Source organism: Bacillus pretiosus (genome assembly GCF_051294775.1).
GTDB lineage: Bacteria > Bacillota > Bacilli > Bacillales > Bacillaceae_G > Bacillus_A > Bacillus_A wiedmannii.
In genome coordinates, this window is sequence record NZ_JBPPHF010000001.1 from 1,167,931 (window position 1) to 1,225,601 (window position 57,671).

Sequence of the window (57,671 nt, forward strand, 5' to 3'; positions counted from 1 at the left end):
CTGTATGCATCCAATAATGATTAAAATCAGCGTTTATACAGTCATCCAAAAAGCGTTAGTAACATATACGACAAAATAACGCTTTTATGTATATTTATTCAGTTCTGAAATTACTAACCCGAGTATTTCGGAAGAATATGCATCGCTTTTGTATATTTAATCTTAAGTTACAGAAAAAGGTAAAGCGTATTTCAAATGCTTTACCTTTCTTTTTTGTAATAAATGAGTGTAGTTTTATCATTTAATTTCTTTATTACTTCTGTTCTTTTATACCCCATTTTTTCGTATAGAAAACAATTTCTTTCTTCTTCTAAAATCGTAGCAAGTTCAAAACTCCTTGCTTTTGGAAACATCTTTTCAATTAAAATAAGTACCTTTTGAGCGATTCCTTTCCCTTGATAGATTGGATGAATGAACATTGGACTGATCCAAAATTTATAAGGTAGTTCTTTTTGGGATATACATATCGCTCCAACAAGGTTCGAATCTATTATCATCTTATAAAAGTTGTTGCTTGGATTATTTATCCTTAAAATAGTTTTTTCAATAGTTTCATTTGCTGGATTTGTTTCATAGCCTTTATATTTATTTAATAAAGGGCTAAATGAGTCTATTTGCATTTGAAATAAAACTGCTGCATCATTTTCTGTTGCCTTCTCTAATGCAATCTCCATGTTACCAATTTAGTCGCTTTCTTAATGAAGTTATATGCGCTGTATGATGACGTCCATGCCATGCATATAGTCCAATTGCAGCAGCAAGTTTTGTTTCACCAGTTTCTGGATGATTAAATGTCTTTTCTAGATCTTCTAGTTCTAGAGAATATAAAAGGTTAACCCATCTTTTATGTAACGATTCTAACATTACTAGTGAAACGTCTACTGGTAATTTAGAATCAGGTAGTTCTGCCCACTTCTCTTCTTTATATGGTTTAATAGTAGGATTCTTTTCTGTTAGTGCTAATTTAAAGCGTATGTAGCTATTCATATGGCTATCAACAACGTGATGAACTACTTGACGAACCGTCCATCCACCAACTCGATATGGTGTGTCTAACTGCTTCTGATCTAAATCTTTAATTGCTTTTGCTAGTTCATTAGGTAAATCTTCAATTTCTTGAATCCATGTATCAATCATTTCTTCAGTTATAGGACGTTTGTATGTAAATTGTCCAATTGGATAACGTAAATCATTCATGTATAAGTCCCCCTTAATATAAGCGCGAAGTATTTCTCCATATATAATGTACAAAATTCACATGTTCTCCATTTAATTCTACAGATGTTGTATCTGCTTCGTTATGATAGGAAGAAAACCCGCTTTTTTCTAATACACTTTGTGATGCGAGATTATTAGTAGTTGTTTTAGCATGAATCTCATTAATTTTATTATTTTTCGCTACGTCTAAAACTAATTTTACAGCTGCTGTTGCAACCCCTTTTTTAGTAAACTTTTCTCCGACTCGATACCCTAATGAACTGCTTCGAGTTTCTGTATCAATATCTACTAAATTTATTCGTCCTACAATTTCTTTTTCTTCATTACGAATTAAATAAAAATAAGAATCTCCATCCGCTTGTTCTATTAATAAATCGTCTAGTAGCTTTCGGAAATATTCAAAATTAAAATATTGTGAGCCACGATTTGGTACCATTGTTTCAAAAAAAGATTTATTCGTAAGTTCAAACGTAAATAAATCTTTAGCATCGTGTTTCTTTAATTGTTCTATGTATATTTTCATCTCGCTCACTCCTTCTATATATACTAACTGTTATATATTCTTTTTAATCGATTATTTTCCTGCTATTTCTTTCGCTTCAGTAATACAGCAAGTAGTACTTTCGGATGAAATAGGTGCAATGGACTACGAATTAAATTCATCACTCTTACTAATCGAATATAAACATCAGAGTCAGTTGCAGATAGTTCATATATTTGTTTCGTATACCATAGCTGAAATTTTTGCTTCATCGATAATTTTCTTGTTAGCTGAGGATGACGTGATATTTCCGTTGTAGTCATTTCCCAAGGAGTTTGTATAATATTAGCGGTCTTTTTATAAAATCGCTGTGTAAATGTTTTATCAAGTTTTTGTCTCTTTTGCAAAAGTAACTGCAATTGGTGAGCTTCCATAGCTGCAACTGAAACACCTTGCCCAAAAACAGGATCAAAACGACAATGTGCATCCCCAACTACTAACAATCCTTCTGGTAAATGATTAACTAAATCAAATCGCCGACGTACTTGATAAGGAATTTTGTACGTTTTGATATTTGAAATTGCCTCAGCTTTATTTAGAAAATCTGTCACATTAGAAATTGATAGGTTTTCAGCAAAATCATAAAACTCATCATCTGTTTGTGGTGCTTTCTCATTTGCATATCCGCTGAAAGTAACAAAATAGCGATTATCCTCAATCGTTTGAATAAGAACACCATACGGATTGTCAGGGAAACTTGGAGACATTAGCATATTACAACAGTCTAATTTCTCATTTTCATTGAGTTTAAACATTCTAGTTGCGTAAAACAAATCAATGCGCACTTTCTCTTCTTGCACTTCAATATTGTATTCACGTAACCACGCTATACTTTTTGAACCGAATCCGCTTGCATCAACAACAATATCTGCTTGAATTTCTTCTTGCGTGCCCGTCTCTAAGCATTTAGCTTTTACTCCACTTACTTTGTTAAGCTTTCCATCTACTAATAAACCATCAACTAATGTTCCAAATTTAGTGGTAACATTTGAAATATCATTAATTCGTTTTTGAATATGCCATTCAAGCAAAAACCTACTTTGTTGAATCATATGTACTTTACCTATGAATTGCTGTTTCCATAAACCAAATTGATGCCATTTTATATCACGAGTAAAGTTATTTACGATACTACCTGTTTCAATTAATTCATTAGTGATAGTAGGAAACAATTCCTCAATCGCTTTTTCTCCACCTTTTAATAACACATGAGGATGATTACTTTGTGGAACTCTTTTTCTCGAAGACTTTCCATCCCATCTTTCACCAGCTTCTATAATGATTACTTCTTTAAAAGTAGATGATAATGCTTTTGCTGCGAGTTTTCCTGCGATACTTCCGCCAATAACGATAGCCTTATTAAACATATTTTCCCCCTTAATGAAAGAAGACCCTGCCTTGTATGAATGAAACAGGATCTAAACGAATAGTTACTACATTAAAACACATGAGTAAATTGTAACGTTAAAATTAAAATGCCTAATCCCCATACGTAATACGCGAATACTTTTAAGGAGTGACGTTTTAAATATTGAATCATCCATGAAACGGCTATATAACCGAAAAACGCTGCTGATAATGTGCCGACGATTAAAGATGTACTAGAAATAGATTCTGCTTTCCCTTGATAAACATCTGCTAATTGCAAAATAATAGCTCCGACAATGGCTGGCGTTGATAATAAAAAAGAAAAGTAAGCAGCAGTTTCGCGGTCTAATTTCCTCCATAATGCGGCGACAATTGTCATTCCAGAACGAGAAATTGCTGGAAAAATAGCAGCCGCTTGAAATGAACCAATGATAAATGCATCTTTATATGTAATGTCGTCCATTTTTTTACGACCATTCTTTTGTTTATCGGCCATATATAGAAAGAATCCTGTCACTAAAAACTCCCAACCAATCGTAATACCTGTTTTTGAAATATCCTCAAAAAAGTCTTTAAATAATAATCCGATTACAACTGCGGGTATCGTCCCAACAATAAGTAGTAACATTAGTTTTGAAAATGGATTTTTAATTAAATATATAAATTCTTTCTTATAATAAATAAACACAGCAAGTAAAGTTCCAATATGAAGCATCGTATCTAAAAACAATCCGGCTTCATCTAATTGAAACAAATGCCTTCCTAAATAAAGATGCCCTGTACTACTTATCGGTAAAAACTCTGTTAAACCTTGTATGATCCCTAAAATAAAAGCTTCTAACCAATTCATGATGGTCCCCTTTCTCGTTTGCTTGTACCAATATATGAAGGTTAAATTTTCGATATGAAAAAAACTATATTTCTCTATGAATTTACTTGTAATTTATGGATATATATGTAAAGAGAAGTAAGGAGGGTTACTATGTGGCAACATACGAAATTCGGCAATGTATTACTGTGGGCAGGACCTATCCTTGTGTTTATAGGGTTATGTATGACAAATGTTATTTCTGATATTCCTTTCTTTGAAGGAAAACATAAAACAATTGGAATTGTATTTATATGTATAGGTGTATGCTGTTTTATTGTTGCGAATCATTTAAAAAAAGGAGAAAAATATGGGGACTAAATTTAAATAAAAAAACAATCCCAGTCTATGTGCTAGGATTGTTTTTTTGTTACTTATTTATAGAATACTTTATCAACGTTATATTTTGCTTTATATTCATTAATAATGTAAGTTTCGTAAATTTCTCTTTCTGTTGGATCCTCTACGATACATGCATCGATGCGGTATACTTCATCACGGTGATTTTTAATTGGTGAAACATTGTCTTCAAAATGCTTCTTAATACGTTGTCTAATTTTACGAGCTTTACCTACGAAAAGAAGTTCGTCATTAATATTGTAAAACATAAAAATGCCGCCTTTATCTCTAGGGAACAAGTGGAAATCGATAAATCCATTAATTGGAGTAATTATTGGCTCGTCTCCTTTAATAACTTGTTTACGTTCAGTAATTGAAACATCAGCTTCAGGAATATTAATTTTAATCAAGTTCATTCACGTCCTCTTTTATTATAAAGATAAATAATAGCATACATATGTAAGAAAAGCTACGTTCAGAGGTATATTTCATTTTATAATTCAAATATTATAGGGATATCATGTAAAGTTTTTTTCCAAATCATATGATCACTTGATGCTCCCCAATAATCCTTCAGTACATAACTAGGCTCTCCAAACTTCTTCGTCCATATACTTTGCGCTTTTTTGTATCCACTATCTAAACAGTATTCTGTTATTCCTCTGCTAAGTAACGTAATATACATTGCATGTAGTAATAAATTACCTATACCCTTTTGTTGATATTCAGGTAGTACGAATACAGTTCCTATTTCATATAAATCTTTAAATACACCACCTGTACAGCTATGAATCAATGTACTTGCTGGACCGATTTCAATTGTTCCAATGATTTTATCATTACTTGTATCAATTGCTAATAAAAAGTAACGACTGTCTCCATTGCTCTCCATATCATTTTTCAAATACTGTTTTTTCGTATGTATTTCATTTTCTATGTCATCCAATAATTGTGATAACCCTTCATTATTAAATGTGTCAGTAATAACAAGACGAAAAAACAAATTCATTTCATCTATATCATCCGAATTGGGTCTCCTAATTTCAATGTTATACACGACCTAAATCTCCATTCTTTTATAATATAAGAGGAATTGTTAATACCATACTTTATATACTCTATTCAACATTATTCTACAAATGCCTGCATAGATCCAGCAGTATAGAAAGCTCAGAATAAATATTGATAGAATAATTTTTATATCCAAAGTTGTATGAACAGTAGGACCTAATACAGGAAATCGAAAGATATCAAGAACGACCATAATTCCTATAAGTAAACATATCGCCGAAAAGGAAACAATCCAAATCCTTCTCTTGAATTGTATAAAGGATACTCCTAACGCTATACCTAATAAACCTGTAGTAAAAGGAAAGACAATTAGTTCGCTTGGCTCAATAATAAATAATAGGAGAATAGTAAGAATGTAAGAAAGTATTCCCGTGCGAGTAGAATAACAAATAGCGAAAAATATAGGCAGCGTCGCAAAAGGACTAATAAATAAGCCTATACCAGGGAGTAGGTTCCCGGCAGATTGAAAAATAGCAGCAAGTGAACCGAGTAACGCTGTAATCACTAACCTCTTTGCTGGCGTCATCTTTCTTTTATGAACAAAATTCGCATCATGCGCGATCATCGGTTGATACCAATAGTTTCTAAAGTGATTCATCAAAATCCCCCTAAAGATATCTAATTATACAGTGGACGATTATATAATGAATAATTCCGAGAGTGTCTATCATATTAAGGAACGATTTCAAAAATAGTACCTTTGTTAAAATCCGTTACTTTCATAGAACCATAGACCCCTAAATATAATCTAGTTTGATCTAAATTTGTTCCCAAACTCATATAAAAAGCCGCTTGCGTACCAAAATCATAATCGATTTCAATAACATGAAAGTCAGTATGTTTACCATGCGTACCAGCTCTAGAATAAGCTAACGCACCCTTTACTGGAGACTGAGATTCTTCTTTCTTAGCAAGGTCAGTAAATACGACGCTACCTGTTAAATTTGGGATTGCAGTCCCCATATATGGTTGAACTCCTGTAAGTGAAGTTCCTCCAAACTTATCCGGTCTGGAATCTTTATGATAATAACTTATTAGAGGTTGAATACGATTTACTGATGTTACTATTGTTTCATCATAATAAGCCGTTATCCTCTCATCCAAAGTAGGATTCTCAGAACAGTGCCTTATAAAAGAAGTAGGTAATTCCCCTTCCCATCCTCTCCACCCAAAATTAATAAATCCATATTGATCAGGAGTATCTCTCATTAAATGGATTTGAACGATTTCGGTAACTGGTATTGATTTATATCGAACAAAAGAAAAAATAGACTCTACAATATCTTGTCCGACGTTACCGGCATATTTGATATATTGATTATGCAACCTTTGAAATGAAATACCTGTTATATTACGTACGCCTTTTGCAATTAATGTAAGAGTTTCTTGAATAGATAGAGGAAGTTCATTAAAACGTGTAACTACTGGAGGATTATTTATGGACGTATTTTTACTTACATCGATTTCAATTATTTTACCCGCTATTTCTAAATCATCCTGGCTTAAATTAAACGGATCATAGCCAGAACCACCATCTCCATTAGTAAAAACAAGTTTTCCAGTCTCAGGTGAAAAGTTTAAGCTATTTACGCCGTTATGATTAAAAAATGGCCGTTTTATATTAAGTAATGTTCTTCGCTTTTGAGGTTGGCCATTTGATTGTAAAACCCATTCTTCAACTGTATCAATATGATCATATTGAGTATCTCTATTTGTCCACTTTAAATTTAAAGTTTTCGGGTCACAAGGATTCGGTTTAAATTGTTCTGAAAGCGAACCTGGTCCTTGAGTTCCAGCTATTGAATAATGAAGGTAAAATAAGCCGTTATGATTAAATTGTGGATGGAACGCTAGTCCCAGCAAACCGCGTTCATCATAACCGCTACTAGAAACACCTTCTTCAAATGTACCTAATTTAATAATTCGGTGACGAATATTTAAAAATGTCTTTATAGCTCCGTCTCCTATGTAAAAAACCTCTCCTAATTGAGTTGCGATAAATAGTCTTTCGATCGATTCACCTGGAAGTATAGCTGTTTTCAATACAGTCGGTAAATTTACTTTATGAACGATGGGCCGTAAACGAACCTTAACTTTTGTCAATTAACTTTACACTCCTTGTTATTCTTTTTAATAGAAGAATATGATGAGAGTAGTTAAATTAGTATCAAAACTATAGACGTAAAAGTGTGATATCCCTGTTCGTACAAGTCTGTTTTCTACTTAGCATCAATTAACTTACATTCCTTTTTATTACATTTTTGATATAATATAAGTATAAAATATAAATTAGGGGGACAATTCATGGCAATCTTACTACAAATCATCGTACCACTTATATGTGCAATATACTTATTTACCCTCTATCGTAATAGTACTATTGGAAAAGCTGCTTTTCTCTTAGCAGTCGTTATTGGGATTTTCGGTTTAGAGAATATCTTTCAATATGCTAGTTTAACTGATCATACTGTTTATCCATATTGGGGTAGTTTGAAGGCTGTAATCTTTATTTTATCAGTGGTGTTTTTATTCAAAAGAACCCCCACTCCATTTAATAATTAACAATTATTCATGTTTATTTAAAGCTTATTTTCAGAAAGAGGTTATGCAATGAGAGCACCATATCAAGTATTAATATTTCCTTATATAATAATTGAAGATTCTATTCAATACGCTATTTTTAACCGAAGTGATTATGGTTATTGGCAAGGAATAGCTGGTGGTGGAGAAGATGGTGAAACTCCTATTGAATCAGCAAAACGAGAAGCGTTTGAAGAGGCTGGTATTATAAAAGAATGTCCCTATATAAAATTAGATTCTGTTTCTTCACTACCTGTAGAGGATGTAGTCGGAGGATTTCTTTGGGGAGAAGATGTTTATGTAATAAAAGAATTTTCTTTTGGATTCCAAGTTTCTACAAAAAACATTTCATTATCCAAAGAACACTCCAATTATAAATGGTTATGCTTTGAGGAAGCAGTAACGCTTTTAAAGTGGGATAGTAACAAAACAGCATTATGGGAATTAAATAAAAGGTTATTAAAGCAATTAAAGTATTAGCAATAAATAAAAAAGATTAGGAGCGAATCCTAATCTTTTTTTGTTATTCAATTGCACCAGCAACGTCATAATCGTTTAAATCTAATTCAATTGGTTGTCCGAGTGCTAATTTAGCAAGTTCTGAACCTAAATATGGACCAGCTGTTAAACCTGAAGCTCCTAATCCGTTTGCAACAAGAATACCGTCGAAGTTAGGAAGTGGTCCGATAACAGGTAAGAATCCTGGAGTAAATGGTCTGAATCCAACTCTCGTTTCAAGCATAGTACCATCATCTAAACCAGGTGCAACAGTTAATGCTTTATGGAATACTTCATGTAAACCACCTGCTGTTACACGATGATCGAAGCCAGTTTCGTTTTCATGAGTAGCACCAATTACGACATGACCATTGTCAAACGTTAAAATATATTGATCATTTGGCGGCATAACAACTGGCATATTTTCTGTTGCTGTATTTTCCGTTTGTAAATGAACAATTTGTCCTTTTTGGAATGTAACTAAGAAATTGATTCCTAATGGATTCAATATTTCATTCGCCCATGCGCCTGCGGTTACAATTACCTTTTCTGCTACCATTGTTTCGTCATTTACTTTAACTCCAATAATATGATTACCTTCACGGACTAATACTGCGTCTCCTTTTATAAAAGTTGCGCCATGTTTTTTTGCAGCACTTATTAATGCGTTACGTAATGATCTTCCGTTTACTCGTGCAGCGCCACTAATATGAACAGAACTATATTCTTCAGATAATGCTGGGAATAATTTTTTCGTTTCTTCAGCTGATAAGCGAGTGATTTCACCAATCTCTGGTGCATCTTCACGTCGTTTATAAGCGCGCTCTTCCATTTTATCTAACTTTTTCTCATCAGTATGTAAACTAATTGCACCTACACGTTTGTATCCTGTATCCGTTTCACCGTCTGCTTCTAATTGCTGAATTAAAGAAGAATAGTAACGTGCACCGCCTTTAGCAATTTTATACCACGCTTTATTACGACGCTGTGAAAGCCAAGGACATACAATACCAGCTGCTGCATCAGTTGCTTGCCCTAATTGTTGTCGATCAACGATAGTAACATTCGCACCTGCTTTAGCAAGATGATAAGCAGTAGACGCTCCTAAAATACCAGCTCCAACTATAATATACGATTTCATTTCAAACACCTTTTCTCTTTTGCTAATTATTTAAATATAAGAACTTACTTTAGTATACTGAAAGGAATCCTTTTTTCAATGTGCTAAGCGCAATTAATTGTTGCACCATTGTGATTTTCCTAACCATTATTTTTTCTTCTTGCGGAATAATTCAATTGTTTTATAGCCTTGTGAAAGAATTTCAATCATTTTCTCAAGACGTTTGTCACGTGTTTTTTCTTGTTTTACAGAAAATAAATTACGCGCCCAATCTTTTTGATATCCAGGTGTTAAACTTTGATAAAATTTAAGTTCATTTGGATGATTAACTAATAATGCTTCAACATCTTTAATACGATCTGCATAATCGGCAACACATTGACTCATAGCAGGCGTTTTCTTCTCTTTTTTCTTTTCACGCTTTAAGCCTACAACAGTAAAGACGTCGTCCATACTTACCATTCGTGCAAATTTAATATCACTCTGTCCTACATACCCATCTTCGCCAACGTTTAACGCTGGAAACATCTCATCACGGTGAATAAACGTACTGTAACGAAAATTACCTTTTTTCGGATATGCGAAGAATATGTAGCCTTTTTCAATTAGTAATTCTTCATTACTAATAATATAATTCGTTTGTTTCACCATTTCATCAAGTGTTTCTACAAAAATAAAAATGGCATCGTGTTCTTTTGAAAATGCAGTTTCTTTTCCTGTGAAAATGTCATAATCACTAGGTTCATTCATTACGACCATATTTGTATACTTATTAAGTTTCAATTTATCAATAATTGACATAAAAATCTTCCTTTACATTCAAAATTCATTGTACATACTGTTCTAGTGTATTATATCTATTAATAAAATCAAACTTTAATAGTAATTTTAAATTAAAGTTAATAAAATAGCCGATTCTGCGTAAGAACCGGCTAGCTATTCGTTTCATCTCAAATCAATAGCAAATAAAGTATTTAATAGCTCTCTATATTGATCTTCTGTAATTTCACATTTTATTTTTTCCCCATTAATCATTTCAGTTAAACTCGTATTCGTTAAAGAGACATGGCCATAGTCCGTTAATTTCACTGCAATTGGTCCCTTATTAAAAATAGATTTCTCATCTTCTATTACTCTTTTTTGAACATCGTTCACTACTGTCTCATCAATGATACGATTATAAAAGGCATGACAAACTTTCCACTCTCCGTTCGTATCTTTTCTTTCTAGAACGTAATTTCCTTTACTTGTGTCTCGTTTTCTCACTCGATACGAACCATTTTTAGAGGAAACAGGCTCTTCAGTAAAAGGTACAGGGATTAAAGGTACTAAGGAAGCAATACCTACATCAATTAAGTATCGTTCGTTAGCATACTTTAAAATAATCGTTATATGTCCATCTTCAAGTGCCCATGCATTGATTTCATTTTTATATACGGTTCCAAGTGCAAGTTGTACATCATAACCACAATCTTTTAAAAAGTAGTAAAAAAGAGTATTTAATTCATAACAAAGTCCGCCGCGGGATGTAGTTAAAATTTTATTCTGTAAATTTTCCATAGTAATTGTATTCGCATTACGTGCTATAACATCTAAATTCTCAAATGGTATAGTGTGTGCAAATGCAAAGAGAATTGTATTTAATTCTTCAAACTTCACTTCAGTACGGTTTGTAAGATTCAATCTTGTAAACAGTTTGTATTGTAGACTTGTCATATTCAGCACCCCTTAACATTTATAAGTTAAAATAGTATATGCTGATTGTAAATTTGATGGGGTACTGAAACAATGTACATTTCGTTTAACTGTACCGGTACAAAAAGTCTAATTCACAAGATTACTTAAGAAAAGAAGTTACAAATACAAATGTAATAGTTTATCTATAGGTAAATTATTATGATCGCTTATATCAACAAAATATTGAAGTTGCCACATTTGGCTCTTTTTAGCTTGGTTGCTAACAGGAGTATCCCAAATAGGATACACTCTCATAGCCATCTTCCCTTTTTGACTTTGTGTTTTTAATATTTTTTCTTTAAGAAGAATTTCTTTAGGGAAAATAAATTGTCCTAATTTATTTTCATCTATACAAGTGATAACTAAAAGATTAGGAGCAGCGTCATAAGAAAATGCTTGATTATGCATATTGTCATCTTTCTCCCAAAAAGAAACAAATTGCCCAATTTTATTAGGGGTAATTTTTGATATTCTAAAACGAATGCTTTTATGATTTAAGTGAAATAAACATCCCGCATATTCTGCGTTTTGCTGTTCTTCTTTTAGATTCGTGATTATTAATTCGTTAGGTTTGTAAATTATATTGTTTAAATTTCGGATTACATCATTAAATTTGTTCAAGAAAATCCCCCCTTTATTCACCCCTTAGTTTATCACAAACATCAGTTCTTATATATTGTAAATAATAAACGACGTGAAAAAGAAGGAGATTTTACTATGGTATTATTAATGCTTCAATGTACTTAGTTTTTCAATTGCTTGTTGTTCAGTTGCTAAGTAAAAAATGTCTTTCCCTTTATTACATTCATAAATAAAATCCTTTAAGCTTTTACTCGTATACATAGAGAAATCTCCAATAATAGCAATCTTTACTCTGTAATTTATAAACTTTTGAAGGATATCACCAGCAAGGCGTGTTTTTAAGTCAAAGAAACTTTCAGTTATTAATGATTTGTCGATAATAATATGTTTAGCATCTACCTCATATTGAACTGTTGCCATAAGATCCAACGCAGTTTGAACATTGGATATTAGTACTTTATCATTTTTTATGACCGCAATATTTATTCCATCGATAACTAATTTCTTTATTTCCATAGTCCCACCCCTTTATAATTTACACAGTATGAGTAAAATTATTTTAAAAAACTTCGTATTAACCATAGATTAAATTAGCCGCAACTATTAAAATCGCCACTATTTTTTATTGTAAATATCTATTTTTTATTACTAATACGGTCAATGAAATTAATGATAGTTTCTCTTTTTATATTTTTGAATATATATATGAAATTGCTTTTACTTGTTATAAAAACATTGTGGATTAACATAACTTAACAAACTATCCAAAGTGTTAATCTCGGCATATGGTTGTATTTGGGTAGTATTCTTGATTTTCTGAGGGTTAAACCACACACCTTTTATATTTGCATTTTGAGGACCAGCAATATCCTTTTCTAAGTCATCTCCAATAAATAATACATCTTCTGGTTGTACATTTAGCTTATTTAATGCTAATTCGAATATACGTTTATCAGGTTTACTAAGTCCCACTTCTTCAGAAATAATAATCGTATCAAAGTAATTGTTTAAATTCGTGTTAATTATTTTAGCTTTTTGTCTATGCGTTGAGCCGTTTGTTATAATTCCAATTTTAAAGTGACTCTTTATATGATTTAAGAAATGAATAGTATTTTGGTCTATCGAAAAACATTTAGGGAAATTTAAATTCCAAAAATCTTGGATATAATCGCGTGGCAATCTATATTTCGGCGCGAATTCATCAAATAATGATTCTAAAACTATCGTTTTATCACTAATGCCGTATTCCCTTTTATCGTATTCTTTGAATTTCTGTAACATATTGTTTTTGACTGTATCACTAACATCCTCATAACATTTTTCTAAAACTAATAAAAACAAGTTATCTACTGCCTTATCCCTATCAATTAACGTATCATCTAAATCAAACAGCATCGCTTTATAACCCATCAAATAATTTCACAACCTTTCTCACATGATTTAAATAATCCCTTGTTCGCACCTTAGGCCTTTACTAAATTAGCAAAAAAACTAAAAAGTTTGTGGCGTACGCTCTAAAATTTCGCTGGCTTCTTTTATATTTAAATTCATCTCCCTTTCCCCTTCTAGTAAAATATCGAAAGTATATTTTCAAACAGTTTAAAAAAACTACATACAATTTACATTATTATACATTATTTTTTTGTAAATATTAATCGTTCAGCTTTTTATATGATAAGTTTTTTCAAGCACACAAATATTTCTCCATAAAAAAGGAATATGGGTAATAATACTTTTTTATGGAGAATACACAATCTTGAAAATGGAGTTAATACGTTAAACGTCCTATGAAGTTTCCTACTGTATCTCCACATAAACTACAGATAGTACGGCTATAATGACTACCAGAGGTGATATTATGAAAAACTATCATATCCTCGTGGTTGAGGACGATCAAGAAATTCAGGAATTAATTAAACAATTTTTAATGACACAACAGTATACAGTGGTAGTTGCTTCTGATGGACTAGAGGGTATGACACAATTTAATAAGCAATCCTTTGATTTAGTGCTTCTAGATGTAATGATGCCCAATCTTAATGGATTTGAAGTTGCTAAAATGATTCGAAGTCAGTCAAACATACCAATTATTATGCTAACTGCGTTAGAAGAAGAGGAAGATCAAATGAAAGGGTTCGATCTTGGGATTGATGATTATATAACAAAACCCTTTTCGTTTCATGTTTTGATTAGACGAGTCCAAGCTGTACTTAGAAGAAGTTATGATAAAAATGTAAATAATTATTTGGTATTTAAAGAAGTGCGCATTGATGTTGATGCATATAGAGTATATGTAAATGATGTTGAAATTTTGTTAACGACAAAAGAGTTCGAAATTCTACAACTACTATTTCAAAATGAAAGAAAAGTACTTACAAGAGAAAATATCGTAGAAAAAGTTTGGGGATACGATTATTTTGGAGAAACACGAATAATAGATACACATATTAAAAATCTACGTAAAAAACTAGCTATCCCCTATATTAAAACAATAAAGGGGATTGGTTATAAAATTGATGAATAGAATTGTAAAAATCATGAAGATGAAGCAAATTACTTATAAACTCTTTATGACTACATCTCTCATTTTGTTATCCTTTGCAGTGTTGATTTATTTAACTTTATATTTCTTTCTCCCTACGTTTTATGAGCAATACAAAACAGATCAACTTCAAACAGGGATAAAAGAAATAATTGATAAATCCAAAGATCTTACGTTTCAAGATGCGATACCACTTTTTGATGAATACGCAAAAAAAAATAACGCGATGCTTTCGCTTCAAAATAAAGAAGGAATAATTATTTACTCGCCTTCATTTTCTTTTATTCAAAGTGGTACACAAACAACAGTAGTTACTAAAGCAGCACGATTTGAGAATGCAGGTACCATTAGCAATTCATATAATGTTACGGAACCAATTCAATTCCAAGATGGTAGTTTAACGCTTGTAGTGTTCGCAACATTTCAACCGATTGATGAAGCTTCGCAAGTATTAGCGCGCTTTCTCCCCTATATTAGTATCATTGTGATCGTAATTGGTATAGGGAGTGCTTATTTCTATTCCAGGTTTATTACAAAGCCACTTATTTATATTAATGAGGGTGCACAAAAGATGGCAAATTTAGATTTCTCCGAAAAAATTGAGGTTCGCTCCACAGATGAGTTAGGAGAATTATCTAATAGTTTGAATGACATGTCTATTAACTTACAACAAGCTATGTTTGATTTAAAAAAAGCAAATGAACAATTAAAAAATGATATTGAAAAAGAAAGAGAAATAGAAACAAAACGCAGAGAGTTTTTTGCGATTGTAGCACATGAATTAAAGTCTCCTCTTACTGTAATGAAAGGATACTTAGAAGGGATGATATACAATATTGGCCCTTATCAAAATCGTGATCAATATTTAAAAAAAAATCATCAAATTATTGAAAGTATGGAACAATTAGTTCGTGAAATTTTAAGTATGTCAAAGTTAGAACAACACACATTTAAACTAAAAATAGAAGAAGTTAATCTTTCAAAGTTAATAGGTACAATCACAAAAGATCTCGAATTTTTCGCTTCTCAAAAAAGCATCCAAATAATAAAAGAAATTGACTCTGACCTTTCTGTTTATACAGATCGTGTACTTTTTGAAAAAGCATGTAAAAATATTATCCATAATGCAGTTATGTATTCACCACATAATGAAAAAGTCTATATAAAGTTAAGTAAGGATTCTAAACAAAATCAAATTAAAATGCAAATTATAAATACAGGTATCAATATTAAAGATGAAGATATACAACAAATTTTCAAACCATTTTATCGAATTGAAAAATCAAGGAATCGAAATACTGGCGGAAGTGGTTTGGGGCTATATATTGTTAAACAAATTCTTGAAACGCTAAATATAAAGTATTCTATAAAAAATATGGAACATAGTGTGCAATTTTGCATGAACATTCCTTTATCTAAACAACAAACAAACAAACTCCCCTCTTAGTAGGACGAGTTTGTTTGTTTTTGTAGCAAGTATAATCTTATTAGGAATCAATAAGGGGGACTTTTCGTTTTTTAAGCTCTTTATTTCTACCATCCAACTTTAAAATAAAATCAGTAGTTGTTATATATGCGATATCCAATTGAAATTCCCGTTACAAGAAAAACTCGATCTAAATCCATATTAAATTAAGTAGAGTTCAAAAAAATGGAGTTTGCGATGCTAAAAACAAAGTTAATAGATATGTTAAAAAGCTTAATCATAAATGGAACAAATGTGTTACTTAGATTGTCTATTACGTATAAAAAAGGTGTTCTTGGTAGTCTTCTCATTTTGTACAAGAGGAGTGCTATCCAGTGCATTTGTTAATTGTATAGGTATGTAAAATACTTATACAAAATCCATATATTCTTGAAAGAGGTTGAAAATGTATGATAGTTTCAAAGAAGGTTTTTCACATTGCACATTATAAAAAGATGCTACCTGTAGTATTACTTTCATGTGTAACGCTTATAGGCTGTTCCAATAGTAATATTCAATCCGAACCATCGAAACAAACCAAACAAGAAAATACAAGTAGGCATTCTTTTGTAAAGCTTGAAAAAGAATATGATGCTAAACTTGGTATTTATGCATTGGACACTGGTACGAATCAAACTGTTACTTATCGTTCAGATGAACGCTTTGCATACGCATCTACCCACAAAGCCCTTGCTGTTGGAGCACTGTTACAAAAGAAATCAATAGAAGATTTAGATCAAAAAATTAAGTATACCAGCAAAGATCTTGTGAACTACAATCCAATTACAGAAAAATATGTAGGAACAGGTATGACTCTGAAGGAGCTTGCAGATGCTTCCATTCGATATAGTGATAATACTGCACAAAATCTTATTCTTAAACAATTAGGTGGGCCAAGTGAATTCAAAAAATCACTAAGAGAAATAGGAGATTCTGTTACAAATCCTGAACGTTTTGAACCAGAATTAAATGAAGTGCAGCCAGATGACACTCGTGATACTAGTACCGCAATGGCATTAGCTACTAGTCTTCAAACTTACGCGCTAAGTGATATCCTTCCAATTGAGAAACGGAACTTTTTAATAGATTTGATGAAAAGAAATACTACGGGAGACAACTTAATCCGTGCTGGAGTTCCAGCAGGATGGGAAGTAGCCGATAAGACTGGCTCTGGGTCTTATGGAACAAGGAATGATATCGCAATTATTTGGCCACCAAATAAAAATCCAATTGTACTTGCGATACTTTCTAATCATGCTAAAGAGGATGCGAAATACGATGATAAACTTATTGCAGACGCAACTAAAATAGCGTTAAATGCTTTAAAAATAACGAATAAATAATTACTCCTACTTTACGGTACTTATATTTTGAAAGACATACACGTGTCTAAACGCTAAGAAGTATTAGTGAATTTATCCGAATTAATCAATATCGAATAATAAGTATCTCTTGGTAAAGGTTTACTATATTTTAAATGAGCAAATACTTTAGTATATATAGCTTTTGAGTAATCAAATTTTCGTTTTTTGAAATATAGTATACTGTATTGGAAAAGAGAACCATCCACTATATTTGTCGAATCACTTTTATTTCGTCTAATATTCGGTACTTAGTTTTCTCCAGACTGATATATTATACATACAACTATTCTAGAAAGGTGATGATGTTATGTATGAACAACAAAATAATAGGGATAGAGATCAAAAAATGGTGTTTTCTATGCAAGGAGTTCCCACAAATAAAGTTAACATGAATCAATTACCTAAATGGATTAGAATCTTCGGCTATTGTGCATTTGGCTGGATGATAGTATTTAGTTTAATTATGATAGTAGGTTTAATTCTTCAATAACTATACAAATACACAGTTAAACGGGACAGCATTTAGATTATATATCTAGGTAATGTCCCGTTTTTCATGTGTGATTATCCCATGATATAGGTAACCAATTATAATAAAAAGAACTTGTAGAATATCCTACAAGTTCTTTTTCAAGTATTGTTAAAAAGGAAACAACAAACTATTTTAACATTCAGTACAGGGAGACCATTTTGATTATGGCTTGATTTTATTATATATCAAGTATAAGCTTTTGAAATGGGTGGTTTTTGAAAATTATGTGAATTAAAAAGCTAAGATATTTGTATTAGATTTGGTTTACGACCAACTTCTTCTTACTTAAATACACTGCACGATCAGATTTTTTAGCAACTTCCTGTGAATGCGTTACAACAATAATACATTTATTCTCTTTATGTGCAAGTTCTTGAAACAGTTCTATAATATCCATCGCTGTTTCTTCGTCGAGGTTTCCTGTCGGCTCATCTGCAATAAGTAAATCAACATTACAAGATAATGCTCGAGCAATTGCTACACGTTGTTGTTGCCCACCACTTAGTTGCAAGACGTTACGTTTCGCTTCTACTTCAGTGAGTCCTACTTTCTCTAATAACTCTAATGCCTTTGCCGTCTTATTTTTCACTTTAACACCTGTAATTTCCATCGCTGTTAGGACATTTTGAAGAGCAGTCATATAAGTAATCAAATTATAAGATTGGAAAATTACAGATACATTTTGATTACGATATCGATCCAAACCAATTTTTCGAATATCTTTGCCATTATACAGTACATAACCATTTTTAGGGACATCCAGTCCACAACCTAAGCTTAGAGTTGTAGTTTTACCAGATCCAGATGGTCCTAAAATCGTGTAGAAATGCCCTTTTTGAAAAGAAAAGTTAACATTGTCTAGTATCGCTACATTTTTCCCATTACTTTCATAATAATAATCCAAATTTTTAAATTGTAAAATCGTTTCCATGTTAAGCCTCCTTATTCATCTTTTAAAAGAATTTGTTTTGGATTTAAACGTAGAATAGATAATGCCGGAAGAAGCGTTGCTATTATAGCAATAGCTAGTCCAATCCCCCCCATTTTCCCTACATCTTCTCGTGTTACACTTACATCAATTTTATCAATTGGATCTTCTTTTTGATTTTGTAGAGTACCACCAGGTCCAGACATCATTACAGTACTATTTCGCGTGGTGTCCGTTCCTCCGCTTGCAATAGCAATTTCACTCGAAAGTAAATTATCCCCGATATATTGAGAAACCTTAGCTCCTGTTGTTATGGATAATCCAAATGCTAAAATAGCGACACATACTACTTCTACTACGAACTGCGCCATCAGTTTCCATTTTTTCTCTCCAATAGATAACAGAATTCCCATTTCCTTACGACGTCCTTTAATTGATAGCATAATGATTAACCCTAATATAATCGCACCTGCAATTGAAACAATATAAATAATCATTTGAGAAGTCGAAGAGATATTTTCGATAGGACCAATCATTTGCTTGTACAATGAATCATGCGCATCTAATTTATAATAATTAAAATCAATATTAGATTTTTTTGCTTCTTTTTTAAATGCATCAATATATTGTGGATCATTCAAGAAATACACGACTTGAACACTACTTATACCTTGGTCTACTTCTAATTTTTTCATAGTTGAATGCGGCATATATAGTTTATTAGCTGGATCCATAATAGGAGGAGCCTGTTGACCCATTGCTTGCTCATTTGTTTCGTAAATACCGATAATTTCAACCTCAAGGGTTTCCTTCTTATCCCCTGATTGTACTTTAACTTTGTCCCCTACTTTCAAATTGTTTGATTCCGCTAATCGTTTTTCCATTAAAGCTACATTCTGACCCTTCATTTGCTCTGTAATTGGTTTTCCATCAATGATTTTACTTTTTCCGTTTTTAAAGCTTTCTTGTAATGCAGTCTTGCGGACCCCCTCAATCATAAAAGAAGCATTCATATCTATTTCTGTACCAGAGCTTGAACCGCCTCGTACAGCCGCCATTCCCGCTTTACCTTTTCCTCCTTCTGAAGCTCCTACTAGTTTAATTCCATCAGAAATTCCAAAAGTGCTGCCTATGTAATTATAGTCATTTACATATTTTGAATCCGCTAATTGATCTGCTTCTTTTGTATTAAGCTTCGGCAGATTAGGCATTTCTCCAGTTTCACTAGCTTGTTGACCTAATTTGTCAAAATCAAGACTTAAAGTAACATCTGCGCCCAGTTTTTTTCTTGCAGCATCCGCTGCTTTTTTTGATGCATTTTGGATTGTGAACCCTGAAAGAACCAAATTTGTAACAATCAGAAATACTGCCATCAAAATTAATGATGTTCCTATCCTTTTTTTCATACTGAGAATTGCGCGTTTCATAAAATTCATTTTCTCTTACCTCCTTGATAACTTGTATTCTATATATGTTATCTAGAGTCTATATGGAGCTAATCGGTAGTTTATCTAGAGATATAAGGAGTTTATGTGTAGTTATTCATTGGCCTGGTCAAGAAAAACTGAAAACCCAAAATGTAATCAATTTTGAATATTGATAATAAGTTTGTCTATTTAAAGGACTTATAGAAAAAGAGAGAGGTTTAAGGTTAAGCTTAATTTAATGTATGTAACATAAAAAAATTATTGTATAATTTATATACAATAAATATAGAGAACCTATTTAAATATCTAAATGGTAATTGTTAATGTTGCTCATAGAAATTACGTCATTTTAAAAAGTGCACCTTTTAATACAAAAATAAGCAAGTTAATGTTCTCTTATATGGGGTAGTATCACATGCCCATATACCTAATATTTTGTTTTACCTCCAAAATAAAAAAATAAGCTTTTTGATTGGTTGGATAGAGTTGAAGAAACTTATATTTAACTATGGGGTTCCGCTACATCACTATCAATCTAATATTTTGCAATATCGATAAAACGAAAAAGACGTTATCTTTCCTATAATTCTACAGAAAAGATAACGTCTTTTTTATACTTGTATACTCAAAATTCTTTTGAATTGTTTTTGGATGGCAAAACATGTTTCTCTACTCTTTCATATAGAGTAAGCAATTGCTTGATAAAAGAAAATTTAGGTACTAACCAATAAGAAAACAATGCTGAAACACATCCTATTAAAGCCCCTATTGCAACATCAAAAGGATAATGAACCCCTACCCAAATACGGGAAATCGCTACACAAAATGCAAGTATAAGCCATAACCATCCAGTTTTTTTACGAACAAGCCAAAATGAAAAACAAATCGAAAAAAAAAGTATCGTATGGTCACTAGGAAATGAATTATCTACAGCATGGTCGACAAGTTTATTCACATCCGGCAATACTGCAAACGGTTGATAATTTAGATGGAATTTCCCTGCTATTTTTCCAATCACCTCAGCAATTACAAAAGCAACCATCGCTTGAATAACCATCATCCTACTTTTTCTGGCCCCAGTAAACCAATAAGCTAAAATAATTAAAGCAAAAATATATACCATATATTCTGCCAAAAATACCATGATTGAGTTTAAGGGTGAATATTGTTTACCTAAATCATTAATTGCTCGAAAAATATCAATATTGAATTGAGAAAAAGACATTTCAACTCCCTCCTTTTTAGTAAGGTGTTTTACTGATTACCATACACCTTCATTACATAAATAGTTTTGGTTATTGTACTCATCTAAAAATATCAACCTCTAATGAAATCGCTTTCTTTTTTCATTTTAATAAAAAAAGAAAAAGGAAAACATCGAACTTTCTTACAAACATTCGAGTATTCTTACAGTTTTGTCATTTTTCATGTTTACTGAAGAATCTAAAGTGGCGTTTAATCCTGATACTTATTATGCTGGTAAGAGCCCTGATACAGCGGTGTATGGTGGTTCAGGAACATTCACATAATCGCACCTGCAATCGATACAATATAAACAATCATTTGTGAAGTTGAGGAGATATTTTCGATAAGACCAATCATAAAATTCATTTTTTCTTACCTCCTTGATAACTTAGTTATCTAGAGTTTATATGGAGCTAATCGGTATTTTATCTAGAGATATAAGGAGTTTATATGTAGTTAGTTAAAGTCCAATTGCAAAGTTTTGTATCATCAATACTGATGAGGAAATTGTGAAAGCATATTGCGGAGAGAATGCAATTAAACATGTAGCTGGAAATAAAAATGGTTCAGCGGATGAACTTCATACAGTTATTAAAGAGGCTACTAATAAAGTAAGACATAACTCTTATACAATTCCAAAATTAATCAACCTTCATTTAAGGAATACAAATGTATGAATTCGAACAGGTATCATTTGCAATATGTCATTAAAATAAAAAAGATCATCACTTGGTTTAGTTAGAAAACTAAGTGTACATAAATACAACGACATGAAAACACTTTGTTCCTAAATCCACTACTTGTATTATTGGTTGCGTGAAACTCCTTCTTGAGAAAGGTTTTTATTTCTGAATATTCTGTTGACTGTTATAACATATCCAATTTACAATTTAATTATGGTGTTCTTTCACAATTAAACTACTTAGAATACACTTCATTTATTTGAAAATAATTACAAATAGAGGTGCTCAAATGAAAAATAGAGTAAATCCAGAATTATTACAAGGGTTAGAGATGTTTCCAGATCTCGATTTACGCCCGGAAAACTTGCAATCAATTAGAGAAGGAATAGCTCAAATGAGACCACCTACCGTTGTTGATGACTCCCTTTCGTTAACAGATGAAGTCATTGTTGGACCAGATGCTAATCCTTTACCATTAAGAATTTATCGTCCAAAATCAAATCATAAATCTTTACCTGTCTTATTATGGATACATGGTGGTGGTTATATCTTAGGTTCTATAGATGATAACGATGATACTTGTATGAGGTTTGCAAAAGAAGCTCGCTGTGTGGTCGTATCTGTAGACTATCGCTTAGCTCCTGAACATCCTTACCCAGCACCAATTGAAGATTGTTATGCAGCTTTAAAATGGATTGCTGATAATGCGGAGTTATTAAACATTGATTCGAATCGAATTGGGGTTGCAGGAGTAAGCGCTGGAGGTGGACTAACAGCAGCATTATCATTATTAGCCCGAGATCGAAAATACCCTTCGATTTGTTTACAAATGCCACTCTATCCAATGATTGATGACCGAAATAATACACCTTCGGCCAATGAAATTAAAGAGGGATTTGTTTGGAATCAAAAGGCAAATGAAGCTGGTTGGAAAATGTATTTAGGAGAAATGTATGGAACAGATCAAATCCCTGCCTACGCAGCACCTTCTCGAGCTGAGGATTATAGTGGCTTACCATATACCTACACATTTGTTGGTCAATTGGATCCATTCCGCAGTGAAACATTAACCTATGTAAGCAATCTAGCGCAAGCTGGTGTTGATGTTGAATTTCATTTATATCCAAATGCCTATCACTGGTTTGAAGGATTGAATCCAAATGCCGAGGTATCTATTTACGCTGTGAACGAAATAGTACAAGCAATAAAAACTGGTTTCAAAAGAGTATCTAAAGTTGAAGCTTAATCCCTTTACAAGAGAAACATTCATGAATAGTTTGCATTGGTGAGTATTTATTTAAATATAATAGCCGATTTTTTTAAATCGGCTATTATTACGTAAAACTTACCTAATATATCAAGGCTGAGAAACAGATATAAGACGTTTAGACGAAGTGTTTATTTCCTCTGCCACTGCTTTTATGCTCATCATGATTTGAAGCATTTCTTCTATTGTTGTCCTTGGATTGATAGAGCAAAGTCGAATTACTACTTTTTCTTTCAATCTAGTCGTACTTAGCATAGAAAATCCTCTTTGATTAATTTCTTCCACCAGTTTTTTGTTTATTTCATGAATTGTATCTGTAGACGTTAGACCACAAGGAATGTAACGAAAAGTAACAATCCCTAATTGAGCAGGTGTTACTACTTCCCAATCTTTTTCTTTCCTTAAAAACTCTTCAACTTGTTCAGCCAACATAATACCATGATCTATTGCCTCACGAAAAGCTGTGATTCCAAATGCTTTAAAAGAAAGCCATACCTTTAATGCTCTAAATCTACGAGAAAGTTCAATTCCGCGCTCCCCAAAATTCACTTTTTCTTCTAAATTAGTTTCCGTATCCTTAATATACTCTGGGATCATACGGAACGTTTTACTTAAATATTGGCTATTTCGAATGAGTACACAACCAACATCATAAGGCTGAAAAAGCCATTTATGCGGGTCTAACGTCAAAGAATCAGCACGATGAATTCCTCTTAACAACTCCCTTCCTTTTTCACTGAGAATTGCTGCAGCCCCATAAGCCCCATCCGCGTGTAGCCATACATCTTCATCACCACATAGATCAGCCAATTCATCGAGAGAGTCCACCGCTCCGCAATTCGTTGTCCCTGCATTGGCAATAACACAGAATGGTTTTTTCCCTTTTAATCGATCTTCTTTTATTTGCTTTTTTAAAGTACTAACTGAAATTCTTAGCTCTTCATCTGTTTCAATTCGGCAAATTTGATGATGTTTAAACCCTAATACTTTAAGTGCTCGATCTACAGAAAAATGAGTTTGGTTAGAGAAATACACAACCGCATTTTCTATGTCATTATTCAACTTGACCTGTCTCGCTACAGTAAGTGCAGTCAAATTAGCCATGGAACCGCCACTGACAAATAGTCCTTCTGCTGAATCAGGGAATCCTAGCATTGATTTTAACCAGTTGATTGTCGTTAATTCAATTTGTTCAGCACCTGCACCTACTATCCAAGCTGTAGGAAATACATTAAATCCACTTGCTAAAAAATCTGCTACTACACCAACATAATTATTAGGACCGGGCACAAAAGCCATAAAATGAGGATGATCCACATGAGTAATTTGATTAAACACATTGTTATTAAGGAAATGAAGTAACTCTTTTGGATTGGATCCGTTTTCCGGAATCGTTTCAATTAGCTTGTCTCTAAAAATATTACTATCAATCGTTTCCGAAACTGGTTTACTTTTTAAATGATTCATATGATCAACAATTAAGTCAACCGCTTGATATCCTAACTGACGCATCTCTTCGGCTGATAACTGCAGGTTTTTTGTCATTTGGTTTACCCCTATTCTATTTAAAAAGGCGAGTTTTTTCTCGCCTTTTTATTTTTTATAATTTGTATTCACCAATTGCCTGTATTGGATTTTGAAGAATCATGTTGATTAACTGATGGATGTGATTCAATATTTCTTGTATTGTTGCTGCTTCATATACGGTTTGATTATATCCAAACTTTATTGTAAGTGTCTCTTCAGGGAAGCACATAATTCCATACTTTACATGCGGCTCATCAACAACTTCGTAATCTGTGATAGCAAAATTTCTGTTTTCATTTGAAGAGAAGATAGCTTGGTTAGTTGGATAGTTTTCAAAAACCCAAAGATGGTCAGTCAACTCGGTTTTTAATTCACTTTGCTTTTGTATATCAACAAATGAATAATATGCATACTCATTACACTTCAATGTTTCTAGTTGTACTTTTTGCAGGAAATCTACAAAAGTTTGCGTTTCTGTCCATGCTAGTCGGATAGGCAAAACATTTGTGAACAGACCAAACATATTTTCAATTCCTTCTACTTCGGGAGGTCTGATTGATACGAGATTAGGTAATACTATTTCTCTTGTTCCATTGTATTTGCCAAGCAATATTCCCCATACAGCTAGTAATGCCGTATTCATAGTTATATTGTTTTTAGTTACAAATGCCTGTAACTGACTAGTCAAATCCTTACTTAATGTTAAATCCATAAATGTGAAGTTTAACCCTTCACTTTGAGTTATTACTTTCTTTTTAGGAATACTAATTTTCCGATTGTACCCTGATAAATAATCGCGCCAAAAATGACGTGCTCTCTCATGATCTTGTGCTACAGTCCAATTTATGAATGTTTCAAAAGGTTTTACAATAGGTAAATCCGCCATAGTTCCGGCATTTTTTGTTTCATAGAGTTGGAATAATTCGTCTATTAAAATGCTAACGCTCCAACCATCACATAACAGATGATGGGAACTCCAAACCACCTTATGCTCCTTATTACCTAGTTGGAATATACAGAGACGGTTCATGAGTTCATCATTTTTAAATCCTCGACTTAAATTTTCATTCATCCACTGGTCTAGGAATCGTTGCTGTTCTTGTTTCGTCATATCAACCAATTTTTTTATCTCTGAAATCATTTGAACATCCTGTAGAACAGCTTGCCAAGGTTGTGCTTGTTCATCTTGCACAATTATTGTTCTTAAAGAATCATGACGATTAATTAATTGTTGGAAACACTGAATAAAGAGATCAATATCCAGTTCCCCCTCAAGTGACCAAATTATTTGTTCAAAATATGCATTTGTATCCGGTTCAGTCGCAGCATGTTCATAAATAACTTTCTGGAAAGGTACTAATGGGTAAATACGTTCTATATTTATATCCGGCATTTTTTCTTGTATTTTGGTAAGTATATGTTGATTAAGTTGTTTATCTTTAACATTTAGTAATGTAGCTTTATTATCGTTCATATTGTTTACATCATTTGTTTGTGAACTTGAAAGATGGTCTAGCTTTTTAACAAATTGAACCATGTCCCCTAATATAGGAAATGAAAATAGGTTTTTTGGCTCTAGCTCAAATCCTTGTCTATATAGTCTGACAGACACTTGAATTGCTTTTATCGAATCTCCACCTAAGGCAAAGAAATGATCATTTACCCCAACTCGATCTACTTTGAGTACTTCTTGCCAAACACTAGTTAATATTTTTTCCATTTCAGTTTTTGGAGCAATAAATACTTCATTTTTTTGTTTCTCTGGAGTAGGGAGCGCTTTTCTATCTAATTTCCCGTTTGGAGTCAAGGGTAATTGTTCCAAATAAACAAAATAAGAAGGAATCATGTAATCCGGCAAGTGATCTCGCAAATGCTTTCGTAGTTCTGTTGTACTAATATTTTGCTCATTTACCACATATGCAACTAAAAATTTTATTCCATTCTCATCTGTTTGATCAATTACAACAGCATGTTCGATTTGTTTGTAAGTTAGAAGACAATGGGCAATTTCTTCTAACTCTACTCGATATCCTTGAATTTTCACTTGATAATCTTGGCGGCCTAAAAATTCAATATATCCCTCAGGATGCATTTTTCCACAATCTCCTGTCTTGTATAAAAGACCAAAATCAGGATGTGATACAAATGCGTCATTCGTTTTCTGTTCGTCATTTAAATATCCTTTAGCAAGGCCCACTCCCCCGATATATAAATCCCCAATTACACCAACAGGGCACATTTTCTTTTCATAGTTCAACACATAATACGTTTGATTCGCCAAAGGCATCCCATATGGAATACTATTCCAATGTGATTCCACCTGTTTGACCGGATAATAAATTGACCAAATCGATGCTTCTGTTGCTCCTCCTAGTGAAACTACTTCTGCAATTGGAAAATGCCGTTTTATTTTTCCTGGCAAAGAAAGTGGAATCCAGTCTCCACTATGTAAAACTAAACGCAAAGAAGAGTGTTCAAAATGAGAACCTACTTGATCCAATGCCAAATCCATGATTGCAGGCACTGTATTCCAAATTGTAATTCCTCTACGCTCGACGGTACGGATTAATTCTTGCATGTTTCTTGGATCACGAATCATTACCAACATTGCACCTGTGCTTAACGTTCCGAAAATATCGTATACAGATAGGTCAAAACACATGGAAGAGATACCAATAATACGATCATCTTCATTTATCTGATATTTTCGATTAATGTCTTGAATGGTATTTGCAACCGCTTGATGAGTAATAATTACTCCTTTTGGTTTCCCTGTACTTCCTGAAGTGTATATGATATAGGCAAGATCTTCTGGACCAGCAATAGCGGGCATATCTTCTGTTGTATATAATGACAAATGTTTTTCTTCATAAAGACTAGGTTCTAATAAAAGTTTGCATGAGCTATTTTTTAAAATATATGTTTGGCGATCTAAAGGATGATCGGGATCAATCGGAACATAAGCGGCACCTGCTTTTAAAATACCTATCATATTAGCAATTGTGTCAACTTGTCTTTTTGCTAAAAGACCCACTTTGTCACCTAGACCAATGTCTTGCTCTTTTAAGAAATGCGCAATTTGATTGGAGCGTTTATGAAGTTCCGAGTATGTTAACCATTCTTGCTCAAATACCACTGCTACTTCATCCGGTGTACGTTTTACTTGGTCTGTAAATAATTGATACAGAGTAGTTAAAGGTATTTTTTCAGTTGTTTTATTATATTGCTCAATTAAAGTTTGATCCGATTCTTTCATCTGCAAAGATGTTACGTCGCTTTGTTTCACTAATTGTTCCAATAAGTCAACAAATTGGGAAAACATTGCTTCTATTACATCAACATCAAACAACTCTTCAACATAGTTCCAGCTAATTAATAACTCTCCATTTTTTTCAATTACTACATTATCCAAATACACTTGTGGAGTCCGAGCATGAATATGGCGAAGAGAACCAAGCTGTTCCCAAGCAAACGCACCCGCACCTGCTAGCATCGAGGTGAAAACAATTGGCATAACTGCTTTTGGCGTCATTTGGTGGTATCGAGTAAAATCTCGAATAAAGTTAACTCCATCGTAATGACGATGTTCAAGGCCATCCAATAAAGTAGATTGCGTTTCTTTTACTCTAGTAAAGAAAGATTGCTCTGGTTTTACATCAACATCCAACAAAATAAGCGATGTGAAATCTCCCACAATCTGTTCTACTTCTTCATGAACAGGATAACGGTTAAATACAGTCAAATTAATTGCAAATTTACGTTGATTACTCCAATATGCCAACACATCACCATATATTGTACAAAGCAGAGCGGAAGGAGTTACTTCTTTCTCTTGTGCTAACTTTCGTAGCTTTGTCCACTTTTCATTGTCCAGGATCTTAGTAAGTGATTGGAATTTAGGAGTAGCAATCTCTGCCGGATCCTTTTTTAACAGCAAAGAAGGTGCAAATGGAAAGTCAGGAAGCTTACTTGTCCAATAATCTTTTGCTGTTTTATATTCTTCACTTTGTTCCATTTCATCATAGATAAACATGTAATCTTGAAAATCAAAAGATAGAGATTCTAATTTTTGATTTGGTTTATAATAATAATGCAACAAATCCTGTCCAACTATGTTCATGCTTGCTCCGTCCATTAATAAAGCATCGTATCGAAAACATAATAAATACGTGTCTTCTTTTAAAAGAAAGGCTTTTAATTCAAACAAAGGCCATTTCCCCAAAGGGAATACATGGTTAGTCATTCGAGAACGTTCTTCTTGTAAGCGAGCATTTTGATTCCTATCATCTAAATCTATGAGACTAACTATTTCAATCTCGTAATCAGGAACGCTTTGTAATATTTGCTGTTCTCCCTCTGGTAAAATTACAGCTCGCAACATTGGATGACGATGAATTACCTTTTGAAAGCTTTTTGAAAGACGATTAATATCCAATTTTGTTTCATATTCAAAATATGTTTGAGGTGAAATACCACTTAATTCAAACTGTGAATTCCTCCCTAACATGTACGCTGTCTGAACCTCTGTTAATGGAAATGACTTAGACAAATCTTTAACATGAGTTGGTCTATTTTCAAAGTTTTCCCCTTTATGCTCTACCTCTACACAAGAACTAAGTTGAGCAATCGTAGGATGCTTAAAAAAATCTGTTGTACTTATTTTTAAGCAGTCTTTTCTTAATAAATTAATTACCTGAAGTGCTTTAATCGATTCTCCTTTTAAAGCAAAAAAATTATCATGAATACCGATTCCCTCAATCTCCATAACTTTTTCCCATGCATGCACCAATGTTTGTTCAATTTCATTGCGCGGTGCAACGTATGGAATTGATATATAATCCGTTTGTGTTATATCTAATAATCTTTTCCTATCTACTTTCCCATTTGGATTCAGCGGAATCTCTTCCACCTGAATCATTTTTTCAGGAATCATAAACTCAGGTAATTTATCACTTAAATATTTTCTGATTTCATCAAAAGAGACCTTATTATCGGATACATAGTACGCAGCTAATAATTTCCTATTTCCATATACTTGATCAACAACGATAGCTTGCTTTATTTGTGGATATTCCCTTAACTGGCTTTCGATTTCTCTTAATTCAATCCGATATCCCCGAATTTTTACTTGATGATCCATTCGACCTAGATATTCAAGTTCTCCATTAGGCAACCAACGAACGAGATCACCCGTATGATACATCATTTCTCCTGCAGTAAAAGGACTCGGTACAAATTTTTCATCTGTCAGTTTAGATTTCCCAAGATACCCTCGTGCTACCGCCACGCCACCAATACAGAGTTCACCCGGAATTCCAAATGGTTTTAATTGACCATACTTATTCAATATATAGGAATGATAATTCGGATTGGGACTTCCAATCGTAACTTCTTTGGCGGAGCTCAAATCCTTTACTGTTGCACAAATGGTTGTTTCTGTAGGACCATAAATATTTAAAATTGTCGCTTCACTGATGCATCGAATTTTTTCAACCAAATCAATGGAAAATGCTTCTCCTGCTAACAAAATAGATTTTAAATCTTTCAGAAAATTTACCCCTTCTGGATCACTTAAAATTACTTCCATTCGCGATGGCGTTGATTCCCATAAATCTACCTTATGTACTTTGACCAAATGAGCCAATTCTTTTGTTGCAAACTGGTCCTCTGTAGCAATGACTACTTTCGAGCCTTGTGTTAAAGGAAGACATATTTCTAACAAGGAAATATCAAAAGAAACACTAGCAAGAAACAAGAATGATTGATTATCTTTTACTTTTTCTCTCATTGCACTTAAAAAATGAACAAGAGATTTCTGTTCCACCATTACTCCTTTTGGATTTCCTGTTGATCCTGATGTGTAAATGACATAAGCTAAATCATTAGGATCGCCTTCCCGAATTAAATTACTTTCTTCACCTTGGAAGAGATGTTCCTCATCAAGATACAGCACTTCACCAGCAAATTGCGGTAACTCTACTTCCGTTCGCTTGCTCAATAAACATTTTGCTTGACTATCTTGTAACATATATTCAATTCGTTCATTTGGATAGTTAGGATCGATTGGTAAATATGCTGCACCTGCTTTAAAAATTCCCATCATGCCAATGATCATTTCTAATGACCGGTCTACCATAACCCCAATAATACTTTCCTTGGATACACCTTTACTTTGAAGAATAAAAGCCAATTGATTTGCTTTCTTATTCAATTCTTTATATGTTAAATATCGATCATTACAAACAACAGCGATTTGATCTGGGGTTTTTAACACTTGTTCTTCAAACAAATCTTGAAATGTTAGAGACAAGTCTATGTTTGTCTGACTGTTATTCCATTCTTCTAACAACTCTTTCTCTTCTTCTGCAATAATACACGTATCTTTCACTGCTAAATTCGGATTTTTTAATACTTGCTTTAAAATATAAAGATACGAATTTGCAAACTGTTGCAAAGAAGAAAACGAATGAGATTTGAAAGAAATTTGAAATTCAAATTCATTATGTATTTCATTCCATTTTCTTTGTATCCAAACCGCTAAATTATTCTCTGCATATTCTTCTATCGAATTTTTATTATGTAACCCTTCCATCCCAATAACAATTTGAAAAGGAGTTAAAGGATGTTTCACTAATAATTCAGAGAGTGGATACCCCTGATTGTCATACCCGAATAAAGTCGTTTCTTCAATCTGATTCACTACTTGTTTAAAGCTATGATGCGGATGGATTTCACTTCCTAAAGGAATCAATTTATTAAGATTCTCGCTTTTTTCAAGATTTTTTTCGATTACAGGAATACCAATAGTAATTCTTTCTTGATCTGTATAGTGTGCCAAACAAATCCTTAACGCGGCCTGTAACCAGCTAAATAATAATAAATCTTGAGACTTACTTTCTTTTTGTATACTTTTACTCAACTCTACATTCATTATGATTTGAACGTGCTCACAAGGATTTTCTTTATTTAGTTGGTAACCACTATTAAATATAGAAAAATCAAGAACCTCGGAAGATAATTGTTCCTTCCAAAACGCTTCTACCCCTTTATTTCCATGAATAGAACTTCGATCTTTAATGTGCATGTTTATCTTTATCCCCCTAATATTCATTTCTTCTATTCGTTAATTTTCAGGCCAACTTCAAGCCCATGGAGAAATACTTGATGGTTATCCAAACATAAAAATTGCTGAATCTCTTCAAATTTCATATGACCAACTGAACAAACGCCTAAATTTAATGTCTCAGCAACCATATTTAAGGTAGCAGTGATAATGCCTGACTCAATACAAGCAAATAAATATCCATCTGAACCGTATTTCGGGATGGAAGCGTTCGCATTATAAACCAAATAAACTGAGAAAGCAGATTGAGTAAATAAATCCTGGTTAATTAACTCATGATCACTTTTGATTACTTGATCAATGTTGTTTACAATCACAAGACTATTTTTTGATGGGTTATAATAATAAAACCCAGCTTTTATACCTTCTATACGTTTTGGTTTTATATAAACAAAGATATCAATAGGGTAGAGTCCGCCTGCACTTGCGTAATGATAGTATATTTTTTCTTCCCTAACCTGTTTTAGAGTTGATATGAAATGGGAAAATTCTAAAAAATTAATATGTTTTTTCATATCAAATTGGCGACAAGACCTACGTTCCTTGATTATAGTGGGTAGCTCCTTTGTTGTTTCAAGTTGAATTTCAGTTGATCGCGCAGCAACGTGCGTTCGATTAAATTGTTCACGCATATACGTATCTAACTCTTCTTTAGAAAAGCGAATCTGGTTGCTATATGGATTCGGAAAAATCTTTTCTTGTGTGGAAAATACTTCTCTTGGGTGTAATATGTTACTTACTAACACACGATTTTTTATCATAAGCTCTATTGTTTTTTGTGTCTCTTCTATATTTCCTAAAGAAAAGTGCTCTACTAGTTCACTAATTTTTACACCTTTTTGAGCCATAAAATAAAACTCAGGAAACCACTCAGACAGAATGCCTGTAAATCTCATTTCCCCTATCAAAACTTCATTATGCAACTTCTCCCAATGCTTAATAGGAGACCAGTAATAAATTTTCTCGTTCATATAACCCTCCATAAACTTTTAACTTATTTTTGAAATGCAATTTTCTAATCTACAAAAAATATTTTTTAGATTCTGATCCTTGTCTCATAGTGATTATAAATACATGCACTTCAACGAAACTTGAAAATAATGAAATAACTTTTTCTTCATTAATTTTTTTTATTTCATCATAAAAAGTGTTTTTTTATTAGATATTTCACATCCTTTCCCATAGTAATCCTATAAGGTATAAACCATTTAGAATATTAAGAACATTGACGCATTTGCAATGTGAAATTATTGTAATGGATTGGAAAGCAGATGGGTATAGTTATTAAACACATTAATATTGAGAAAGTTTTATTTGTTATATCGATAAAATTTTCTCAACATTAATTACATATAGATTAAGAAAAAAATTTGAAATTTTTCTTTTGAAGTTAGTTTAAAAATGTAACGTACCATTACATACAAGTGAGTTACTAACATATCGTATTTAAAAAAGAGAAAAGACACCATTTAAGGTGTCTTTTCTCTTTTTTATGCCATATACTTTTTAAGCCTTTTTTATCTTTAAACGATTTGTAGAAATTAATACAACTCGAACATCTAGCCCGTTATATGTTCGAATATGTAATAAAAATTATATAAATTAAGAATGTATTTTAGATAATTTTATTGATAAACATCAAGGTATTTTCGCCTCCTCCTATCATAATAGCAATGTTTCCTTGTCTATCTCTTTTATTAATTTGTAATATAATTATAGTATGTGAAATTATATTACATGAACTTTAAAAGCGAAGTGAAAATAACCGTCACTTCGCTTTTTGCATTTATAATCCGTATTTAAATTACTCAATTCTATATATACTTCCACATTATTTGCTTTTATTTAATTGGTTTCTCCGTTTTTAAAACTAGTGAACTTAATGCAGGAACTTTAATTTTATTATCATGGACAACGTAAAGTGTTTTACTACCTGCCTGTTTTCCGTCTACTAGTACTTTCCACGGACCTTTCGATGGAAGTGTTATGTCAACGGCTTCCTTATTTGCGTTGTGAGTCACCATAAAGTATTCATTTTTATTCCCATTTCCCTTTATTGAATAAGCCACAACATTTTTGGGAGTATCCATAAAAGCTATATGTTTTTTTATTTGTTCTGGAGATGTCATTCGAAAAGCTGAGTACTTTTTGCGTAAATCTATTAAGCCCTTCATATATTCTACCTCATTATTAAATGCTGCACGGCGCAACCAGTCCATTTGGTTAATTGAATCAGGAGATTTGTAACTGTTATGATCACCATATTTCGTACGCATAAACTCTTGTCCTGCATGTAAGAATGGGATACCTTGTGATGTTAATAAAATCGAAGAAGACAATTTGTGCATTTGTTTTCGCACTTCTTCACTATCACTCGAATTAGTCAACTCAAGTTTGTCCCATAATGTATGATTATCATGTGCTTCCACATAAGTTAGCACCTGCTCCGGATCTTTATACGTAGACGAATTTGTATCGTAGTCAATGCCTGCCGTGATCCCTTTTTTAATACGGTCTTCCATGTTTTCCTTTCCATTTACAAATCCATTTTCCTTTTCCTCAAATACACTACCTTTTAATCCATCACGTATATTATCGTTAAAATGAGCAATCCCTTTCATTTTCACTGCATTTTTTTGATTTGCTTTCAATTCAGCTGCAAGAGGTGTATTTAAATCCCAACCTTCTCCATGCAGTATAATAGAAGGGTCAATTTGATTAACAGCTTTACGTATTTCATTCATTGTTTCATAATCATGAATACCCATTAAATCAAAACGGAATCCGTCTAAATTGTATTCTTTTGCCCAATATGTGACGGAGTCAACCATAAATTTCCTCATCATTTTCCGTTCTGAAGCTGTATCATTTCCTACTCCGGTTCCATTTGCAAATGTTCCGTCTTCATTGTAACGATAATAATAACCTGGAACTAACTTATGAAAATTAGATTCCGCAGCATTATACATATGGTTATATACTACATCCATTACAACACGAAGATTATTATCATGCAGTGTTTGAATCATTTGCTTTAATTCGGTTATTCTAACAGTTGGTTCATATGGATTTGTAGAATAGGATCCCTCTGGAACGTTGAAGTTTTTCGGGTCATATCCCCAGTTATATTGTGGTTCGTTTAAATTCTCTTCATTTACTGATGCATAATCAAATATCGGTAAAAGCTGCACGTGCGTAACACCAAGATCTTTCATATGATCAAGTCCTGTTTTCACATCTTTAGGCCCTCTTGTTCCTTTTTCAGTTACACCTAAATATTTTCCTTTATGTTTTATACCACTTTCGGGCTGAATAGAAAGATCACGTACATGCAATTCATAAATAATTGCATCTTCCGGATTTTTAAATTTTGGCTTTTTATTCATTTTCCATTTTTTAGGATTTGTTTCTTCTAAATCGACAACTGCACCTTTATCTCCATTTACAGAAGCAGCACGCGCATACGGATCAACTGCTTCTGTCCACTTATCCCCAATTTTCACCTTATACGTATAAAAGAGACCTTTTTGGTTCCCTGTAAGTTCTGCTTTCCAAGTGCCTTTTTCACTTTGTTGCATGTTTATTTCAGTACCTATTTTATCGTTCCATTTTTTATATGTAACTAATTTCGCTTCACTCGCAGTAGGAGCCCATACACGGAACTTTGTATGTTGTGGTGTATATATATTACCTAAATCGTTACCACCATAATAAAATGAATGATCAAACTCCGCACTACGAATGACTTTACCGATTTCGGTATACGTATCAGCTACGTTTTCGATTTTAACTTTGTATGATTGTTTTAAATCAATTTTCTGCTCCGTAATTATTTTAAACTTATTCGTAACATTCCCACTGTTTCTATCATAAGGACTAATATCCTTAATTCTAATGCCTTCAATTTCAATTTTCCGTTCCTTAATATGAAACGGCACATTAGTCGTTACAGTAATTTCATTAAAACTATCAATAGTTGCTTTTTGAATTGATAGATCCGAAGAAGGCTTAGAAGTATATACTTTATCATCACCAGAAAGAATCCATACTTCAGCACGACCGTCCTTTATATTTTCAATCCAACGATCGCCACCATCTTTTTCCCAATCATTTGTACGAATGATAAATCCTACACGATCATAGTCACCATCTAAATTAATTTTAGCGTACTTTCCAAATTCATCTTCACCAGTAAATTCATATGATTTACCATTCGCATTTTCTCCCCATAACCAAAGGTTCCAATCCTTTGTATTTCCAGACTGTTCTTTGTAATGAATGATAACTTCAGTTGTTTTCGAATTTGAAACTGCTTTTACACTTTGAAAAGAGAAAACAGATGATAACATAACGATTATAGTAAGTAATAAAACTGATTTGTTAATTAATCTTTTTATCATTTGCACCACATACACCCTTTCTTTAAATAGTACGTACAATTTATTATGCTCGTACTAAATTACACTACTTAAATTAATCTAGAACTCTCTTTTACTTCACCCCCATATTGGCTATTTTCACATATGTATTTCAATGATCTTTTAATACGAAAACGTTTGCATTAATGTTTAAAAAAATAGATTTATTTATGTCTGCATATATTTGTAAATACTAAAAGATCAAGGAAATCATTTTAAAGCAATCGTTTGTTATCGCTTTCATTCTATAGCACTTTCTATTAAGAGGTCAATATATTATTAATTTTCTGTTTTTATATACTTTAAACCTTATATATGTGTCGTAACTTCATAAAGATATACAACTTAATTATTGCTTAGTAAGTGTATTTTCAATCATACATTGCTGTATAAAAAAACAGCTACTATCTTTAAAATGACAGTAGCTGCTTTTCATAACGTAATAATATATGAATGAAAACTATATTTCTAACTTACTTAATTTTTGCTGCATCAAATGCATTTTGAACTGCTTGAACTTCAGCAGTATTTGCTCCATATTTATTCGTTGCCACTCGAATACATGCTGATCTCAATTCTTTGAAATTAGAAGTCATGTTTAACTCATCTGTATTTGCATAATAGAAGATATCAAACATTTTATCTTCACCAATCCCTTTAACAGTTACACCGTTATGAGTTCCACCTTTTGCAATGAGATACGCAACTTTATTAATAATACTTGAATTAAAATGAACGCCACCTTGATCCCATCCATTAAAATCGTTAAATTCACTGTAATCATCTGGATAAGGTACTCCAAGTGAAGATGGAACAGAAGCCGGGTTTTCCATATCACGGAAAACAGATCCAGTTTGTTCTCCCATCGTCCAGTTAAAGCTTCCATTATTTACGTATTTCTCAATAGATGTTCCCATAATATCAGATAGTGCCTCATTAATCGCACCAGATTCACCGTAATATTCAAGATTAGATTCGCTAGAAGTAACAGCATGTGTAAATTCATGGCCAGCTACGTCATATGCCTTGACGATAGGATCTCCATATACAAGCATACTTCCATTATTCGCACTTAATGCATTCTGCCAATTTTTCGGATCATTCGTATCTCCAGAATCCCAAGCGTGTACAACTGAAACTACCTTTTGTCCCTTATTATCAAAACTATTACGCTTGTATTTATCTTTATAAAAATCAAATACTTTTGTTGCTAAGTAATGAGCACTTACTGCTTTTGGATCGTTAAATGTTGTCGAAGTACTAGTTGCTAATGTACCAGGATAATAGCTTTCTTCTTTAGTAATGTCTCTATAATTCACATCATATGTTTCAATTCCTTGCCCTCTTGTATAATCAGCAAGAGCATATTTGCCATTACTTTGTTGAGAGATTCCAAATGTACGTGATATACCTAAATCATCTTTTCCTGTTCCAGTTAATGATGTAAGATTGCTTTTTTTACTTTTCTTTAATGCTCCAACTAGTTTTTCACTTGCTTTTAAGTTAGATTCTTGTACCATATTTTTTAACATATCACCATTTTGTGCATTTACTAAATAAGTTCCGGAAACATATTTTGGTGTTGCAGCTTCAAATGTAACTTGGTATGCATTGCTAGCTTGTCCATTATTTTCATCAACAAAAATAACTTCTTTAACTTCGGGCTCAGAAATAAAACTGATATCGTTCCCGTACTTCGTATAAATATATTGTTTTGCTTCATCTTTTGATAGATTAATAGGTTTTTTCAATTCTTCTTGTTTTAAATTTTGCGCACTATCGCCTGAAATACTTTTAATAACACCGTTATTATCTACGTGTGCAGTTAATTGACGGCCATATACTTCTTTTCCTTCGTATGTTTGCTGTATACGTACAAGTGTAGTCCCATCATATGAACCACGTTTTTGAAGAACTTTATAATCTACTCCTGTTTCTCCATTGACTTGCTTTGGAGAAAGAGCTTGTTCTGTTTTCTCCTTAAGAGCATCTTTTACTACATTCTCTGGTGCCTTTTGTGACGGTTGTGTAAGTTCACCCGAACGGAACGATTCTTCCTGAATTTGAACTTGAAGTTGATCTGTTTCCTCTGCATAACCTACTCCGTATGGTGCAACAGCCGTTAAAGCTAAACCTGTTGTTAATGCTACCTTAGTTAATGTCTTTTTGTTTTTCATTTTGTTCACCTCGTATAATTTTTGAAATAGAAAGCTTGTACAAAGTATACTTCCTGTTTCTGTCGAAAAAAAGGGAAAATACACAATTTATGTAACATTATGCAAAATTACATATATGTGGTCGATGATATAAATAAAGAACGACACATATATGTATATTAATTTCAATAAAAAAGAGCTCTTTTAGGCGCTCATCCAATTGGTTAGTTGTTAATTATCTATATTCATTCTAATCAAAGTGCCCTTACATCTAAATAACAACATAAAAACCCACTCTTTACTATTTTAAGAGTAGGTTTAATGCTATTAAAATAAAAATTGTTATAGGACATCTTATAATTTATATTACTTATTTAAACTTATATTTCGGACATGAAGTTGATTTAGGATAAAGATGGATCAAATGAATACTAATGACCTTGATAAACAAGAAAAAGAAAGTGCGTGTTTTGTTTTATGATGTATATAGTATATAAATACTGTAGTGAAGCAGCGCATCTACAATTTAGATTTTTTAATATAATGTTGTTATGTATGTCTATAGCTGCAAAGATGGATTGTAACGTTATGAGATAGCTGAAGTCTCATATGAGTTTCAGGCTTTTTTATTTTGTCAAAAATATCTTTAATTTGTCTCCCATTTAAATATAGTAAAGGACACATCTATTGCATGTTATTAGCTCAAGGTATGTTCTTTTAAAGCATATTATAAATATGCATAGTAAGAAATAAAACCATAATTATTCAAATAAAAAATCCCCCGGATTTGTTTAATGATCCAGGGGACTTTTTATTGTTGATTCTTTATATTTCCATACCGATCACAGACTTTTTTAGGATAATGGTATGTCCAAGTTTAATAGTTCTTTGCACGAGAGCTATCTATTTTATATTTATTTAATTATCCTACTAAGTTTTTTGTAAAATTCACCTTTTCTTTTTACATGATTAAACTGATTTGGATTAATATTAACTTTTTGTGAGAGTGCTACAATCTCTTCTTTTGTAATTGAATCTTTAGTATTTATAGATGCTATATTTGTATATTTTCCATCTTCTGTTTTTGGAATTTCTAAAATCCCTTTATTCACAAGATCCACTACAGCCTTGTGCTCTGAAGAATGTGTATTCACCCCAGTAATTTTCCAATTATGCATAACTTTTGGTGTGTATATACCATTCTTTACCGCTTTTAAATATGTAATAGCAAGGTTACGAATGGTGCCACCAGTTTCCCCAAATGCATTCTCTTGTTTAGATGACCATATTTGTTCAAACTTACGCCCCTCTAAAGCTCCACCTTTCGCCTGAAGAGCCTCCATTCTATAAGCATTCATTCCCAGCGTCATAACATCTTTCGTTTTGATTGGTTTATTTGTACGAATAGAGCGTAAATTTGTAATTCTACTTCCATAGGGTTTTGTTAAGTCAATTTCGTATTTTACGCCTCCAAAGAAATCGTTCGTACTGTATTTAGAAGCACGACGGGTTTTATCAAAGCTAACTGTTACATCTCCGGCACGAGATGAGTTAAAGTACCCTGCCGCCCATTCCATATAGTCTTTTAAGTCTTTCCCAGTTACCTTATATACTGTAATTTCTCCCAAAGCATATTGATAGTTATACGCAATATCTTTCTTCTTAATAGGACCTACATCCAAACGGGCATTATCGTTATCAATTTGATGGGCGACTACATCTGCTTTGCTGTAGTAGAGCATGACTTCATGAAAGAAATCTGATAAAGGTGTCTCTTGAATCTGCACACTTGGAATACCCTTTATTTCATTTTCAGGAACAAGGTTTCTACCCTTTAATTGAGCGACAACAACATTTGCATCTCCTCTCGCATACTCGTGAAAAGGTGTCAGTGTGTCTTCAAGTGTAGGATCAGATACTATTGTTGTTCCATCAGTATTTTTTACAGGTATAGCTGTAGCAGTTTTATCTTTTAAAACCAGCTTTCCATCTTGCTTTGTAAAAGTAAGGTCAATACGTGAGATATGTGTTCCATATTTATCTGGTTCTGTAATAATAACGCCATTTACAACTTCTTTTTTAACAAGTTTATGCATATGAGCTGCAAAAATAGCACTTAGTTCCGGACAAGCATTCGCAATATCTTGAACACCAGTACCAGGGATTCCATTCTCATTTTCTAGTCCCATATGCATAACGCCTACCATTACATCTACTTTACCTTCTAATTCTTTAATTGCCTTTTTTGTCTCTTCTACTGGATTTTTCACAACTAAACCATCCAAATGATCTGTCCCTTTTTCAAAATCACTAATCATTGGTGTATTCATACCAATAATCCCGACTTTAATTCCACCTTTTTCAACAATTGTATATGCAGGAAGAAAACGCTCTCCATTTTCCTTATAAATATTTCCTGCTAGTGTCTTGCCCTTATATTGCTCACTAACTTTTTTCAATGTATCTAATCCAAAGTTAAATTCATGATTTCCAAATGCCCAGGCGTCATATTCCATTGCATTCATCGCTACCATCATTGGCGATTGTGGCTGATCATTGAATAACTCTACTGAATTTCCTTGAATTGTATCCCCAGCATCTACTAATATGGTATTGGGATTTTCTTGACGCACCTTCTTTATAACCGTATAAAGCTGCGTTAAACTTCCACTCGTATTTGCACCATCAAGCGCATAATCCCAAGGCATAAATCTACCATGAATATCGGCAGTACCTAACAGTGTAATATTAACATCAGATTCCTCAGCTTTTGAGATAGATGGTTTGACTGTTACTGCTGTTCCAAGAAGTATAAAAATAACAAAATAACATAAATAGTTCTTCCATTTCATTTTTTGCATAATAACAATATTTCTCCCCTTTTTGTACTTTCATAAAGTTGCTTGAACTTTAAAAATGTAACTTATTATTCGGAAAACTTCAACTGCAAAAGAAAATTTTGGAGGTGGTTCTGCTGTGAAAATATAGAGAATAAAATGCATATACCCCCTAGCAGAATAGTATTTACTTCTTCCCCCAACGTGTGAAGAGCGCTAAACCAACGGTAGATGTATATGTACTGTCAAAATTATGGACATATAACTCATTTCCGGAAATCATTATAACTTAAAGATATAGTGTGTAATGCTGATTACATTTTCGGATTTCATTGCTAATTTATTTCCTTCTAAATGAAAATGCTGAGATCACTTCCAAAAATAATAACCCCGTTCTTCATTTAAGACGGGGTTCCACTTATACAACAATTCGGATTCAGTTTTTTTTCGAATATTCGTTTCCTATTCAAGAGTAAGATCTGCTAGTTTCGTATTTTCTTCTGCTTATCAGGACTTATATTTTATCACTCGAACCCTTGATGCTTTCCTAAATCGCTCAATAAATAGATAATAATTTTTACTTTTCAACTTCACAAAGCAATTTTACCTCTTTGATTTGTTCTATATGACGTTGTTCATGCAAATAGATTAATTCTATCCACTGATCAAGAAGTAATTCTCCAAGAGCTGGATGCATCACTGATTTTTTTGCCAATTTAGATTCATCTTCTATTGTACTCAGAAAACGCATCAATGCTTTTCTAGAGTCGTTTAACAAATCAACCATTTGCAGCACTTCAAATGGTTCTATACTTGGTTCAATCATTTCTGGTGCTATAAATTTTATTGATCTATCTAATACAATAGTATGAATTTCTTTACGCTCATTTTGGAAACTATCCATCTTTTTTAATCCTGACAAAATAACCGTTATAACTCTCTCATCTAATAAAACTAAGTGATGACAAACTTGTGCTATACTCCATTTATCCTTATCTGGTTTTCTATTAAATTGAGTATCACTTAACAAAGTAATTTCCTCAAATAATTGATTTCTCGTTTCATAAAATTTGTCCTTTACAAATGTATTCATGTGAATTCTCCTTTCATTAGAACCTATATACTTAGATTCCTGCGTTAGAAATATTCTCTATAGAAGAAAGATTTTCCTTCACTACTGTTTCTCTAATTCACGACTAAATATATGAGTTTTCTCAACATCCTTGAAGATTTCCTTGAGGTTATCATGTGCTGCAGCTACACCATAATACTTTCCACCGAATCCTTTCAATACAACTACATAAAACGTTCCTAATTATCAATCTAGCATTAAATAAATGTAAAAAATGCCCCTATTCATTCATTTTTCATGCGTATGTATGTACATTTGTTAATTTATTCGATATATTATGTGTATTGAATGATTACGAAAAGCTTATTGGTCGCTAAAAAACACCTTATATTTTTATATCCGAGAAAACTACAAAGTGTATAAAATTCCATTTGTCAAATGAATTTAATGCGGAAGGAGGTTTGTGGTTACTTCATCGGGATATAACCATCAGTTTTGAACTGATAAAAATATAGGAGGCGACATAATGTTTCGTACGATTTCAAATTTCATGAGAGTAGCTGAGATAAGAAACAAAATTCTTTTTACACTAGCGATGCTAATTGTTTTTCGAATTGGCACGTTTATTCCAGTTCCTCATACTAACGCAGAGGTATTAAAAGTACAAGATCAAGCTAACGTTTTAGGTATGCTAAACGTATTTGGCGGAGGAGCACTGCAACACTTCTCAATCTTTGCTGTAGGTATTACACCATATATTACAGCTTCCATCATAGTACAATTACTACAAATGGACGTTATACCTAAATTTTCGGAATGGGCAAAGCAAGGAGAAATGGGCCGAAAGAAATCAGCTCAATTCACTCGATACTTTACAATCATTCTCGCATTCATACAAGCCATTGGGATGTCTTATGGTTTTAATAATATAGCAGGTGGACAATTAATTACAGATCAAAGCTGGACTACATACTTATTTATTGCGACAGTTTTAACTGCAGGTACTGCATTTTTACTTTGGTTAGGTGAACAAATTACCGCTAATGGCGTTGGTAACGGTATTTCGATGATTATCTTCGCAGGACTTGTTGCGGCGATTCCAAATGTTGCGAATCAAATTTATTTGCAACAATTTCAAAATGCAGGCGATCAATTATTCATGCACATCATAAAGATGGTCTTAATTGGTCTCGTAATTTTAGCGATAGTTGTTGGTGTTATTTACATTCAACAAGCTGTGCGTAAAATACCGATTCAATATGCAAAAGCTGTTTCAGGAAACAATCAATATCAAGGAGCAAAAAACACTCATTTACCTCTTAAAGTAAATAGTGCTGGTGTAATTCCAGTTATCTTTGCTTCCGCATTTTTAATGACGCCGCGTACAATTGCGCAGCTCTTCCCAGATTCAAGCGTATCGCAATGGTTAGTTGCAAATCTTGATTTCGCACATCCACTTGGAATGACGCTTTATGTCGGTCTGATCGTTGCTTTCACATACTTCTACGCATTTATTCAAGTAAACCCTGAACAAATGGCTGAGAATTTGAAAAAACAAAATGGCTATGTGCCTGGTATTCGTCCTGGTAAATCAACAGAACAATATGTAACGAAAATTTTATATCGTTTAACATTTATCGGTGCAATTTTCTTAGGTGCCATTTCAATTTTACCGCTCGTATTCACAAAAATTGCTACATTACCACCTTCTGCACAAATTGGTGGTACAAGCTTACTTATCATCGTCGGTGTAGCACTTGAAACAATGAAGACGTTAGAAAGTCAGCTTGTGAAACGTCATTATACAGGGTTTATAAAAAAAGTAAATTAAGTAAAAAACACAGTTGGTTATTTTTCCAACTGTGTTTTTGATTCTACTACCTCTAATTTTCCCACTAATGTATCAATCACTTTTTCTAAGTTCACAATTTTTTCTTCTAATGCTTGGATGCGTTTTTCGCTATCCTCTACATTATTATATTTTAACTCATCATTGGAAGATTTGAACTGCTCCCATAATTCAAAAATAGTATTTTCAGTAGGTGATTTTGATTTTTCACCACTACTGGTTGCATCTTTATTTGATTCTAATTCAAATTGAAGTTCATATGTATTTCCAGTTAACTCTTTAGCTATTTCCGCAATTAAATCTTTATAAGACTTTTCAACCCATCCTTGTTGGAATTCGTTTTCAAAATAAATGATTAATGAATTTTCATTTATTCTGGCTGTCGTTTCTTTAACCCATGTTTCATATGAAGGTCTTGAAATTATTAATTGCATTTTACCTTTTATTTCATTCCAAATTGTATTGGGTTCTTCTTGTCCGGAAGTGAGTGGATTATTTTGCATATGATGAATATGTGTGATAGGAGTGGTTTTTGATTCTATTTCGAAGCAAATTTGATATTCTTCATTAGTAAGTTTCTGTACGGTACTTGAAATTATATTTTTATACTCACCTTCAAGCAAATCACGATGAAACGCATCCTCACAAAAGATTATTAATGTATTATCTTCTATAGTAGCATTTGTATTTCTAACCCAGGTTATAAATGTTTTCTCTGCTAATTTTGGCCTTAACGCTTTCTTTACTTCATCCCAGCTATTTAGCCTTTCTTTTGGAACATCTTTCAACTTTGATGGTTCGTCATTACATAGATCAAACTGAATTTCAAACGTCGTATTAAACATTTCTCTTAATGTATGAAATACTAATTCTTTGTAGTGAGATTCTAACCAGTCACGAGCAAATTCATTTGGACAATAAATTGTTAATATATCATCCTCTAAATAAACAGTAGTATTAGTAAACCAAGTTTCATATGATGGTTTTGAAATTTGCGGTCGAATTTTTTCCTTTACTTCAGTCCAATTCATTTTCATAATAACTCCCCTCTTTTTATAGTTCTCTTTCATATAGCTTAATAATATTACGCCTTTCCAATAAATAAAGTCAATCAGTATCATGAATAAAATTCAAGTAGCCCTGTTATATACAGGGCTGCTTCTTTATACAACTACATTTCCTTCTCAAATAATTTCCCTTGTTTGAAATAGCTCCGGAGTGTGGATCGATTAGCTAAAAATACACCAACCAAAATAAAACAAGCACCTATTCCCATTGTAGGGTTTAAAGGTTCTCCTAATATGATATATCCTACAATAATAGCAATTAACGGTGATACATATAACCACGTTGACGGGAATACAGGATTTGTTTTTGATAAGAGCCAATAATATAATCCGTGCCCACCAATTGAGCCGATAAAGATAAGATATAAAATAGGCCACTGTACACTCCATGAAGCTAATACAGATACATTCGGTTGTTCTACTATGACGGATGCGATTAGTAATAATACCCCTCCGTAAAACATTTGAATACCATTAATGAGAAATGGTGATACACTTTGTAAATCCGAAAGTATTTCTTTTGAGCGAATAGAGCCTATTCCGTAAAATAACTCTCCTATTATTAAAACAAAACAAGCGATACTCCATATGAGACTTACTTCTTGGTGCGTTCCTGGTAAAGAAACAAAAACAACACCTATTAGTGCGATAATTAAAGCAAAAAGTTGCTCTTTTTGTAATTTTTCCTTATTTCTCTTTGCCTGTAATAATAAAATCATCATCGGCCCCGTAGCAGAAAGTACAGCAGCTAACCCTGAAGAAATATATTGTTCCGCCCAGTACAATGTAGCAAATGTCATAAACGTTAAGCAAAAACCAGCATATATAATACGTTTTGAAAATACATGTGGCATAATTTCCTTTCGCTTTAACTTAAATATAATCATCAGAATGACGCCTGCTAAAAAGAAACGAATTCCTGCTGAAAATAATGGGGGCGCTCCTGCTTCAATTCCGATTTTTATCGTTAAAAATGTTGTTCCGAAAATAATACATACTAAAATATAATTGAAAATGACCATTTTTCTTCCTCCTTTTTACTCTTAACATGAGTATAGAAGGTATGGTGTATAACAGTGTATCTATGTATATAACAGTTACTTAAAATTGTAGTTGATTCTCTTTATATTTTTCGCTTTAATAAAATAAAAACGAAAAAGGTGAAACCATGAAGATTGTCCTTCGTAAAGAATCCAACATACCGTATTACCAACAAATATATATGCAAATCGTTGAAAGAGTACAAAGTGGCATGCTTGCACATGGTGACCTCCTTCCATCTTTACGCTCTATGGCCGAAGATTTGCAGATTAGCCTATTAACTGTTCGTAAAGCATACAAGCAATTAGAAAAGAAAGAATATATACGCATTGAGCAAGGAAAAGGTGCTTATATACATAAACATGTAAAGAAAGATTTCAAACCAATTCCGTACAAATGGCAACAAACGAAAACGATTAATGTTATGAGATCTCAATATGCAATGAATCAGCACCGAAAATATTACGATTTTTCACAAGCTATTTTGTATCCTCGTTTATTGCCAAATCCATTCTTAGCAGACGAAATGCATAAAATACTTCATAAAGACCAGATGATCCTAGCAACTTATGGGCCAGTACAGGGTGATTATGAACTGCGAGTTGAAATAGCAAATTACTTAAGTGAACACCAGAATTTAGTGACCGATCCATCTAAATTATTAATTACAAGCGGAGCACAACAAGGAATTGATTTAATTGCTCAAACATTATTAAAACCTGGTGATATTGTATTAGTGGAAAGTCCTTGTTACAGTGCTGCGCTTGATATTTTCATCAATAAAGGTGCTAAAATTATACCAGTTTCTCTTGATAATCATGGAGTTCGCTCCGACTTAATCGATGATATTTGTCAAAGTAAAAATCCCGTATTATTGTATACGAATCCAACTTTCCAGAACCCGACAGGTACAGTAATGAGTAATGAACGGCGAATGGAACTTATAGAACTAGCAGAGCTATATGAGTTTTTTATAATTGAAGATGATTCTTTCGGAGAAATATATTTTGAGGGTGCTACTATTTCCTCTCCTATCAAAAATTTTGATACGAATGGTCATGTAATATATATAAAAGGATTTAGTAAAACGTTAGCACCAGGATTGCGTATCGCATCTCTTATTGCCGATGGGCCTATTTTTGAATGGTTATATGCTGTAAAAGGTTCAATGGATATCGGTAGTCCTTTATTAACGCAAAAAGCACTCCTTCCTTTTTTACGTGCAGAACGTATGAAAAATCATTTAGAAAAATTACGTACGGCTTTACAAATTAGACGTGATATAACGATTGATATGTTATCACCACTTAAAGAATTACGATTTGAAATACCAAATGGTGGCTTTAATTTATGGATTACACTTCCTGATTCGATAGATCCCTTTACCTTATTACAAAAAGCAAATGAAGTAGATGTCTCTTTTTTACCAGGAACAGCTTGTCTATTAAATACAGATATAAGTAATAACCAATTACGGATTAGCTACTCGATGTTAAATGAAAAAGATATGTTGATTGGTTTAGAGAAATTACATGATACAATACGAAACTGTATATTATAGAAATAACATTACATATCCAATAAGAAATACTATCCAAAATGAAAATGTGACTTTTTGGATAGTATTTTTTTCTGCGTTTTTTGTAGTTCAACTTCACTTTCTCTACAAGCCACTATTTTCATTATCCTCCGACTTTCATTACAATTTTACCTCTAATATGTTGACCTTCACTCAAAATATGAGCTTCTCTAACCCCCTCTTCATTAAACGGCACAACTTTACTTATAATTGGTTTTATTTTTCCGTGTACAATTAATTTTGATAATGCTTCAAATTGCTTTCCGTTTGGTTTTAGCCATAAAAACCCTGATTTTATCCCTTTTACTTTTTGAATTGGCTCATGAACAATCGAAACTAACACACCACCAGATTTTATAATTTGAAAGCTTTTTTCTTGTACTTCGCCACCTATTGTATCTAATACAATATCGAAATCTGATAGTAACTCTTCAAATTTATCTTTTTTATAATCAATAACGAGATCTGCTCCTAAAGACTTTAAAAACTCTTCATTCTTACTACTTGCAGTTGTCGCAACAAAAGCTCCAAATGATTTTGCGATTTGGATTGCCAAACTTCCAACTCCACCAGCTCCAGCATGAATGAGTACTCGGTCATGTTCTTTTATTTTTGCGTAATCTACAAGACTTTGCCACGCTGTAAGTCCTGCAAGAGGAATAGAAGCTGCCTCTTCGAAACTTAGATTAGTAGGCATATAAGATACTAAATCCGATTTTACTGTAATGAATTCGGCATAAGAGCCCTTCCCTATATTTTCAGGTTTCGTAAATACTTTATCTCCTACTTTGAAGCACTCTACCTCTTCCCCAACTTCTTCAATAACCCCAGCTACATCCAACCCTAAAATAATTGGAAATGAAAATCGCAACTGTTCTTGTAAGTCTCCTTTTCTTATTTTCCAATCAACAGGATTAACAGATGTCGCGAGAATACGTATCAATACCTCGTTACCTTTAACAATTGGTTTTATAACTTCTCTTTCTTTTAATTCTTCAACATTACCATATTGATCTATAACAATTGCTTTCATTTCCATTCCTCCTTGCTATTTATTTTAATAACATACAAATATTTCTCAAAATTTTTTGCCTTGAATTATCATAAACTTATTTTTGGGGGTAATTACGTAAGAAGCGTTATGAATTCCGTAAAAAAACGTACACTCACCTTAGAATCGCTCAAAACTGTATTTTCAATTACATTCAAAAGAAATGGGGAGAACTCTATGACTGAAAAGATATTTAAAATAAACGGGATTGATATATGTACAGAAAGCTTTGGAAACCCTAAAAACCCAGCTATTTTATTAATTATGGGTGCTACGTGTTCAATGGTTTATTGGGATGAAGAGTTTTGTGAACAGTTAGCTAACACGGGGAAATTTGTTATTCGTTTTGATAACCGTGATGTGGGATGCTCTGTTACATATGAGCCTGGAACTTCCAATTATACAGTTACAGATATGGCTGAAGATGCAATTGGGGTCCTCGATGCTTATCATATTGATAAAGCACATCTATTCGGTATGTCATTAGGTGGAATGATCGCTCAAATTGCTGCTGTAAAACATCCCGAAAGAATTTTAACGTTAACATTACTGGCTACAAGTGTGATAGGCTCTGACGATAACACGCGCGATTTACCTCCGATGGACGAAAGAATTTTAACACATCACGCAAATGGCACGCATTTAGATTGGACAAATAAAAATGTTGTAGCAAAATATTTAGTTTCCGGATCTCGCCTATTATGTGGGTCCAAACGAACATTTGATGAAAAAAGAGTCTATAATCAAGTAAAACAAGAAATAGAACGCGCAAACAATCTATTAAGTATGTTTAATCACGCTTTACTTCAAGGTGATGATGCTTATGAAGGTGTGCTTCACTCCATACAAGCACCTACATTAGTTATTCACGGAACAGACGATACTGCACTCCCTTTTGAACATGGTCTCGCACTTATTGATGAAATTCCTAACTCAGTCCTACTAACCCTTGAAGGCGCAGGACATGAAAATCATCCTGATGACTGGGAAGACATCATTCATGCAGTTATTGAACATACATCTAAAATATAGATAAATAACGAATAGAAGGGGCACACCATAATTTGTGCCCCTTCTATTCGTTACATGTAAAAAAGCCCATCACTGTATCCGTATGTATAGTGATGGGCAATACTTATTTTTTCTATGTTTAAAAAAACGGACAATCTAATTGATCAACAGATTCCCATGATTTTTTTTTTATATTATCGGTGGATTTATTAGCTTCTAGTGGCACGTTTTTAAAGGGATTTACTTCGACCTTTAATAAAGATGATGGCTCCACGTATAATGAGAAAACATGGCTACTTGGTATAGCTTTTGACACATCAATATCTCCTACTTGTTTAAAGAGTTGCTGCGCTGCAAAGAAAAAGAAATTGGTTGGGTTTGATTGTTTATTCAGCCATGCAATCATTTCAGGTGATACTGATTTATGAATATTGATTTTTACTCGATCACCACGTTTATATCGCCTAGATCGCATACTTCCACCAACTAACTTATCGTTAAGTTTGTAAATCCTAACTCTTTTTGCTTATGCTCTCTATATTTTGGCGAACAAGTGTAGACTAATAATCCACGTGCATTTGTAAATAATGGATTATCTACAAAGATTACATTTGTTAGTCGTCCTTTTTGTTTTAAAATCATTTTTAAACTGTTTTTAATAATTACTGCGCCCCCGCCATAAATAAATACGTATGGATCGTCTTTCATGTCATCAATTTTGTTTATGATATCTGTTGCGACACGCGCTGCTAAACCTAATAATGCTGGTTGTGATTCTTCAACTAGTAACGCATTTCTTGGGTGCTTTTCATTTAAATAAATTTGGTTAAACTCTGTAATACTATCAATCGTCTTTGTTGGATACTTCCGATTCCATCTTGTAATAATTTGTAGTAACGTTTCTTTCACACCGTATGATAAGCCCTTACTTAGTTGTGGTCTAAAGTTCACACCTAGTGAAACTACTTCTTCTGTCGTCCCTGCACCAATATCAAAAGACAATAAAGTTTTATCAACAAAATCAATTTCTGAAACTTGATTTTGTTCACATTCTATTTTATGTTTCACTACATTTCCTTCTTCATCATATACAATGCCCCACGTACCAGAAGCGCCCTCAGGTAGGCATTTACAATATTCGATTGAAATATTAATTGTCACATCACGTCCGTTTGGATAATGGAACACAACCTTATGATTGCCCATATAACGTTTCGCATTTTCCGCAGCTATTTCTTGTGTAATAAGCTGCATAGGAAGAGCAACAGATAAATCATAACGAATATTAATATGACTAGAAGTTGGACTTTGACGCATAGCACTTACTGCTAAACCGGATAGAATTGTAATAACCATTAACTCATCAGTTGACTTATTTGATTTCTTCTCAACCTCAGTGCCTTTTAATTGATCTTGAATGACTTTTTCCCCAACGATATACCGCACGTTATTTAACATTAGCGATGGAGAACTAATGGTCACGTCAATGTGATTTTCTAATTCAGATAATGAAACATCACTCTCATCTAACAATCCTGTAGGCTCTCCTATATATAAAGAATATATACTCGGAATAAAAATAGGGTCTTGCCCTTTCACCATTAACTTCAAACCGTTATTTCCTGCATCAGCACCAGCTTTTAATAGAATAGACATAACTACCCCCTAAATTAATCTGACATCCCTTCCAAATATATGCGAGCCCATTCTTTTACATTCAAATGTAATGTAATTTTTTATTAATCATAAAAACAAAATATCATGTTCTTGCACCATTTGTGTAAAAAGTATTTGACATAAAATTCTTCCAATTTTATACTATATATGTAAAGAGTTTTTTACAACTATGGAGGTGTCATTTCTAATATGAATCGCAAAAATTACATTTTACTAACAATCGTTTTATCGTTACTTGGAGTGCTTATACATGGAGTCTATAAATACATCTCTGAAGGTGCGATTTTAGGTGGAACAATCTTCGCAAGTGCAATAATAATTAGCTACCTCATCAATCATATTACGTGGGGAGATCCAAACGGAGTATCGGAAGAAAGCCAAGATGAAATGGGACAGCAAATACAATATAAAAGTTTTAAAATTGCTTATTTTGTACTTATATGTCTTATGTTTTTTGTTTTACTATTATCAGAAGGATTTGCATTCCTATTACTCGATGAAATAAAGAATCTTCCTCTTTTTATCGCCCTTTGTTCTTCATTCTTTATTTATCCTATCGTCGAACTTATAGTCGCAAAACAATATAAATAAAAAGGTGAGATTTTCTATATACAGAAAATCTCACCTTTTTATATTTATATACCCTCAACTATCGCTTTTAATTTATTCACAGTCCGCCAATTTCTTACTGTAGCTGGTGTATGTAACTTCTGAAACTGGTTCATTAATTTAGAATTTCGAATGCTATTTTTGAAAAATAAATACACAACTTTTTCATGAATATAGCAATCTTCAGTCTCATTTTTTTGCATAAGCAGCTGATCTTTTTCTTTTTCAGAAAGTTCGTTTGCTAAGAAAGCAACATGTATACTTTCACCTTCTAGCAATGAATCGGCTTCATAGGGGCATCTTTTTATCATATTTATAAATTCCTCATGTGTTCTTAACATGACTGGAACATCAAAACCAAAAACGTTTTTAATTTCCGATTGTATTCGTTTATTTAAAAAATCAACATCATTTTCAGATTCGAACACGATATTACCGCTTTGAATATATGTTTTTACTTGTTTTAACTCTATTGATTCAAACATTTGTTTTAAATCCGCCATTTTGATTACCTTATGCCCACCTACATTGATTCCTCTTAGTAATGTAATATAAATTGTCATATCAATCCTCCCCATTTAAATGAGCCGAACAATTGAGTTGATTTTCACTCTCATATTTCTCGGATATTTGTTTTAATTCCTCTAACATATCATGTATAGATAATACCTCAAACAAAATGATAGATTCGCTTGAAAAGTGATGATGATATTGATTTGGTTTACAATGTCCTAAATCATTTTTATAATCCCAAAATTTTTTGTCTAATTCATCAATCAGTTTAAAATGTTCTTCATCTATTTCATTACAATTATTTCTTAATATAGAAATTACAGAATGAACCGTTCGCTGTAATATCTCTTTTTTATTTTGTGACCAGTCCCATGTTTCAATTGGTGCTCGAGCTAAATTATCTATATGGTAAATAATTTGCTGCAATATATGGAGTTGCTTCTGCATGGCTAAAAAGCTTCTCATTTCCTTCTTTGTATGTCGATGATATTTCCAATCTTTTTGCTCATATTGAACAAATTGTACCGCTTTATGTAATGATAAATTTAAACTAGATAGATTATGAGTTGTCTCTTTCGTTATAACTTTCCCTTCAATTAATGCATTAAGCCATTCCTCCATAATATTTGCTGTTTTAACAAATAGCTCCTCTGTACATCCCGAAATGGTTTTAAGGTAGTGTGGTGGCAAAATGAAAAAATTCACTAAAGTAGATACTATAATACCAGTAGATGTAGTAGCTAATCGAATTAAAAATGCAGTGAAATAATGATCTGCCGTAATAGGGATCATTGCAACAGCAGTTAATGTTGCGACTAACGTTCCCGCATGTAACTTTAGTTTTTGACATGTAACGATTGTAAACATCGCTGCTAACGCATAAGAAAGAGCCTGATGACCTAGGGAAAATGTGAAAGTCATTGCATACGCCGATCCAATTGTTGAAGCTGGAAAACGAATTAGCCCTTTTTTTATAGAATCCGTTGCAGTTGGCTCAATCGTTACAATAGCCGTGATGACAGCAAAAATAGTGGGTATATTGAAAAATTCACAAACTAGAACTGTAAGAAAAACTGCTATTCCGGTTTTTATCACCCTTCCTCCAACAATATTCCATTTTCTAACTTGATTCATTTTGTATTTCCTTCATTTCTATTTCATTTATATATATAATCTACATTATATATCGTACTAAATAAAAAAACTTACTACTTTGTTATGCAAGAGTAAGTTTTTCTTCTCGTTATTTCATGATAGGTAAATGCATTATAATTTGTTGACCAATTGGTCCCATTCTTCTAAAGCCTTTATCTTGGAAGCCGACTTTTTCATATAAATTTTGTGCAGGAATATTTTTTTCATTCACAGCAAGTACAACCTCATTTTTTATCGGGAAATAACGTTTTACAAACTCTTGTAATAATGCCAATGATTTTTTAGCATATCCTTTTCTTTGTCTATTGTGATTTATAGAAAACGAAGTTAAAAGTAAAGCATCTTGATTGTCTGTGAACTCCTGTACTCTATCCCCTGTTTGCAATGCGAAAAGACCAACAGGTACCCCATTGTAATCTAAAATAACAATCACATTTTTTGTTCGATCACTTTTTGCTTTCTCCAATAATTCACCTGGATCTGATGTGAATTGAACTTGTTCACTTGGTAAAGTAAATGTTTGTATAACTTCTTTATACTTCTCCTTATACGGAACTAATTGAATTTCCCCTGTATGTATGTTCATGCTAAACTCTCCCATTTTTCAACTTAGTAACTTAAACCTTGCTGCGCTTTTGAATGCACTTTTCCATCTAAAAAGGTAATTTCAACTAATGAAGTTGGATCGCTTCCCTTCCATGAAAAAATTTGTTTAATTTGTGTAGAATCTTCTACACCTTCTTCTATAAGTAAATTACCATCAAAACCAATTACATCTTTCACTTCAATATAAGTCATTCCTTCATTTATATTCGAGAAATGTTTTATGTTGATAGACTCTTTCTTCTCAATTTCCAACACAGTAGAAGAAGTCGCTGTTTGTTTTTTTACTTCTTTCTTCTGTTCACACGCTGTCATACTGAAACCTAAGCATAAACTACATACTATTAATGCGCTTTTTTTCATCATAACAGTTGTCCCTCCCACCATAATTAAACCATATATTCCCTTAAAAATAAACTGAATATTAAATATTATGTTGAAAAATCCCCGTACAATTAAGTACGGGGTTAACTTTATTTATTCAAATGATTATTTGATTGGTCATTCTGTTCTTTTCTTAGTTCTTGTTCTTCATCTTTTGGTAATTGTTTATCATTATCTTTAATTGGATTCGTTTCTCGATTTTCAATCATGTCATTTGGAACTTGTGGCATTACTCGGCCAACAATTGCTGCTAACTCATCAAGTATACCTTCACCTGTTTTTCCTTTTTTAATTTGCTTTCCAATTTGTTTGAGTCGTTCATACGTATCAACATCCGCTACAACGACTGCATTAGCACCATCCGGATCGTTTTTTAAACTTTCTGCTACAGAGTATTTAATGGACTCCACGCGAGTTCGATCGAGTTTCGCTTGTACATCAATACCTACAATAGCATATTTCCCCACAACTACCGCTGTTGCATCATTCACACCTGGCACACTTGCGGCTAAAGATGCTAAATGGTCCGCCGCTTTTTCATTTGGCTTATTTGGTTTGTTTGTATAATTAACATTTTTCGTTGAAACATTTTTTTGCTCTGGTTTTTCGTTTGGATTGTCCTTTTTTCCAATACTACATCCTGTTATAAAAAAGCAAAGCATCAACATATATATTAAGATCTTCATTATTCTCACCACTTTACTATTAAAGTTTAATCATAAATTTTTTCAACAGCTTGCATTTTCTTCACTTTTTCCTCTGCTCCGCTATTTGCATTAATGAAAATTTGGTACGTATCTTTCCCTAAAGTACCTACAAATTCATAGCAAAGTACTTCATTATGCAAATCATTTACAACTACGGCTTTACGTTCTTCCATAACTTTAACATCTGGATTGATTTTCTTTCTTGCTTCTGCTGCAGTTAGCTTTGCTGAGGGAACTGTTCGTTTCTGGTGTGATGCTAAATATTCTTTTGCGGAAAAACCAACGATAGAACCATCATCTAAAGCAATTTTCATTTGAATTGCTTCTGGATAAATTCGTACGCCATTCTCATTTACTACATACGTAAATACACCAACGTTATCATATTGTGAGCTATCAAAAAGCTCCATATTATTAAACTTGTGGTCCTTTAAAAATTTCAAACCTTTACTTCCTGCATCGTTTAAACTAATTTTCTGTTCTTTAATTTCTCGGTTATTCATAACCCAAATTGGATATCCGCCTTTTCCGGTAATATCCATATAAAACTCATTATTCGTTGCTGGATCTTTTATTTTCACACTATAGAAAGATTCTTTCGCACCTTTTCCGCTTTTCTCAACTTCTACTTTTTCACTTCCTTTTAAATTCAAAAATGATTTTGCGATTTTCGCCGCTTCATCTTTAGAAATTGCCTTTCCTTCCGCTTCAAATCCACCTTTTTTATTTTTTTGTGCACTTGTAAAGGTCGGTCCGAAGTTTGTAGATGAATACGATGTTACGTTTTTCTCTACTGTTTTTAATCCATCAATAATTGTATTGTCTGCAGGATCACGATTTGATGCGAGTGCCATCTCAACATCCATCCAGCGTAAATTATTTTTCAAAACAAGATGTTGTACTTTTCTTAGTTCATCTTGTATATTGCCTGCATTTGAATATAAAGTTTCCAACGTTTTGTATTCTTGATCATTTAACGGCTCTTTTTCTAAATCACGAATGGCTGCACGGTAACTAAAATCACCGATATTTGCTAAAAATTCTTCCGTTTTATTAAAAGGCATTAATGTTAAAGGCAGTTGTCCTACATCCGAACGAGCTACAGATGTTATTCTCCATACGTCTGCTAATGCAGGTGATAAAGATGCACGTGAATTCATCGCGAGTGTTGTTCCAATTTTGTCGTGCAATAAATCAACCTCATATGCTAAATCATGAAACGCACGTTGATAGCTATTTTCTGCTCGAATTAATACTGCATTCTTCTCTTGATGTTCTTTGTAGCCCCAATATCCTGTTCCAACTACACCGACTGTTAATAATACGATTATAATACCTCGTAACATAGTTCCACCTCCGCTCTATTTACAGAAAATATGTTTCCCGATCTTTTTAATTTGTGGACGAGTCCAAATCCATTTACTTGTTGCGGTATCTGGATTGAAATAGTACAATGCATTTCCTGTTGGATCCCATCCATTAACTGCATCTAATACAGCTTTTTTCGCTGTTTCATTTGGCGTTAAATATATTTGTCCGTCTGCTACCGCTGTAAATGCTCTTGGCTCAAAGATTACACCCGAAACGGTATTTGGGAATGATGCACTTGTAACTCGATTTAAAATAACCGCAGCTACTGCAACTTGCCCTAAGTACGGTTCACCACGAGATTCTCCATATACTGCGTTTGCCATAAGCTGAATGTCATTTTGAGAATAACCATTTGGAACATTTGTCCCTTTATTTTGAGATGGTTTATTTTCTTGTGCAGTACCACCACTATTTCCTTTATTCGTTGTCGTTCCTTTATTCGCTGTTGACTTGTCATACTTCGTTGCTTTTACTAGCATTTGCTTCGTTTTAGCTCCAGCTAAACCATCAACAGGTAATCCGAATTTCTCTTGAAAATTTCGAAGT

The 57,671-nt window shown here is 32.9% G+C and carries 50 protein-coding genes and 1 pseudogene (2 of these 51 only partly in view); 13 read left to right on the plus strand and 38 right to left on the minus strand.

Going from position 1 to position 57,671, the window contains the following annotated elements:
- The 6 genes and pseudogenes from ACSG5Z_RS05770 to ACSG5Z_RS05795 all read right to left on the minus strand — a co-directional run.
- Window positions 1–46, minus strand: a pseudogene (locus tag ACSG5Z_RS05770) (YxiJ-like family protein) (its annotated part extends 203 nt beyond the left edge of the window); the annotation flags it as partial.
- A 154-nt stretch (window positions 47–200) separates the two neighbouring features.
- Entirely contained in the window at window positions 201–674 is a 474-nt protein-coding gene (locus ACSG5Z_RS05775; protein WP_435710975.1) for a GNAT family N-acetyltransferase, read from the minus strand.
- Between the two features lies 1 nt (window position 675).
- Window positions 676–1,197: a YfiT family bacillithiol transferase gene (locus ACSG5Z_RS05780; protein WP_087984454.1), complete on the minus strand. Its 522-nt coding sequence runs from the start codon at window positions 1,195–1,197 to the stop codon at window positions 676–678.
- Window positions 1,198–1,210: 13 nt separating this feature from the next.
- The gene (locus ACSG5Z_RS05785) at window positions 1,211–1,741 is read right to left on the minus strand and encodes a GNAT family N-acetyltransferase (protein WP_087984455.1); all 531 of its coding nucleotides are present in this window, start codon (window positions 1,739–1,741) and stop codon (window positions 1,211–1,213) included.
- A gap of 62 nt (window positions 1,742–1,803) precedes the next feature.
- The gene (locus ACSG5Z_RS05790) at window positions 1,804–3,126 is read right to left on the minus strand and encodes an NAD(P)-binding protein (RefSeq protein ID WP_088609371.1); all 1,323 of its coding nucleotides are present in this window, start codon (window positions 3,124–3,126) and stop codon (window positions 1,804–1,806) included.
- A 71-nt stretch (window positions 3,127–3,197) separates the two neighbouring features.
- Window positions 3,198–3,977 (minus strand): undecaprenyl-diphosphate phosphatase, encoded by a 780-nt coding sequence (locus ACSG5Z_RS05795; RefSeq protein ID WP_060486786.1) that lies wholly within the window; start codon window positions 3,975–3,977, stop codon window positions 3,198–3,200.
- A gap of 132 nt (window positions 3,978–4,109) precedes the next feature.
- Between ACSG5Z_RS05795 and ACSG5Z_RS05800 the strand changes: the two genes are divergently transcribed.
- Window positions 4,110–4,316, plus strand: a complete 207-nt coding sequence (locus ACSG5Z_RS05800; RefSeq protein ID WP_087984457.1) for a hypothetical protein — start codon at window positions 4,110–4,112, stop codon at window positions 4,314–4,316.
- 53 nt (window positions 4,317–4,369) lie between these two features.
- On the opposite strand, the gene ACSG5Z_RS05805 is transcribed toward ACSG5Z_RS05800, so the two are convergent.
- From ACSG5Z_RS05805 to ACSG5Z_RS05820, 4 genes are all read right to left on the minus strand, one after another.
- Window positions 4,370–4,750 carry a nucleotide excision repair endonuclease gene (locus ACSG5Z_RS05805; protein ID WP_001048941.1) on the minus strand — a complete coding sequence of 127 codons (381 nt, stop codon included), beginning with the start codon at window positions 4,748–4,750 and terminating at the stop codon, window positions 4,370–4,372.
- 77 nt (window positions 4,751–4,827) lie between these two features.
- On the minus strand, window positions 4,828–5,391 hold the full coding sequence (locus ACSG5Z_RS05810) for a GNAT family N-acetyltransferase (RefSeq protein ID WP_435710977.1): 564 nt from the start codon (window positions 5,389–5,391) through the stop codon (window positions 4,828–4,830).
- A gap of 39 nt (window positions 5,392–5,430) precedes the next feature.
- Window positions 5,431–6,003: a YybS family protein gene (locus ACSG5Z_RS05815; protein WP_060486783.1), complete on the minus strand. Its 573-nt coding sequence runs from the start codon at window positions 6,001–6,003 to the stop codon at window positions 5,431–5,433.
- A 74-nt stretch (window positions 6,004–6,077) separates the two neighbouring features.
- Window positions 6,078–7,508, minus strand: coding sequence for a PQQ-dependent sugar dehydrogenase (locus ACSG5Z_RS05820; protein WP_435710978.1), 1,431 nt, complete (start codon window positions 7,506–7,508; stop codon window positions 6,078–6,080).
- A 201-nt stretch (window positions 7,509–7,709) separates the two neighbouring features.
- On the opposite strand from ACSG5Z_RS05820, the gene ACSG5Z_RS05825 reads away from it, so the two are divergent.
- Both ACSG5Z_RS05825 and ACSG5Z_RS05830 read left to right on the plus strand, forming a co-directional pair.
- A complete protein-coding gene (locus ACSG5Z_RS05825) occupies window positions 7,710–7,967 on the plus strand; it encodes a hypothetical protein (RefSeq protein ID WP_060486781.1) in 258 nt (85 codons plus the stop codon).
- Between the two features lie 48 nt (window positions 7,968–8,015).
- Window positions 8,016–8,465, plus strand: a complete 450-nt coding sequence (locus tag ACSG5Z_RS05830; RefSeq protein ID WP_435710980.1) for an NUDIX hydrolase — start codon at window positions 8,016–8,018, stop codon at window positions 8,463–8,465.
- Window positions 8,466–8,508: 43 nt separating this feature from the next.
- On the opposite strand, the gene ACSG5Z_RS05835 is transcribed toward ACSG5Z_RS05830, so the two are convergent.
- The 6 genes from ACSG5Z_RS05835 to ACSG5Z_RS05860 form a co-directional block, all read right to left on the minus strand.
- Window positions 8,509–9,624, minus strand: coding sequence for an NAD(P)/FAD-dependent oxidoreductase (locus ACSG5Z_RS05835; RefSeq protein ID WP_097890197.1), 1,116 nt, complete (start codon window positions 9,622–9,624; stop codon window positions 8,509–8,511).
- Window positions 9,625–9,750: 126 nt separating this feature from the next.
- Entirely contained in the window at window positions 9,751–10,404 is a 654-nt protein-coding gene (locus tag ACSG5Z_RS05840) for a YdeI/OmpD-associated family protein (RefSeq protein WP_262749018.1), read from the minus strand.
- 144 nt (window positions 10,405–10,548) lie between these two features.
- The gene (locus tag ACSG5Z_RS05845) at window positions 10,549–11,319 is read right to left on the minus strand and encodes an arylamine N-acetyltransferase family protein (protein WP_435710983.1); all 771 of its coding nucleotides are present in this window, start codon (window positions 11,317–11,319) and stop codon (window positions 10,549–10,551) included.
- 138 nt (window positions 11,320–11,457) lie between these two features.
- Window positions 11,458–11,961, minus strand: a complete 504-nt coding sequence (locus ACSG5Z_RS05850) for a MepB family protein (protein WP_262749016.1) — start codon at window positions 11,959–11,961, stop codon at window positions 11,458–11,460.
- A 105-nt stretch (window positions 11,962–12,066) separates the two neighbouring features.
- Window positions 12,067–12,438 carry a DUF4180 domain-containing protein gene (locus tag ACSG5Z_RS05855; RefSeq protein WP_262749015.1) on the minus strand — a complete coding sequence of 124 codons (372 nt, stop codon included), beginning with the start codon at window positions 12,436–12,438 and terminating at the stop codon, window positions 12,067–12,069.
- A gap of 201 nt (window positions 12,439–12,639) precedes the next feature.
- Window positions 12,640–13,332, minus strand: a complete 693-nt coding sequence (locus ACSG5Z_RS05860; protein WP_435711259.1) for an HAD family hydrolase — start codon at window positions 13,330–13,332, stop codon at window positions 12,640–12,642.
- Window positions 13,333–13,780: 448 nt separating this feature from the next.
- Between ACSG5Z_RS05860 and ACSG5Z_RS05865 the strand changes: the two genes are divergently transcribed.
- From ACSG5Z_RS05865 to ACSG5Z_RS05880, 4 genes are all read left to right on the plus strand, one after another.
- Entirely contained in the window at window positions 13,781–14,446 is a 666-nt protein-coding gene (locus ACSG5Z_RS05865) for a response regulator transcription factor (protein ID WP_087984467.1), read from the plus strand.
- Window positions 14,439–15,911 (plus strand): sensor histidine kinase, encoded by a 1,473-nt coding sequence (locus ACSG5Z_RS05870; RefSeq protein ID WP_435711260.1) that lies wholly within the window; start codon window positions 14,439–14,441, stop codon window positions 15,909–15,911. Before ACSG5Z_RS05865 ends, ACSG5Z_RS05870 begins: the two co-directional genes overlap by 8 nt.
- A 428-nt stretch (window positions 15,912–16,339) precedes the next feature.
- A complete protein-coding gene (gene bla, locus ACSG5Z_RS05875; protein WP_199694272.1) occupies window positions 16,340–17,272 on the plus strand; it encodes a class A beta-lactamase in 933 nt (310 codons plus the stop codon).
- A 328-nt stretch (window positions 17,273–17,600) separates the two neighbouring features.
- A complete protein-coding gene (locus ACSG5Z_RS05880) occupies window positions 17,601–17,783 on the plus strand; it encodes a hypothetical protein (RefSeq protein ID WP_098089982.1) in 183 nt (60 codons plus the stop codon).
- A gap of 295 nt (window positions 17,784–18,078) precedes the next feature.
- Here ACSG5Z_RS05880 and ACSG5Z_RS05885 read toward each other — a convergent pair whose 3' ends face one another.
- The 3 genes from ACSG5Z_RS05885 to ACSG5Z_RS05895 all read right to left on the minus strand — a co-directional run bounded on the left by ACSG5Z_RS05885 (window position 18,079) and on the right by ACSG5Z_RS05895 (window position 21,405).
- Entirely contained in the window at window positions 18,079–18,756 is a 678-nt protein-coding gene (locus ACSG5Z_RS05885; protein WP_098203735.1) for an ABC transporter ATP-binding protein, read from the minus strand.
- Window positions 18,757–18,767: 11 nt separating this feature from the next.
- Window positions 18,768–20,189: an ABC transporter permease gene (locus tag ACSG5Z_RS05890; RefSeq protein ID WP_435710985.1), complete on the minus strand. Its 1,422-nt coding sequence runs from the start codon at window positions 20,187–20,189 to the stop codon at window positions 18,768–18,770.
- A 616-nt stretch (window positions 20,190–20,805) separates the two neighbouring features.
- Window positions 20,806–21,405, minus strand: a complete 600-nt coding sequence (locus ACSG5Z_RS05895; RefSeq protein ID WP_147788209.1) for an undecaprenyl-diphosphatase — start codon at window positions 21,403–21,405, stop codon at window positions 20,806–20,808.
- 529 nt (window positions 21,406–21,934) lie between these two features.
- Between ACSG5Z_RS05895 and ACSG5Z_RS05900 the strand changes: the two genes are divergently transcribed.
- A complete protein-coding gene (locus ACSG5Z_RS05900) occupies window positions 21,935–22,102 on the plus strand; it encodes a hypothetical protein (RefSeq protein ID WP_170969789.1) in 168 nt (55 codons plus the stop codon).
- Window positions 22,103–22,397: 295 nt separating this feature from the next.
- The gene (locus tag ACSG5Z_RS05905) at window positions 22,398–23,354 is read left to right on the plus strand and encodes an alpha/beta hydrolase (RefSeq protein ID WP_097857633.1); all 957 of its coding nucleotides are present in this window, start codon (window positions 22,398–22,400) and stop codon (window positions 23,352–23,354) included.
- A 111-nt stretch (window positions 23,355–23,465) separates the two neighbouring features.
- On the opposite strand, the gene ACSG5Z_RS05910 is transcribed toward ACSG5Z_RS05905, so the two are convergent.
- From ACSG5Z_RS05910 to ACSG5Z_RS05940, 7 genes are all read right to left on the minus strand, one after another.
- Window positions 23,466–24,920: an aromatic-L-amino-acid decarboxylase gene (locus ACSG5Z_RS05910; RefSeq protein ID WP_098136701.1), complete on the minus strand. Its 1,455-nt coding sequence runs from the start codon at window positions 24,918–24,920 to the stop codon at window positions 23,466–23,468.
- Window positions 24,921–24,975: 55 nt separating this feature from the next.
- Window positions 24,976–31,986, minus strand: coding sequence for a non-ribosomal peptide synthetase (locus ACSG5Z_RS05915; RefSeq protein ID WP_435710987.1), 7,011 nt, complete (start codon window positions 31,984–31,986; stop codon window positions 24,976–24,978).
- Window positions 31,987–32,018: 32 nt separating this feature from the next.
- The gene (locus ACSG5Z_RS05920; RefSeq protein ID WP_060486764.1) at window positions 32,019–32,996 is read right to left on the minus strand and encodes a SagB/ThcOx family dehydrogenase; all 978 of its coding nucleotides are present in this window, start codon (window positions 32,994–32,996) and stop codon (window positions 32,019–32,021) included.
- Window positions 32,997–33,866: 870 nt separating this feature from the next.
- The gene (pulA, locus tag ACSG5Z_RS05925; RefSeq protein ID WP_435710989.1) at window positions 33,867–36,431 is read right to left on the minus strand and encodes a type I pullulanase; all 2,565 of its coding nucleotides are present in this window, start codon (window positions 36,429–36,431) and stop codon (window positions 33,867–33,869) included.
- Window positions 36,432–36,916: 485 nt separating this feature from the next.
- Window positions 36,917–38,620: a M4 family metallopeptidase gene (locus ACSG5Z_RS05930; protein WP_435710991.1), complete on the minus strand. Its 1,704-nt coding sequence runs from the start codon at window positions 38,618–38,620 to the stop codon at window positions 36,917–36,919.
- An 893-nt stretch (window positions 38,621–39,513) separates the two neighbouring features.
- The gene (locus tag ACSG5Z_RS05935) at window positions 39,514–41,460 is read right to left on the minus strand and encodes a bifunctional metallophosphatase/5'-nucleotidase (protein ID WP_435710993.1); all 1,947 of its coding nucleotides are present in this window, start codon (window positions 41,458–41,460) and stop codon (window positions 39,514–39,516) included.
- A 553-nt stretch (window positions 41,461–42,013) separates the two neighbouring features.
- Window positions 42,014–42,529, minus strand: a complete 516-nt coding sequence (locus ACSG5Z_RS05940; RefSeq protein ID WP_087983908.1) for a DinB family protein — start codon at window positions 42,527–42,529, stop codon at window positions 42,014–42,016.
- Between the two features lie 505 nt (window positions 42,530–43,034).
- Here ACSG5Z_RS05940 and secY point away from each other — a divergent pair.
- Window positions 43,035–44,339: a preprotein translocase subunit SecY gene (gene secY, locus ACSG5Z_RS05945; protein ID WP_435710995.1), complete on the plus strand. Its 1,305-nt coding sequence runs from the start codon at window positions 43,035–43,037 to the stop codon at window positions 44,337–44,339.
- A 17-nt stretch (window positions 44,340–44,356) separates the two neighbouring features.
- Here the strand turns inward: secY and ACSG5Z_RS05950 are convergent, their stop codons facing one another.
- A complete protein-coding gene (locus ACSG5Z_RS05950; RefSeq protein WP_435710996.1) occupies window positions 44,357–45,394 on the minus strand; it encodes a DnaA N-terminal domain-containing protein in 1,038 nt (345 codons plus the stop codon).
- Window positions 45,395–45,528: 134 nt separating this feature from the next.
- Window positions 45,529–46,446, minus strand: a complete 918-nt coding sequence (locus tag ACSG5Z_RS05955) for a DMT family transporter (RefSeq protein WP_060486758.1) — start codon at window positions 46,444–46,446, stop codon at window positions 45,529–45,531.
- A gap of 146 nt (window positions 46,447–46,592) precedes the next feature.
- Between ACSG5Z_RS05955 and pdxR the strand changes: the two genes are divergently transcribed.
- Window positions 46,593–48,026, plus strand: coding sequence for a MocR-like pyridoxine biosynthesis transcription factor PdxR (pdxR, locus tag ACSG5Z_RS05960; RefSeq protein ID WP_087983905.1), 1,434 nt, complete (start codon window positions 46,593–46,595; stop codon window positions 48,024–48,026).
- 121 nt (window positions 48,027–48,147) lie between these two features.
- Here the strand turns inward: pdxR and ACSG5Z_RS05965 are convergent, their stop codons facing one another.
- Entirely contained in the window at window positions 48,148–49,077 is a 930-nt protein-coding gene (locus ACSG5Z_RS05965) for an NADP-dependent oxidoreductase (protein ID WP_426706061.1), read from the minus strand.
- A gap of 195 nt (window positions 49,078–49,272) precedes the next feature.
- Between ACSG5Z_RS05965 and mleBCA the strand changes: the two genes are divergently transcribed.
- Window positions 49,273–50,127 carry a BCA family alpha/beta fold macrolide esterase gene (gene mleBCA, locus ACSG5Z_RS05970; protein WP_088608800.1) on the plus strand — a complete coding sequence of 285 codons (855 nt, stop codon included), beginning with the start codon at window positions 49,273–49,275 and terminating at the stop codon, window positions 50,125–50,127.
- Between the two features lie 118 nt (window positions 50,128–50,245).
- On the opposite strand, the gene ACSG5Z_RS05975 is transcribed toward mleBCA, so the two are convergent.
- Complete coding sequence (locus ACSG5Z_RS05975; protein WP_001257747.1) at window positions 50,246–50,581, minus strand: hypothetical protein; 336 nt, start codon at window positions 50,579–50,581, stop codon at window positions 50,246–50,248.
- Window positions 50,582–50,592: 11 nt separating this feature from the next.
- Entirely contained in the window at window positions 50,593–51,762 is a 1,170-nt protein-coding gene (locus ACSG5Z_RS05980; RefSeq protein ID WP_000025617.1) for a ParM/StbA family protein, read from the minus strand.
- Between the two features lie 210 nt (window positions 51,763–51,972).
- On the opposite strand from ACSG5Z_RS05980, the gene ACSG5Z_RS05985 reads away from it, so the two are divergent.
- Window positions 51,973–52,374, plus strand: a complete 402-nt coding sequence (locus ACSG5Z_RS05985) for a DUF2178 domain-containing protein (RefSeq protein WP_098200390.1) — start codon at window positions 51,973–51,975, stop codon at window positions 52,372–52,374.
- 44 nt (window positions 52,375–52,418) lie between these two features.
- Here ACSG5Z_RS05985 and ACSG5Z_RS05990 read toward each other — a convergent pair whose 3' ends face one another.
- The 7 genes from ACSG5Z_RS05990 to sleB all read right to left on the minus strand — a co-directional run.
- On the minus strand, window positions 52,419–52,955 hold the full coding sequence (locus ACSG5Z_RS05990) for a DUF1697 domain-containing protein (RefSeq protein ID WP_087983901.1): 537 nt from the start codon (window positions 52,953–52,955) through the stop codon (window positions 52,419–52,421).
- Window position 52,956: 1 nt separating this feature from the next.
- Complete coding sequence (locus ACSG5Z_RS05995) at window positions 52,957–54,039, minus strand: aromatic acid exporter family protein (protein WP_330938600.1); 1,083 nt, start codon at window positions 54,037–54,039, stop codon at window positions 52,957–52,959.
- Between the two features lie 109 nt (window positions 54,040–54,148).
- A complete protein-coding gene (locus tag ACSG5Z_RS06000; RefSeq protein WP_088608806.1) occupies window positions 54,149–54,646 on the minus strand; it encodes a GNAT family N-acetyltransferase in 498 nt (165 codons plus the stop codon).
- Between the two features lie 23 nt (window positions 54,647–54,669).
- Window positions 54,670–55,029 carry a hypothetical protein gene (locus ACSG5Z_RS06005; RefSeq protein WP_435711001.1) on the minus strand — a complete coding sequence of 120 codons (360 nt, stop codon included), beginning with the start codon at window positions 55,027–55,029 and terminating at the stop codon, window positions 54,670–54,672.
- 107 nt (window positions 55,030–55,136) lie between these two features.
- Entirely contained in the window at window positions 55,137–55,733 is a 597-nt protein-coding gene (locus ACSG5Z_RS06010) for a YhcN/YlaJ family sporulation lipoprotein (protein ID WP_435711003.1), read from the minus strand.
- Between the two features lie 26 nt (window positions 55,734–55,759).
- On the minus strand, window positions 55,760–57,100 hold the full coding sequence (gene ypeB, locus ACSG5Z_RS06015; RefSeq protein ID WP_435711004.1) for a germination protein YpeB: 1,341 nt from the start codon (window positions 57,098–57,100) through the stop codon (window positions 55,760–55,762).
- 15 nt (window positions 57,101–57,115) lie between these two features.
- Window positions 57,116–57,671 carry the 3' portion of a spore cortex-lytic enzyme gene (gene sleB, locus ACSG5Z_RS06020; RefSeq protein ID WP_048547302.1) on the minus strand. It continues 224 nt past the right edge of the window, so 556 of the gene's 780 nt are visible here — the last part of the coding sequence; its start codon lies off the right edge, out of view; its stop codon occupies window positions 57,116–57,118.

Coding starts and splice junctions, on each gene's coding strand:
- ACSG5Z_RS05775 (WP_435710975.1), bottom strand. CDS start 674: ATGGAGATTGCATTAGAGAAGGCAACAGAAAATGATGCAGCAGTTTTA.
- ACSG5Z_RS05780 (WP_087984454.1), bottom strand. CDS start 1,197: ATGAATGATTTACGTTATCCAATTGGACAATTTACATACAAACGTCCT.
- ACSG5Z_RS05785 (WP_087984455.1), bottom strand. CDS start 1,741: ATGAAAATATACATAGAACAATTAAAGAAACACGATGCTAAAGATTTA.
- ACSG5Z_RS05790 (WP_088609371.1), bottom strand. CDS start 3,126: ATGTTTAATAAGGCTATCGTTATTGGCGGAAGTATCGCAGGAAAACTC.
- ACSG5Z_RS05795 (WP_060486786.1), bottom strand. CDS start 3,977: ATGAATTGGTTAGAAGCTTTTATTTTAGGGATCATACAAGGTTTAACA.
- ACSG5Z_RS05800 (WP_087984457.1), top strand. CDS start 4,110: ATGTGGCAACATACGAAATTCGGCAATGTATTACTGTGGGCAGGACCT.
- ACSG5Z_RS05805 (WP_001048941.1), bottom strand. CDS start 4,750: ATGAACTTGATTAAAATTAATATTCCTGAAGCTGATGTTTCAATTACT.
- ACSG5Z_RS05815 (WP_060486783.1), bottom strand. CDS start 6,003: ATGAATCACTTTAGAAACTATTGGTATCAACCGATGATCGCGCATGAT.
- ACSG5Z_RS05825 (WP_060486781.1), top strand. CDS start 7,710: ATGGCAATCTTACTACAAATCATCGTACCACTTATATGTGCAATATAC.
- ACSG5Z_RS05830 (WP_435710980.1), top strand. CDS start 8,016: ATGAGAGCACCATATCAAGTATTAATATTTCCTTATATAATAATTGAA.
- ACSG5Z_RS05835 (WP_097890197.1), bottom strand. CDS start 9,624: ATGAAATCGTATATTATAGTTGGAGCTGGTATTTTAGGAGCGTCTACT.
- ACSG5Z_RS05840 (WP_262749018.1), bottom strand. CDS start 10,404: ATGTCAATTATTGATAAATTGAAACTTAATAAGTATACAAATATGGTC.
- ACSG5Z_RS05845 (WP_435710983.1), bottom strand. CDS start 11,319: ATGACAAGTCTACAATACAAACTGTTTACAAGATTGAATCTTACAAAC.
- ACSG5Z_RS05855 (WP_262749015.1), bottom strand. CDS start 12,438: ATGGAAATAAAGAAATTAGTTATCGATGGAATAAATATTGCGGTCATA.
- ACSG5Z_RS05860 (WP_435711259.1), bottom strand. CDS start 13,332: ATGGGTTATAAAGCGATGCTGTTTGATTTAGATGATACGTTAATTGAT.
- ACSG5Z_RS05865 (WP_087984467.1), top strand. CDS start 13,781: ATGAAAAACTATCATATCCTCGTGGTTGAGGACGATCAAGAAATTCAG.
- ACSG5Z_RS05870 (WP_435711260.1), top strand. CDS start 14,439: ATGAATAGAATTGTAAAAATCATGAAGATGAAGCAAATTACTTATAAA.
- bla (WP_199694272.1), top strand. CDS start 16,340: ATGATAGTTTCAAAGAAGGTTTTTCACATTGCACATTATAAAAAGATG.
- ACSG5Z_RS05880 (WP_098089982.1), top strand. CDS start 17,601: ATGTATGAACAACAAAATAATAGGGATAGAGATCAAAAAATGGTGTTT.
- ACSG5Z_RS05885 (WP_098203735.1), bottom strand. CDS start 18,756: ATGGAAACGATTTTACAATTTAAAAATTTGGATTATTATTATGAAAGT.
- ACSG5Z_RS05890 (WP_435710985.1), bottom strand. CDS start 20,189: ATGAATTTTATGAAACGCGCAATTCTCAGTATGAAAAAAAGGATAGGA.
- ACSG5Z_RS05895 (WP_147788209.1), bottom strand. CDS start 21,405: ATGTCTTTTTCTCAATTCAATATTGATATTTTTCGAGCAATTAATGAT.
- ACSG5Z_RS05905 (WP_097857633.1), top strand. CDS start 22,398: ATGAAAAATAGAGTAAATCCAGAATTATTACAAGGGTTAGAGATGTTT.
- ACSG5Z_RS05910 (WP_098136701.1), bottom strand. CDS start 24,920: ATGACAAAAAACCTGCAGTTATCAGCCGAAGAGATGCGTCAGTTAGGA.
- ACSG5Z_RS05915 (WP_435710987.1), bottom strand. CDS start 31,986: ATGCACATTAAAGATCGAAGTTCTATTCATGGAAATAAAGGGGTAGAA.
- ACSG5Z_RS05920 (WP_060486764.1), bottom strand. CDS start 32,996: ATGAACGAGAAAATTTATTACTGGTCTCCTATTAAGCATTGGGAGAAG.
- ACSG5Z_RS05930 (WP_435710991.1), bottom strand. CDS start 38,620: ATGAAAAACAAAAAGACATTAACTAAGGTAGCATTAACAACAGGTTTA.
- ACSG5Z_RS05935 (WP_435710993.1), bottom strand. CDS start 41,460: ATGCAAAAAATGAAATGGAAGAACTATTTATGTTATTTTGTTATTTTT.
- ACSG5Z_RS05940 (WP_087983908.1), bottom strand. CDS start 42,529: ATGAATACATTTGTAAAGGACAAATTTTATGAAACGAGAAATCAATTA.
- secY (WP_435710995.1), top strand. CDS start 43,035: ATGTTTCGTACGATTTCAAATTTCATGAGAGTAGCTGAGATAAGAAAC.
- ACSG5Z_RS05950 (WP_435710996.1), bottom strand. CDS start 45,394: ATGAAAATGAATTGGACTGAAGTAAAGGAAAAAATTCGACCGCAAATT.
- ACSG5Z_RS05955 (WP_060486758.1), bottom strand. CDS start 46,446: ATGGTCATTTTCAATTATATTTTAGTATGTATTATTTTCGGAACAACA.
- pdxR (WP_087983905.1), top strand. CDS start 46,593: ATGAAGATTGTCCTTCGTAAAGAATCCAACATACCGTATTACCAACAA.
- ACSG5Z_RS05965 (WP_426706061.1), bottom strand. CDS start 49,077: ATGAAAGCAATTGTTATAGATCAATATGGTAATGTTGAAGAATTAAAA.
- mleBCA (WP_088608800.1), top strand. CDS start 49,273: ATGACTGAAAAGATATTTAAAATAAACGGGATTGATATATGTACAGAA.
- ACSG5Z_RS05975 (WP_001257747.1), bottom strand. CDS start 50,581: ATGCGATCTAGGCGATATAAACGTGGTGATCGAGTAAAAATCAATATT.
- ACSG5Z_RS05980 (WP_000025617.1), bottom strand. CDS start 51,762: ATGTCTATTCTATTAAAAGCTGGTGCTGATGCAGGAAATAACGGTTTG.
- ACSG5Z_RS05985 (WP_098200390.1), top strand. CDS start 51,973: ATGAATCGCAAAAATTACATTTTACTAACAATCGTTTTATCGTTACTT.
- ACSG5Z_RS05990 (WP_087983901.1), bottom strand. CDS start 52,955: ATGACAATTTATATTACATTACTAAGAGGAATCAATGTAGGTGGGCAT.
- ACSG5Z_RS05995 (WP_330938600.1), bottom strand. CDS start 54,039: ATGAATCAAGTTAGAAAATGGAATATTGTTGGAGGAAGGGTGATAAAA.
- ACSG5Z_RS06000 (WP_088608806.1), bottom strand. CDS start 54,646: ATGAACATACATACAGGGGAAATTCAATTAGTTCCGTATAAGGAGAAG.
- ACSG5Z_RS06005 (WP_435711001.1), bottom strand. CDS start 55,029: ATGATGAAAAAAAGCGCATTAATAGTATGTAGTTTATGCTTAGGTTTC.
- ACSG5Z_RS06010 (WP_435711003.1), bottom strand. CDS start 55,733: ATGAAGATCTTAATATATATGTTGATGCTTTGCTTTTTTATAACAGGA.
- ypeB (WP_435711004.1), bottom strand. CDS start 57,100: ATGTTACGAGGTATTATAATCGTATTATTAACAGTCGGTGTAGTTGGA.